Source organism: Hyphomicrobium sp. (assembly GCF_019744875.1).
GTDB lineage: Bacteria > Pseudomonadota > Alphaproteobacteria > Rhizobiales > Hyphomicrobiaceae > Hyphomicrobium_C.
Genome location: NZ_JAIETU010000002.1, coordinates 113198 through 168495, shown reverse-complemented (window position 1 = coordinate 168495; position 55298 = coordinate 113198). Strand labels below are relative to the sequence as shown.

At 66.0% G+C, this 55298-nt stretch carries 59 protein-coding genes and 2 tRNA genes (2 of these 61 running past the window's edge); 31 read left to right on the top strand and 30 right to left on the bottom strand.

Going from position 1 to position 55298, the window contains the following annotated elements; all coding sequences use genetic code 11:
* Positions 1 to 100, bottom strand: the 5' end (the start) of a protein-coding gene (locus tag K2Y42_RS00910; RefSeq protein WP_291147481.1) for a hypothetical protein. 506 nt of this gene lie to the left of the window's left edge; only the first 100 of its 606 coding nucleotides appear in the window; its start codon is at positions 98 to 100; the stop codon falls past the left edge of the window.
* A gap of 159 nt (positions 101 to 259) precedes the next feature.
* On the opposite strand from K2Y42_RS00910, the gene K2Y42_RS00905 reads away from it, so the two are divergent.
* Both K2Y42_RS00905 and mazG read left to right on the top strand, forming a co-directional pair.
* On the top strand, positions 260 to 787 hold the full coding sequence (locus K2Y42_RS00905) for a DUF2306 domain-containing protein (RefSeq protein WP_291147479.1): 528 nt from the start codon (positions 260 to 262) through the stop codon (positions 785 to 787).
* A 69-nt stretch (positions 788 to 856) separates the two neighbouring features.
* Positions 857 to 1774, top strand: coding sequence for a nucleoside triphosphate pyrophosphohydrolase (mazG, locus tag K2Y42_RS00900; RefSeq protein WP_291147478.1), 918 nt, complete (start codon positions 857 to 859; stop codon positions 1772 to 1774).
* A 14-nt stretch (positions 1775 to 1788) separates the two neighbouring features.
* Here mazG and K2Y42_RS00895 read toward each other — a convergent pair whose 3' ends face one another.
* The 9 genes from K2Y42_RS00895 to dusB form a co-directional block, all read right to left on the bottom strand.
* Positions 1789 to 3018, bottom strand: a complete 1230-nt coding sequence (locus K2Y42_RS00895; protein WP_291147477.1) for an FAD-dependent oxidoreductase — start codon at positions 3016 to 3018, stop codon at positions 1789 to 1791.
* Positions 3019 to 3051: 33 nt separating this feature from the next.
* Positions 3052 to 4377 carry a GTPase HflX gene (gene hflX / locus K2Y42_RS00890; protein WP_291147475.1) on the bottom strand — a complete coding sequence of 442 codons (1326 nt, stop codon included), beginning with the start codon at positions 4375 to 4377 and terminating at the stop codon, positions 3052 to 3054.
* Between the two features lie 113 nt (positions 4378 to 4490).
* The gene (gene hfq, locus K2Y42_RS00885; RefSeq protein WP_291147473.1) at positions 4491 to 4742 is read right to left on the bottom strand and encodes an RNA chaperone Hfq; all 252 of its coding nucleotides are present in this window, start codon (positions 4740 to 4742) and stop codon (positions 4491 to 4493) included.
* Positions 4743 to 4945: 203 nt separating this feature from the next.
* Positions 4946 to 5806, bottom strand: coding sequence for a D-amino-acid transaminase (locus K2Y42_RS00880; protein ID WP_291147471.1), 861 nt, complete (start codon positions 5804 to 5806; stop codon positions 4946 to 4948).
* Positions 5807 to 5862: 56 nt separating this feature from the next.
* Positions 5863 to 7260, bottom strand: coding sequence for a sigma-54 dependent transcriptional regulator (locus tag K2Y42_RS00875; protein WP_291147470.1), 1398 nt, complete (start codon positions 7258 to 7260; stop codon positions 5863 to 5865).
* A gap of 40 nt (positions 7261 to 7300) precedes the next feature.
* Positions 7301 to 9577: a PAS domain-containing sensor histidine kinase gene (locus K2Y42_RS00870; RefSeq protein ID WP_291147469.1), complete on the bottom strand. Its 2277-nt coding sequence runs from the start codon at positions 9575 to 9577 to the stop codon at positions 7301 to 7303.
* Positions 9578 to 9845: 268 nt separating this feature from the next.
* Complete coding sequence (gene ntrC / locus K2Y42_RS00865) at positions 9846 to 11294, bottom strand: nitrogen regulation protein NR(I) (protein WP_291147467.1); 1449 nt, start codon at positions 11292 to 11294, stop codon at positions 9846 to 9848.
* A 3-nt stretch (positions 11295 to 11297) separates the two neighbouring features.
* Positions 11298 to 12467: an ATP-binding protein gene (locus tag K2Y42_RS00860; RefSeq protein WP_291150120.1), complete on the bottom strand. Its 1170-nt coding sequence runs from the start codon at positions 12465 to 12467 to the stop codon at positions 11298 to 11300.
* Complete coding sequence (gene dusB / locus K2Y42_RS00855) at positions 12467 to 13495, bottom strand: tRNA dihydrouridine synthase DusB (RefSeq protein ID WP_291147465.1); 1029 nt, start codon at positions 13493 to 13495, stop codon at positions 12467 to 12469. Before dusB ends, K2Y42_RS00860 begins: the two co-directional genes overlap by 1 nt.
* Positions 13496 to 13676: 181 nt before the next feature.
* Between dusB and K2Y42_RS00850 the strand changes: the two genes are divergently transcribed.
* From K2Y42_RS00850 to K2Y42_RS00835, 4 genes are all read left to right on the top strand, one after another.
* A complete protein-coding gene (locus tag K2Y42_RS00850) occupies positions 13677 to 14858 on the top strand; it encodes a bifunctional 2-C-methyl-D-erythritol 4-phosphate cytidylyltransferase/2-C-methyl-D-erythritol 2,4-cyclodiphosphate synthase (RefSeq protein WP_291147463.1) in 1182 nt (393 codons plus the stop codon).
* A 120-nt stretch (positions 14859 to 14978) separates the two neighbouring features.
* A complete protein-coding gene (locus K2Y42_RS00845; RefSeq protein WP_291147461.1) occupies positions 14979 to 15476 on the top strand; it encodes a MarR family winged helix-turn-helix transcriptional regulator in 498 nt (165 codons plus the stop codon).
* Positions 15477 to 15606: 130 nt separating this feature from the next.
* Positions 15607 to 16107, top strand: coding sequence for a CinA family protein (locus tag K2Y42_RS00840; RefSeq protein ID WP_291147459.1), 501 nt, complete (start codon positions 15607 to 15609; stop codon positions 16105 to 16107).
* Between the two features lie 147 nt (positions 16108 to 16254).
* Positions 16255 to 17043, top strand: coding sequence for a pentapeptide repeat-containing protein (locus tag K2Y42_RS00835; protein WP_291147457.1), 789 nt, complete (start codon positions 16255 to 16257; stop codon positions 17041 to 17043).
* Positions 17044 to 17088: 45 nt separating this feature from the next.
* Here K2Y42_RS00835 and K2Y42_RS00830 read toward each other — a convergent pair whose 3' ends face one another.
* The 8 genes from K2Y42_RS00830 to K2Y42_RS00795 form a co-directional block, all read right to left on the bottom strand.
* Entirely contained in the window at positions 17089 to 17550 is a 462-nt protein-coding gene (locus K2Y42_RS00830; RefSeq protein WP_291147455.1) for a type II toxin-antitoxin system RatA family toxin, read from the bottom strand.
* A 21-nt stretch (positions 17551 to 17571) separates the two neighbouring features.
* Positions 17572 to 18558, bottom strand: a complete 987-nt coding sequence (gene lipA, locus K2Y42_RS00825) for a lipoyl synthase (RefSeq protein WP_291147453.1) — start codon at positions 18556 to 18558, stop codon at positions 17572 to 17574.
* A 96-nt stretch (positions 18559 to 18654) separates the two neighbouring features.
* A complete protein-coding gene (locus K2Y42_RS00820) occupies positions 18655 to 18942 on the bottom strand; it encodes a GlsB/YeaQ/YmgE family stress response membrane protein (RefSeq protein ID WP_291147451.1) in 288 nt (95 codons plus the stop codon).
* Positions 18943 to 19136: 194 nt separating this feature from the next.
* On the bottom strand, positions 19137 to 19433 hold the full coding sequence (locus K2Y42_RS00815; protein WP_291147449.1) for a hypothetical protein: 297 nt from the start codon (positions 19431 to 19433) through the stop codon (positions 19137 to 19139).
* A 232-nt stretch (positions 19434 to 19665) separates the two neighbouring features.
* Positions 19666 to 20160 (bottom strand): hypothetical protein, encoded by a 495-nt coding sequence (locus K2Y42_RS00810; protein WP_291147447.1) that lies wholly within the window; start codon positions 20158 to 20160, stop codon positions 19666 to 19668.
* A 274-nt stretch (positions 20161 to 20434) separates the two neighbouring features.
* A complete protein-coding gene (locus K2Y42_RS00805; RefSeq protein ID WP_291147445.1) occupies positions 20435 to 21883 on the bottom strand; it encodes a transketolase C-terminal domain-containing protein in 1449 nt (482 codons plus the stop codon).
* A gap of 8 nt (positions 21884 to 21891) precedes the next feature.
* Complete coding sequence (locus tag K2Y42_RS00800; protein ID WP_291147443.1) at positions 21892 to 22875, bottom strand: thiamine pyrophosphate-dependent enzyme; 984 nt, start codon at positions 22873 to 22875, stop codon at positions 21892 to 21894.
* Between the two features lie 273 nt (positions 22876 to 23148).
* Positions 23149 to 23427: a septum formation initiator family protein gene (locus K2Y42_RS00795; protein WP_291147440.1), complete on the bottom strand. Its 279-nt coding sequence runs from the start codon at positions 23425 to 23427 to the stop codon at positions 23149 to 23151.
* Positions 23428 to 23457: 30 nt separating this feature from the next.
* Here K2Y42_RS00795 and K2Y42_RS21235 point away from each other — a divergent pair, with 30 nt between their 5' ends.
* Positions 23458 to 23955, top strand: a complete 498-nt coding sequence (locus K2Y42_RS21235) for a GrpB family protein (RefSeq protein ID WP_366512324.1) — start codon at positions 23458 to 23460, stop codon at positions 23953 to 23955.
* On the opposite strand, the gene eno is transcribed toward K2Y42_RS21235, so the two are convergent.
* On the bottom strand, positions 23876 to 25165 hold the full coding sequence (gene eno / locus K2Y42_RS00790) for a phosphopyruvate hydratase (protein WP_291147438.1): 1290 nt from the start codon (positions 25163 to 25165) through the stop codon (positions 23876 to 23878). The genes K2Y42_RS21235 and eno overlap by 80 nt on opposite strands.
* A gap of 245 nt (positions 25166 to 25410) precedes the next feature.
* On the opposite strand from eno, the gene K2Y42_RS00785 reads away from it, so the two are divergent.
* The 3 genes from K2Y42_RS00785 to K2Y42_RS00775 all read left to right on the top strand — a co-directional run bounded on the left by K2Y42_RS00785 (position 25411) and on the right by K2Y42_RS00775 (position 27135).
* Positions 25411 to 25773, top strand: a complete 363-nt coding sequence (locus tag K2Y42_RS00785; RefSeq protein ID WP_291147436.1) for a GFA family protein — start codon at positions 25411 to 25413, stop codon at positions 25771 to 25773.
* Position 25774: 1 nt separating this feature from the next.
* Positions 25775 to 26500, top strand: a complete 726-nt coding sequence (gene queC / locus K2Y42_RS00780) for a 7-cyano-7-deazaguanine synthase QueC (protein ID WP_291147434.1) — start codon at positions 25775 to 25777, stop codon at positions 26498 to 26500.
* Positions 26501 to 26598: 98 nt separating this feature from the next.
* Positions 26599 to 27135, top strand: coding sequence for a DNA starvation/stationary phase protection protein (locus K2Y42_RS00775; RefSeq protein WP_291147432.1), 537 nt, complete (start codon positions 26599 to 26601; stop codon positions 27133 to 27135).
* Between the two features lie 67 nt (positions 27136 to 27202).
* Here K2Y42_RS00775 and K2Y42_RS00770 read toward each other — a convergent pair whose 3' ends face one another.
* Positions 27203 to 27424: a hypothetical protein gene (locus tag K2Y42_RS00770; protein WP_291147430.1), complete on the bottom strand. Its 222-nt coding sequence runs from the start codon at positions 27422 to 27424 to the stop codon at positions 27203 to 27205.
* A 132-nt stretch (positions 27425 to 27556) separates the two neighbouring features.
* Here K2Y42_RS00770 and queE point away from each other — a divergent pair, with 132 nt between their 5' ends.
* The 3 genes from queE to queF all read left to right on the top strand — a co-directional run bounded on the left by queE (position 27557) and on the right by queF (position 29221).
* Complete coding sequence (gene queE, locus K2Y42_RS00765; RefSeq protein WP_291150118.1) at positions 27557 to 28189, top strand: 7-carboxy-7-deazaguanine synthase; 633 nt, start codon at positions 27557 to 27559, stop codon at positions 28187 to 28189.
* 90 nt (positions 28190 to 28279) lie between these two features.
* Positions 28280 to 28678 carry a 6-carboxytetrahydropterin synthase gene (locus K2Y42_RS00760; RefSeq protein ID WP_291147428.1) on the top strand — a complete coding sequence of 133 codons (399 nt, stop codon included), beginning with the start codon at positions 28280 to 28282 and terminating at the stop codon, positions 28676 to 28678.
* Positions 28679 to 28759: 81 nt separating this feature from the next.
* On the top strand, positions 28760 to 29221 hold the full coding sequence (queF, locus tag K2Y42_RS00755) for a preQ(1) synthase (protein ID WP_291147426.1): 462 nt from the start codon (positions 28760 to 28762) through the stop codon (positions 29219 to 29221).
* 9 nt (positions 29222 to 29230) lie between these two features.
* Here the strand turns inward: queF and K2Y42_RS00750 are convergent, their stop codons facing one another.
* Positions 29231 to 30349 carry a ceramide glucosyltransferase gene (locus K2Y42_RS00750; RefSeq protein ID WP_291147425.1) on the bottom strand — a complete coding sequence of 373 codons (1119 nt, stop codon included), beginning with the start codon at positions 30347 to 30349 and terminating at the stop codon, positions 29231 to 29233.
* A gap of 414 nt (positions 30350 to 30763) precedes the next feature.
* On the opposite strand from K2Y42_RS00750, the gene K2Y42_RS00745 reads away from it, so the two are divergent.
* Positions 30764 to 31009 carry a hypothetical protein gene (locus tag K2Y42_RS00745; protein ID WP_291147423.1) on the top strand — a complete coding sequence of 82 codons (246 nt, stop codon included), beginning with the start codon at positions 30764 to 30766 and terminating at the stop codon, positions 31007 to 31009.
* Positions 31010 to 31140: 131 nt separating this feature from the next.
* Here K2Y42_RS00745 and K2Y42_RS00740 read toward each other — a convergent pair whose 3' ends face one another.
* Complete coding sequence (locus K2Y42_RS00740; RefSeq protein WP_291147421.1) at positions 31141 to 31392, bottom strand: hypothetical protein; 252 nt, start codon at positions 31390 to 31392, stop codon at positions 31141 to 31143.
* Between the two features lie 317 nt (positions 31393 to 31709).
* Here K2Y42_RS00740 and K2Y42_RS00735 point away from each other — a divergent pair, with 317 nt between their 5' ends.
* A complete protein-coding gene (locus tag K2Y42_RS00735) occupies positions 31710 to 31955 on the top strand; it encodes a hypothetical protein (RefSeq protein WP_291147419.1) in 246 nt (81 codons plus the stop codon).
* Here the strand turns inward: K2Y42_RS00735 and K2Y42_RS00730 are convergent.
* A complete protein-coding gene (locus tag K2Y42_RS00730) occupies positions 31933 to 32685 on the bottom strand; it encodes an alpha/beta hydrolase (protein ID WP_291147418.1) in 753 nt (250 codons plus the stop codon). The genes K2Y42_RS00735 and K2Y42_RS00730 overlap by 23 nt on opposite strands.
* A 348-nt stretch (positions 32686 to 33033) precedes the next feature.
* On the opposite strand from K2Y42_RS00730, the gene K2Y42_RS00725 reads away from it, so the two are divergent.
* Complete coding sequence (locus tag K2Y42_RS00725) at positions 33034 to 33309, top strand: DnaA N-terminal domain-containing protein (RefSeq protein ID WP_291147416.1); 276 nt, start codon at positions 33034 to 33036, stop codon at positions 33307 to 33309.
* A gap of 32 nt (positions 33310 to 33341) precedes the next feature.
* Here the strand turns inward: K2Y42_RS00725 and K2Y42_RS00720 are convergent.
* Positions 33342 to 33416 (bottom strand) — tRNA-Gln (locus tag K2Y42_RS00720).
* Between the two features lie 360 nt (positions 33417 to 33776).
* Between K2Y42_RS00720 and K2Y42_RS00715 the strand changes: the two genes are divergently transcribed.
* Positions 33777 to 33853 (top strand) — tRNA-Pro (locus K2Y42_RS00715).
* Positions 33854 to 34039: 186 nt separating this feature from the next.
* Here K2Y42_RS00715 and K2Y42_RS00710 read toward each other — a convergent pair.
* The gene (locus K2Y42_RS00710; protein ID WP_291147414.1) at positions 34040 to 34414 is read right to left on the bottom strand and encodes a phasin family protein; all 375 of its coding nucleotides are present in this window, start codon (positions 34412 to 34414) and stop codon (positions 34040 to 34042) included.
* A 115-nt stretch (positions 34415 to 34529) separates the two neighbouring features.
* Entirely contained in the window at positions 34530 to 35447 is a 918-nt protein-coding gene (locus K2Y42_RS00705; protein WP_291147412.1) for a pirin family protein, read from the bottom strand.
* A gap of 129 nt (positions 35448 to 35576) precedes the next feature.
* Here K2Y42_RS00705 and K2Y42_RS00700 point away from each other — a divergent pair, with 129 nt between their 5' ends.
* Together K2Y42_RS00700 and K2Y42_RS00695 are read left to right on the top strand one after the other, a co-directional pair.
* On the top strand, positions 35577 to 35768 hold the full coding sequence (locus tag K2Y42_RS00700; RefSeq protein ID WP_291147410.1) for a DUF4089 domain-containing protein: 192 nt from the start codon (positions 35577 to 35579) through the stop codon (positions 35766 to 35768).
* On the top strand, positions 35765 to 37150 hold the full coding sequence (locus tag K2Y42_RS00695) for an AtzE family amidohydrolase (RefSeq protein WP_291147408.1): 1386 nt from the start codon (positions 35765 to 35767) through the stop codon (positions 37148 to 37150). Before K2Y42_RS00700 ends, K2Y42_RS00695 begins: the two co-directional genes overlap by 4 nt.
* Before the next feature lie 30 nt (positions 37151 to 37180).
* Here the strand turns inward: K2Y42_RS00695 and K2Y42_RS00690 are convergent, their stop codons facing one another.
* On the bottom strand, positions 37181 to 37978 hold the full coding sequence (locus K2Y42_RS00690; protein WP_291147406.1) for a helix-turn-helix transcriptional regulator: 798 nt from the start codon (positions 37976 to 37978) through the stop codon (positions 37181 to 37183).
* Between the two features lie 61 nt (positions 37979 to 38039).
* Between K2Y42_RS00690 and K2Y42_RS00685 the strand changes: the two genes are divergently transcribed.
* Together K2Y42_RS00685 and K2Y42_RS00680 are read left to right on the top strand one after the other, a co-directional pair.
* Positions 38040 to 39035: an MBL fold metallo-hydrolase gene (locus K2Y42_RS00685; RefSeq protein WP_291147404.1), complete on the top strand. Its 996-nt coding sequence runs from the start codon at positions 38040 to 38042 to the stop codon at positions 39033 to 39035.
* Positions 39036 to 39186: 151 nt separating this feature from the next.
* Positions 39187 to 40080, top strand: coding sequence for an MBL fold metallo-hydrolase (locus K2Y42_RS00680; protein ID WP_291147402.1), 894 nt, complete (start codon positions 39187 to 39189; stop codon positions 40078 to 40080).
* On the opposite strand, the gene K2Y42_RS00675 is transcribed toward K2Y42_RS00680, so the two are convergent.
* Positions 40031 to 40888: a DUF1499 domain-containing protein gene (locus K2Y42_RS00675; RefSeq protein WP_291147401.1), complete on the bottom strand. Its 858-nt coding sequence runs from the start codon at positions 40886 to 40888 to the stop codon at positions 40031 to 40033. The genes K2Y42_RS00680 and K2Y42_RS00675 overlap by 50 nt on opposite strands.
* A 220-nt stretch (positions 40889 to 41108) precedes the next feature.
* Between K2Y42_RS00675 and K2Y42_RS00670 the strand changes: the two genes are divergently transcribed.
* From K2Y42_RS00670 to K2Y42_RS00640, 7 genes are all read left to right on the top strand, one after another.
* Positions 41109 to 42008, top strand: coding sequence for a hypothetical protein (locus tag K2Y42_RS00670; protein ID WP_291147399.1), 900 nt, complete (start codon positions 41109 to 41111; stop codon positions 42006 to 42008).
* A gap of 91 nt (positions 42009 to 42099) precedes the next feature.
* The gene (locus K2Y42_RS00665; protein WP_291147397.1) at positions 42100 to 43056 is read left to right on the top strand and encodes a CHAD domain-containing protein; all 957 of its coding nucleotides are present in this window, start codon (positions 42100 to 42102) and stop codon (positions 43054 to 43056) included.
* A gap of 130 nt (positions 43057 to 43186) precedes the next feature.
* The gene (gene hemH / locus K2Y42_RS00660) at positions 43187 to 44239 is read left to right on the top strand and encodes a ferrochelatase (protein WP_291147395.1); all 1053 of its coding nucleotides are present in this window, start codon (positions 43187 to 43189) and stop codon (positions 44237 to 44239) included.
* 146 nt (positions 44240 to 44385) lie between these two features.
* The gene (locus tag K2Y42_RS00655) at positions 44386 to 45354 is read left to right on the top strand and encodes an SPFH domain-containing protein (RefSeq protein ID WP_291147393.1); all 969 of its coding nucleotides are present in this window, start codon (positions 44386 to 44388) and stop codon (positions 45352 to 45354) included.
* 20 nt (positions 45355 to 45374) lie between these two features.
* A complete protein-coding gene (locus K2Y42_RS00650) occupies positions 45375 to 45833 on the top strand; it encodes an NfeD family protein (RefSeq protein ID WP_291147391.1) in 459 nt (152 codons plus the stop codon).
* 181 nt (positions 45834 to 46014) lie between these two features.
* Entirely contained in the window at positions 46015 to 47706 is a 1692-nt protein-coding gene (locus K2Y42_RS00645) for an outer membrane beta-barrel protein (RefSeq protein WP_291147389.1), read from the top strand.
* Positions 47707 to 47889: 183 nt separating this feature from the next.
* The gene (locus K2Y42_RS00640) at positions 47890 to 48174 is read left to right on the top strand and encodes a hypothetical protein (protein ID WP_291147388.1); all 285 of its coding nucleotides are present in this window, start codon (positions 47890 to 47892) and stop codon (positions 48172 to 48174) included.
* Positions 48175 to 48452: 278 nt separating this feature from the next.
* Here K2Y42_RS00640 and K2Y42_RS00635 read toward each other — a convergent pair whose 3' ends face one another.
* Positions 48453 to 51914 (bottom strand): acyl-[ACP]--phospholipid O-acyltransferase, encoded by a 3462-nt coding sequence (locus K2Y42_RS00635; protein WP_291147386.1) that lies wholly within the window; start codon positions 51912 to 51914, stop codon positions 48453 to 48455.
* A gap of 330 nt (positions 51915 to 52244) precedes the next feature.
* Here K2Y42_RS00635 and thiS point away from each other — a divergent pair, with 330 nt between their 5' ends.
* Genes thiS through K2Y42_RS00620 form a run of 3 tightly spaced genes read left to right on the top strand, consistent with a single transcriptional unit; the run spans position 52245 to position 53996 of the window.
* Entirely contained in the window at positions 52245 to 52481 is a 237-nt protein-coding gene (thiS, locus tag K2Y42_RS00630) for a sulfur carrier protein ThiS (protein WP_291147383.1), read from the top strand.
* A 6-nt stretch (positions 52482 to 52487) separates the two neighbouring features.
* Complete coding sequence (locus K2Y42_RS00625) at positions 52488 to 53342, top strand: thiazole synthase (protein WP_291147380.1); 855 nt, start codon at positions 52488 to 52490, stop codon at positions 53340 to 53342.
* A 15-nt stretch (positions 53343 to 53357) separates the two neighbouring features.
* Positions 53358 to 53996, top strand: coding sequence for a thiamine phosphate synthase (locus K2Y42_RS00620; protein ID WP_291147378.1), 639 nt, complete (start codon positions 53358 to 53360; stop codon positions 53994 to 53996).
* Between the two features lie 64 nt (positions 53997 to 54060).
* On the opposite strand, the gene K2Y42_RS00615 is transcribed toward K2Y42_RS00620, so the two are convergent.
* Positions 54061 to 55298, bottom strand: the 3' portion of a protein-coding gene (locus K2Y42_RS00615; RefSeq protein ID WP_291147375.1) for a PAS domain S-box protein. Its footprint extends 727 nt past the window's final position; the window shows 1238 of its 1965 coding nt (coding positions 728–1965); its start codon lies beyond the right edge, outside the window; the stop codon is at positions 54061 to 54063.

Below are 55298 nucleotides of genomic sequence, written 5' to 3'. Positions count from 1 at the left end.
CAATCGATCCCGCCGTCTGGAGCGCAAACCCCGCCGTAGCCAGAACACAAAGTGCGGTGAAGCTCGAAACAATCCGATGACACCGTGTTCCCAAGCGCATGATGCGAACTCCAGCTTTCACAAAATGATCACGGAACCGATCAAATCATCCGGCCCGGGCGAAACTGTGTCGCGCTTTCTCCTCGGTGCCGCGATTTGCCTCCTGATCTCCCTTGCTATCCCGACAGGGATCGTCGCTCTGACGCAAGGTGCAGGCCTCATGCCCCTGCCCTTCAACCTTCAGGTTGTCGTCGAGCGCCTGCCGGGCATCTTCCAGATCCACATGCTCGCATCCGGCGCGGCCCTGCTGCTGATCCCGACCGCAATTGCCACGCGTCGGCACAGAGCCTGGCATCGCCCGCTCGGGCGCATCGCCGCCGTGTTCGTCATCGCGGGCGCGCTGACGTCGTTCCCCGTCGCCTACGAGAGCACGTCCGGCCTCGTGGCGCGCCTCGGTTTCGCAGCCCAAGGCACGATCTGGCTCGGCCTCGTGCTGGCCGGCGTACGCGCCATCCGCCGCAAGGATCGCGCCCGCCACGCCGCGCTCATGCTCGCCATGGCCGCAGTCGCCTCCGGCGCCATCTGGGTACGGCTCACGACCGCCCTCGCCACATCCTATGACCTGCCGTTCGCCCCCATCTACGCGTGCGCGACCTGGCTCGGATGGCTGCTGCCACTGACAATCGTTCTGGCTGTCGCCTGGCCGCGACGTCCCCGCCCTGTGCGCCCCACCGCTCTCGCCACCTGACGCCCGTTTCGCTAGGGTCCGACCGCGCAACACCCATGCGCGTCAGCACACCAGCCCGGACCCCTCTCTATGACCCCCTCCAAGGACATCGCCCGCCTCGTCGACATCCTGGCTGCGCTGCGCGCGCCGGACACCGGCTGCCCGTGGGACATCGAGCAGACCTTCGCGACCATCGCGCCCTACACGATCGAGGAAGCCTACGAGGTGGCCGACGCCATCGAGCGCGGCGATCTGCCGGATCTCAAGGACGAGCTGGGCGATCTCCTGTTGCAGGTCGTCTATCACGCGCGCATGGCCGAGGAGCAGAACGCGTTCGCCTTCGGCGATGTGGTGCATGCCATCACGAGCAAGATGATCCGCCGCCACCCGCACGTGTTCGGCACGGGCGAAGAGCGCGCTGCCGGCGCCGCCCCCGGCTTCTGGGCGCGCATCAAGACCGAGGAAAAAGCCGCAAAGGACGCCGAACGCGCCGCCTCCTCCACTTCTCCTCCCCCCTCGTGGGGGAGGCCGGGAGGGGCTGACGCCGCAGCGTCAGCCGTAGGAAAAAACACCATTCTCGCCGACATCCCTGTCGCCCTCCCGGCTCTCACGCGCGCCGTGAAGTTGCAGGACAAAGCCGCCCGCGTCGGGTTCGACTGGCCCTCCCTCGCGCCCGTGTTCGACAAAATGCGCGAAGAGCTGACGGAGCTGGAGGAGGTTGCCGCTCCCGCCGATCCGCGCAGCACCGCCGCCGACCGGTCGCCTGCACGCATGGCCAAGATCGAAGAGGAGTTCGGCGATCTCCTGTTCGTGATGGCCAACGTCGCGCGCCACCTGCAGCTCGACCCGGAAGCAGCACTGCGCTCGGCGAACCAGAAATTCATGCGCCGCTTCGCCCACATCGAGCGCCGCCTCGCCGAGCAAGACCGCTCACCGGCCAGCTCCAATCTCGCCGAGATGGACGCACTCTGGGACGAGGCAAAGGCGATCGAGCGCGCATCCGGCTGACGCAAACGCCCTGACTATCCGCGCCCCGCGCGAATGTACTCCGCCACATGCTCACGCCGCACGCCGAGCCCGAGCACGCGCGCAGGGAAACGCTGCAGGATCGGAAACCACTGCATCATCCTGAGCACCAGCGGCGGCTTCGGCTGCACGCGACGCGAGAGCGTCGGCCCGATGATGTTGTTCTGCGCGGCAACCTGGATCGCCTGCGTAACGCGCGTCGGAAACATCCGGCGCTTCTGCACCTGGCGCAGATCCGCAAGCCCCACGCTTCCCGCCTTCAAGGGTTTGGCGAGACTATTCGCCGCCGCCACAGCGTCCTGCACGGCGAGGTTCACGCCCACGCCCCCGATCGGGCTCATCGCGTGTGCCGCATCCCCGATGCAGAGAAAACCATCCTGATACCAATGCAACAGCCGGTCGACGCGCACCGTCAGCAACTTGACGTCATCCCACGATGCAATCGCATCGAGCCGCTTGCGATCGAACGATGATGCCGCCGCCACCGCGTCACGAAAGCTTTCGAGCCCTCCGCTCTTGAGCTGTTCGAGCGATCCCTTCGCAATCACATACGCGCACTGCCAATAGTCGCCACGGAACAGCATCGCGAGAATGTATCCCGCCCCGAACCGGCCCATCGTCTCGCCAGTGTCGCCGGGCTCGACAGGCAAACGGAACCAGAGCGCATCCATCGGCGCGCCAAGATCCTCGATCGCAAGCCCCGAGCGTTCCCGCAGCACCGAGTTGCGCCCGTCCGCCGCAACGACCAGATCGGCCATGATCTCGCGTACGCCCTCGGGCGTCGTCGCGCGCACGCCCACCACCTTGTCACCACGCTCGATGAGATCGGTCGCCTCCGCGTTCATGAGCAGCGTGAAGTTCGGAAAGGCCTTCGCCTCGGATGCGATGAAGTTGAGGAAGTCCCATTGCGGCATCATCGCGATGTAGCGCTCGCGAACGGGGAGATGACGGAAGTCGGCAATCGCAACCGGCGTCTCGCCAACCATGCCGCCGAGACGCTCGACCTTCTGATGCGGCAGCTTGAGGAAGCGATCGATCAGCCCCAGCTCGACCATGATCTGCAGCGTCGAGGGATGGACCGTATCGCCGCGAAAATCGCGCAGGAAATCGGCATGCTTTTCGAGCACCGTCACGCGCACACCAGCACGCGCCAGCAGATAGCCGAGCATCAGCCCTGCCGGCCCCCCGCCCGCAACGCAACACTGAGGTTGAGATCCGTCTGCCATGCGAGCCTCCGGCCGGAAACTGAGGCGCGCATTTTACTCCGGAAGCGGAAGGCCCGCACGCCGGAGTTCCTGCTCGAGCCGCATTTTCTTTTCCGACGCGATGCGCACGCGCACGGCGATACTTCCCGCCTCGTCCGCGTTTTGATCGAGCACGTCCGCGTTCTGATGCAGCCACGCGAGCAGCCGTCCCTCATGCGCGGGAAGCGTGAAGCCCAGAATCTGGTCCGCCACGCCAAGACGTAAATCGATCCGGTCGAGCAGCGCCGCGACACCCTCGCCCGTCACTGCCGACATCAGGACCGGCTCCGGCTTGCGGAAGCGAGCCGCACCTTCCGCGTCGGCCCGCACCTCGGGCGCAAGCAGGTCGATCTTGTTCCAGACTTCGAGAATGTGCCCGTCCGCCGCAACCGTATCGACGCCGAGATCGCGCAGCACGCCTTCTACGTCTTTCGCCTGCGCTTCCGTCTCCGCATGCGCGATGTCGCGAACGTGCAGCACGAGATCCGCCTCGATCACCTCCTCGAGAGTCGCGCGGAACGCCGCCACGAGTTGTGTCGGCAGGTCGGAAATGAAGCCCACCGTATCGGAAAGGATGACGCGCCGGCCGGAGGGCAGCCGCACTTCCCGCATCGTCGGATCGAGCGTCGCGAACACCTGGTCCATCGCCAGCACGCCCGCACCGGCGACGCGATTGAACAGCGTAGATTTTCCCGCGTTCGTGTAGCCCACGATAGCCACGATCGGATACGGCACCTTGCGGCGGCCCTTGCGGTGCAGGTCGCGCGTCCGCACCACGCCTTCGAGCTCGCGCTTGATGGCGATGATCCGCTCGTCCAGCATGCGCCGGTCGAGTTCGATCTGCGCTTCACCGGGACCGCCGAGGAAGCCACGTCCGCCGCGCTGCCTTTCAAGATGGGTCCACGCGCGAACCAGCCGGCCCTTCTGGTAGCTGAGATGGGCAAGCTCCACCTGCAGGCGGCCTTCCCGCGTCTGCGCGCGCCGTCCGAAAATTTCGAGAATGAGCCCCGTGCGGTCGAGCACTTTGGCCTTCCAGGCGACCTCGAGGTTGCGCTGCTGTCCGGGCGAAATCGCGTGATCGACGATCACGAGCCCCACTTCAAGATCTTCGATGAGCGCCCTGATCTCTTCGACCTTGCCCGAGCCAAACAGCGTGGCCGGATTGGGCTGCGGTACGGGCACGAGCAGCGCAGAGCGCACATCGAGGTCGATGGCCTCGGCAAGGCCCTTCGCTTCGGCGAGCCGGTCTTCCGGAGAATGCATCGACGGCGTGCGGTCAGCCCGCCCCGGCAATCCTGTTCTTGTTCGCGAGACGACCGGGACAAGCACCAGCACGCGCATAGCCGGCACGTCGCGGACATGACCGCGAGGCTTTGCAGCTTTGACGCCCGTTGGCTCGGGGCTCGTGTTGGCCGGATCGAACTCCGGCTCGTCGTTGTGGCCGATGGGACGCGTTACCCTTGCTGGCCGTCTTGCTCTGCATCCATGAGATGAACGGGAGCACCCGGCATGATGGTCGAGATCGCATGCTTATAGACGAGCTGCGAGTGACCGTCGCGCCGCAAGAGCACACAGAAGTTGTCGAACCAAGTGACGATGCCCTGCAGCTTCACCCCGTTGACGAGGAAAATCGTCAGCGGGGTTTTGCTCTTGCGGACGTGATTGAGAAAAGTGTCCTGCAGATTTTGAGCGCGTTCAGCGGCCATTTCTATTGCCTCTTATTATTTAGCCACGTCTTGAAGCTGGTGTCTTGAACCTGGACTTTGGTCGCGGGAGCGATCGAAGCGCTCCTAACGCACCGCCAGCATGCCGAAAGGCTCGCGGTCATAAGCTGCTAACATATCCTGTGCGCGAGACAATAGGCATGCGCACTAAGGAGCACAACACGCAGAAGTGATGGAGCTCCCGGTCAGGGAGAAAGTTTGGCAGCTTGATGAAACTTTGAGCGCAAACGGAGGGTCAGTTCGCCGGGATGACCGTTGCCGATCGGTGCGCCATCGATGGCCACAACAGGCATAACGGTTCCGGAAGCTGAGGTAATGAAGGCTTCGCGCGCACCTCGCGCTTCCTCGACCCGAAACGATCGCTCCGAATACGGGATATTTTCCCGTATAAGCAAATCAAAAAGCGTTCTGCGCGTGACGCCGGGCAGGATTGCATTTCCGGTGGGCCTCGTAATGAGGACACCCTCCTTGTCGACGATCCAAGCGTTGCTCGAAGCGCCCTCCGTCACAAACCCCTCCGCATCCACGAGCCACGCTTCGGACGCACCCGCGCGTGACGCCGCGTCCTTCGCCAGCACGGCAGGAAGCAGCATCACCGTCTTGATGTCGCAGCGTCCCCACCGGATGTCCGGCATCGTCACGACGGAAATGCCCGCGTTGGCGCGCGCTTCCCGCTTGTCCCCGTCGAGGCGGCGCGCCAGGCACACCAGCGTCGGCGTAAGACCGCTTGGCGGAATGGAAAAGTCGCGGGGTGCCGCGCCCCGTGACACCTGCAGATAGAGAAGCCCGGTCGAGACCCGGTTGCGCCGCACGACCTGCCGCATGACCTGCCCGAGGGCCGCCCGCGACATCGGCATCGGGATCGCGAGTTCTCCGAGCGAGCGCTCCAGCCGATCCATGTGGCGCGGCTCATCCACAAGCCGCCCGTCCAAAATCTCGCACACCTCATAGATGGAATCCGCGAACTGAAATCCGCGATCCTCGACGTGCACGCCAGCCTGCCCATAGGGCAGATACTGCCCATTGACGTACACGACCCGCGTCATCCCCGACCCCACTACTCACTACGGGTTGACCGTTGCCGGCAGCCCGCAGCCCACCCTCACCCGACCTTCATCTCGTTGCCGCGCTGGTCGGACGAAACGCCGAGCGCACGCAGCTTGCGATGCAGCGCCGACCGCTCCATGCCGACGAACTCGGCCGTGCGCGAGATGTTGCCGCCGAACCGGTTGATCTGGGCCAGCAGGTACTCGCGCTCGAAGATCTCGCGCGCTTCGCGCAGCGGCAGGCTCATCAGGTGCTCCGCGCCGCCGTTGACCGGCAGCGGCACGTTGGAGCCGATTTCCTCCGGCAGCATGTCGGCCGTGATGATCGTCGACGGATCTCCGCCTGCGAGGATCATCAGGCGCTCGATGTTGTTGCGGAGTTCGCGCACGTTGCCCGGCCAGTCGTGCGCCTGCAGCACGGCGATGGCGTCCTCGCCAATCCGCCGCGGCGAGAGGCCCGACGCCTGCGAAAGCTGCCCCACGAAATACTGGATCAGGTCTGGGATGTCCTCGCGCCGCTCAGCGAGGCCCGGCACGCGCAGCGGCACGACGTTGAGGCGATGATAGAGATCCTCGCGGAAGCGCCCTTCGTTCATGTCGCGCTCGATGTCGCGGCTGGTCGACGACACGATCCGCACGTCCACCGAAACCTTCTGCGCTCCGCCGAGGCGCTGGAACTTCTGCTCTACGAGAACGCGCAGCACCTTGCCCTGCGTTTCGAGCGGCATGTCGGCGACTTCGTCGATGTAGAGCGTGCCGACGTGCGCTTCTTCGAGCGCGCCCACCTTGCGCGGGCCGCCCGAGCGGTCCTCGGTTCCGAACAGCTCCTCCTCGACGCGATCCGGCGCCATCGAGGCGGCATTGAGCACGATGAACGGCCCATCGGCGCGATGCGACTTCTGATGCAGCAGGCGCGCGGCAAGTTCCTTGCCCGCGCCCGACGATCCGCGGATCAGGATGCGGCTGTTGGTCGGCGCGAGCCGGTCGATGGCGCTCTTGAGCTGGTTGATCGCCGGCGACTTACCGATCATCTCGGCCGACACCGTCGAACGTTCTTTCAGCTCGCGCACTTCGCGCTTGAGCTGGGAGGCTTCGAGCGCGCGCAGCGTCACGAGCACGAGCCTATCCGCCTTGAACGGCTTTTCGATGTAGTCGTAAGCGCCCCGCTTGATCGCCGTCACGGCCGTCTCGACGTTGCCGTGGCCGGAGATGATCACCACCGGCAGATCCGGATACGTCCGCTTGATGACCGACAGCACCTCGAGACCGTCGAGGCGGCTGCCCTGCAGCCAGATGTCGAGAATGACGAGATGCGGCCGGCGCTCCTCGATGATGCGCAGCGCCTCGTCGCTGTCGCGCGCCACGCGCGTGCGGTGGCCTTCGTCCTCGAGGATCCCCGCGACGAGTTCCCGGATATCCGCCTCATCGTCGACAATCAGAATGTCCGCAGCCATTGCTCTACTCCTCGAAGTCTCGTCGTGGTTCGTCGAAATCTCATTCAGCCGCACGGCTGGGGCTGTCGCCCTCTGCCGGCGCGCCATCGGTCGTCAACATGGAACGTGGGAATGACAGCGTCACGCGCGCGCCCGTCACTCGTTCCGCCGTCACTTCGGCATCGTCGAGCAGCAATTGCCCGCCGTGCTGTTCGGTAATCTTCTGCACGATGGCCAGGCCAAGGCCCGTGCCCTTGTGGCCCTTCGTCGTCACGTAGGGTTCGAGCAGCCGCGAACGGTTCTGCTTCGGCAAGCCCGGGCCGTTGTCGGACACCGCGATTGCCACCGTTTCCCCGACGCTGAGTTGCACATCGACCCGCGGCGTGCGGCTCTTGTCGGCTTCCGCCGCGCCTTCCACGGCTTCCGTGGCGTTCTTGACGAGGTTGGTCACGGCCTGCGTCAGCAGGCGGCGGTCGAAGGAGCCGAGCACCGGCGTCTCCGGCAGTGACAGCCCGTACACGACCGCGCTGTGGCTCTCGCGGAAGAGGATCACGGAATCCGTCACCGCGTCCCTGAGGTCGCCGTGCTCCATCACGGGCTTCGGAACCCGCGCGAATGATGCGAACTCGTCCACCATCGTTTTGATGTCGCCCGCCTGCCGTTCGATCGTCGCCGTGAGCTTGTCGAACGTCTCGCGATCCTCGACGATCACGCGACCATACTTGCGCCGGATGCGCTCGGCGGACAGGATGATCGGCGTCAGCGGATTTTTGATCTCGTGCGCGATGCGCCGCGCGACATCCGCCCAGGCGGATGTGCGCTGTGCCGAAACCAGCTCCGTGATGTCGTCGAATGTCACCACCGAGCCGACGTCGCCGGGGCCGGCCTTTTCGCGCGTCACCCGGACTGCAAATGTGCGCTCCTCGTCGCCGATCATGACCGAGATCTCTTGCGCGCCGCGCTGCTTCATGCCCGGCTCGTCTCGCCGCTCGAGCGCATGTGCGAGCATCGGCATCGTGTCGATCAGCCGCTTGCCGACCACATCCGCTTCCGGGATCGCCAGCAGTTGCTCCGCCGCGCGCGACACGAGCGTGATCCGGTCCTGGCTGTCGAGGCCGATGACGCCGGCGGAAACGCCCGACAGCACGGCTTCCATAAAGCGGCGCCGGTCAACCAACTGCTCGTTGGCCGTCATCAGCGCGTCGCGCTGATGTTTCAACTCTCGCGTCATGGTGTTGAAGGTCGTCGAAAGACGGCGAAGATCGCCCTCGCCGCGCCGCTCGGGCAGCTCCACCGCGAGATTGCCGCGCGAAACCTGCTGCGCCGCTTCGATCAGGCGCCGGATCGGCGCCACGAACCGGCTCGCAAACCACAAACCCACCCAGATCGCGGCGAGCAGGGCCGTCATCGAGATCATCGTGTAGATGAGGCCGTGCGCAAGCTTCAGGCCGCCGCGCGCGCGCCGGAGCAGGTTGTACTCGTCGACGCTCTGCTCGGTCTGCTGCAGATGTCCCATTACCTTCGCGCTCAGAACGCGCGAGACGTAGAGAAACCGGTCCGGATACCGGTTGAGCTTGGCCAGCGCCGAAACCTGCGACGTGTCGTTGGGCGTGAACAGCGCCACCTGCCCTGTCTCCGCCTGCTTCACGTAGTAGAGCGGGACGGAGGTGAACGGCAGCTTCTTGTCTTCGAGCGCCGAGACGACACGCTTGGCCTGTCCGTCCAGCACATAGGCGACGGGCAAGTCGCGCAGTCCCGCCTGTGCGATGATCTGCTGTTTGAATTCGGGGGAATCGACCAGCGTGTGGTCGGCCGCCGCATCGATGTCGCGCACCATGTTGGCGATGTCCGTGCGCAACAGCTGCCCGTGCTCTTCCACGTAGGCCTGCGCAACTTCGACCGAGTTGTTGATGATCGCGCGCGTGCGCGTCGAGAACCAGCTGTCGAGCGAGCGCGAGAAGGTTGTCGTCGCGGCGACCGCGAGCAGCATCGCCGGCACCGCCGCCGTGATCGAGAACAGCAGCACGATCCGCACGTGGAGCCGCGCGCCCGGCAGCTTCTCTCGCCAGGCCTGCCACATCCCGAAGAACTGCCACGCAATCACCGCGATCATGGCAATGATCAGCACGACGTTGATGAGCAGCGCGCCCAGCACGACATCGTCGCGCGGCGCAATCGGCGTGAGCCCAGTGAGAATGAGGTAGGTCGCGAGAGCCGACACGACCGAAAGCACGACGACGACAAGGCCGATCCAGAAGGCGCGATCCGTCAAATCGAGCAGCGGCGCGGCCGCGCCGTTGGTCGGCGGAATCTTGGAAGCGGTACCGTCTCCGACCATCAAGCCTTGCGTACTCCGGTGTGTATGCGCCCCCACAGGTGTCACAATCCGACAACGCAGCAAACGTGGCGGACGGCGCAAGTTGCTATTTGTGCAACTGGGGCTGGCGTGCAGCGGGCACAACTGACACCGTAACTGTGACATTCCTGCGACGCAACGGCGTAACTCGCAGATTTAGTGCAACGCGTCGCACCCTCTGGGACGACTTATGTTGTAGGGGCTCGCAATGCTCCACCACCCGTCCTGGCTCGGCCCGCTCGGCGCTCAATCAGCTCATGGGTGTACGGAAAACCCGGATATCGAGCGCCTTGATGCGGCTGCGCAGCGTGTTCCGGTTGAGCCCGAGCAGCTCCGCCGCGCGGATCTGATTGCCCCGCGTCGCCGCCAGCGCCGCCGACAGCAGCGGATGCTCCACCTGCCGGATGACCCGGTCGTAGAGCCCCGGAGGCGGAAGCTCCTTGCCGAATCCCGCGAAATACTGCGCGAGGTGCCGCTCGATCAGCTCCGAGATGTCCTTCGGCTCGGACTCCGATTGGGCGCCCCGCTTCGGCAGCACCTCGATCAGCTCCTGCTCGATGATCTGCTGGGTGAGCGTATCCTGCGTATAGAGCGCGCCCACGCGCCGCACGAAGTTCTCAAGCTCGCGCACGTTTCCAGGCCACGGATGGCTCTTGAGCCGGTCGATCGCCGCCGTCTCGATCGATTTCTGGCCAAGCCCCTCGCGCGCCGCCTGGCGCAGGAAGTGGCGCACGAGGTCGCCGATGTCTTCCGTCCGCTCGCGCAGCGGCGGCAGCCGCAGCGGCACGACGTTGAGACGGTAATAGAGGTCTTCGCGAAACAGCCCCTGCAGGATCTGGCTGCGCAGGTCGCGATGCGTCGCGGCGATGATCCGCACGTTGGTCTTGATCGGCGTGCGCCCGCCGACCGTCGTGTATTCACCCTGCTGCAGCACCCGCAGAAGCCGCGTCTGCGCCTCGAGCGGCATGTCGCCGATTTCGTCGAGGAACAGCGTGCCGCCTTCCGCCTGCTCGAAACGCCCCGGCGTGCGCGTCTGCGCGCCCGTGAACGCGCCCTTTTCGTGGCCGAACAGCTCGCTCTCAATCAGCTCGCGCGGAATAGCCGCCATGTTGATGGCCACGAACGGGCCCTGCCGGCGCTTGCCGAAGTCGTGCAGCACGCGCGCCACCAGCTCCTTGCCGGTGCCGCTCTCGCCCTGGATCATGACGGTGAGATCGGTCTGCGTCAGGCGCGCGAGCGAGCGATAGATGTCCTGCATCGCCGTCGAGCGGCCGATCAGCGGCAGCTCCTCGCTCTCCATCTCGGAAGCAGAGACCGGACGCGGGCGCCGCCCGAGCCCCGCCATCGCGCGGCTGACCACCGCCACCACCTCGGAGAGATCGAACGGCTTGGGCAGATACTCGTAGGCGCCCTTTTCCGCGGCCGTCAGCGCCGTCATCAGCGTGTTCTGCGCGCTCATGACGATGATCGGCAGATCCGGCCGCACCTTCTTGATGCGGGGAATGAGGTCGAAGGCGTTTTCGTCCGGCATCACCACGTCCGTGATCACCACGTCGCCCTCGCCCTGGCTCACCCAGCGCCAGAGCGTCGCCGCGTTGCCGGTCGCGCGCGGGGCATATCCGGCCCGTGCCAGCGCCTGGTTGAGCACGGTCCGAATGGCCGTGTCGTCATCCGCGATCAGGATCGTACCGCGCGCCATGTGTCAGCCTTTCTTGTCTTTGACGGGAACGGGCTTGCTGAAGGGCCCGCTATTGCTCATCCGGTCTTGCATCGGCAGCAGCACGCGAAACACGGTGCGCTTGGCTTCGCTCTCGCATTCGATGATGCCGCCGTGATCACCGATGATCTTTGCGACGAGCGCCAAGCCGAGCCCCGTTCCATTGTGTTTGGTCGTCACGAACGGATCGAAGAGATGCGGCTTGAGCTGGTCGGACACGCCCGCGCCGTTATCTTCGATCTGGATCATGAGCGGCAGGTTGATGCGCTGCTCCGATCCCGGCACCGACAGGCGCACGCCCGGCCGGAACGACGTCTGCATGATGATCCGGGGCTGACGGTCCTCGACGTCGGACGTCGCTTCGGCCGCATTCTTGATCAGGTTCAGGAACGCCTGCACCAGCTTGTCGCGATTGCCGGGGATAGGCGGCAGCGAGGGATCGTAGTCCTCGATGATGCGCACCCCGCGCGCAAACCCCGTCTCCGCGAGACGGCGCACGTGATTCAGCACGTCGTGGATGTTGACCGCTTCCTTGGTCAGTGGCCGCTCGTCGCCGAACACCTCCATCCGGTTGACGAGATTACGGATCCGCTCCGTCTCCGAGCAGATCAACTGAGACAGCACGCGATCCTCGTCGGAGAGGTTCTGCTCGAGAAGCTGCGCCGCCCCCTTGATGCCCGAGAGCGGGTTCTTGATCTCGTGCGCCAGCACCGCCGCCATGCCCGACACCGACCGCGCCGCCGCGCGATGCGTAAGCTGGCGCTCGATCATCTGCGCCATCGAGCGCTGCTGCAGCATCACGACGATCTGCGACGGGCTATCCATCATCGGGCCCGCATACACGTCGACAAGCTTGGGCGTGGCGAACTTCGGGCTCGCCATCTCGATGCCGTACTCGTTGACGGTCGAGCCGTGCTCGCGCACCTGCGCCACCAGCGCCAGCAGCGGACATCCGAACGCCACCACATCGTCGAGACGCTGGCGCGTCAGCATCGTGCTGCTGGTCGAGAGAAACGCTTCCGCCGCCGCGTTGCCGTAGAGGATCTGATTGTTGTCGCTGATGACGAGGATCGGATGCGGCAGCGCGCCCAGCAGCACGTCATGCTCGACCGACGGGGTGCGCAATGGAAGGACCGCTTCGGCCGTTCGCTTGATCACGCTGCATCCTCCAAGACGTCCTCGCCGCGCGCGTCGCCGTAGAACGCAGCCAGCAGCGCCAGCACGCGCGCCGGATCGGTTTCCGTGCACAGGCGCTGCCGCCAGGCCTTGAGCGCGCCAGCCCGATGACCGCTCGATGCGAGATACCAGCCGATGTGCTTGCGCGCGTTGCGAAGGCCGAGAAAGTCGCCGTAGTAGGCGAGCATCGCCTCCACGTGCGCCGACGCGATGCGGCATTGCTCGTCGAGCGGCGGCGCGCTCGGATCCTCAGCGCCCCCCAGCGCTGCGTCCGTCGACAGCGCGCGCGCGATCTGCCCCGGCAGCCACGGCGCGCCATAGGCGCCCCGGCCGATCATCACGCCGTCCGCGCCGGACTGGGCCAGCGCTGCCCGCGCATCACCAATGCTCGTGATGTCACCGTTGACGATCACCGGAATGGCAACCGCGTCCTTCACGGCGCGCACGTGAGACCAATCGGCCGTACCCTTGAAGAACTGCTGACGCGTACGCCCGTGCACCGTAACCAGTTGCACGCCGGCCGCTTCCGCACGCCGCGCCAGCTCCGGCGCGTTGCGGGACTTGTCGTCCCAGCCAAGCCGCATCTTGAGCGTCACCGGCACCGTCACCGCGCGCACCACCGCCTCGATCAGCGACAGCGCATGATCGAGATCGCGCATGAGCGCCGAGCCGGACGCCTTGCCCGTCACTTCGCGAGCCGGACAGCCCATGTTGATGTCAACGATTTCGGCGCCCTTGGCTTCGGCGATCCGCGCGCCTTCGCCCATCCACTCCGCGTCCGAACCGACAAGCTGCACGACGAACGGCGTAAGTCCCTCGCCGTCCGCGCGGCGCACGACATCGGCGCGGTTGCGCACGAGTTCCGCGCTCGCGACCATTTCGGAAACGACGAGCCCCGCACCCTGCGCATGCGCGAGTTGGCGGAAGGGCAGATCGCTCACCCCCGTCATCGGTGCCAGGAACACATTGTTTGCGGCAATCTGCGATCCGATTGCGAGTTGAGACACCAGTCGCTCCTTGTTTGCATAAATATTAGGCACTAATATTTATGCCTCGCTTTTAGGCACAATATGCTGACCGTTCTCATGACGCAAGCGCGAAGAGTTCGGATACGATTGCCCGATTGCCGCGCCACGGGTATGGGCGAGGGAGCCAAATCTTTCCTAGCCATCGGGGCCGTACAGGGTCGTGACAGCAGCCGCACTTATCGTTGCCGCGGGCCGAGGCGCACGCGCCGCCCGTAACGGCCTTTCTCCCAAGCAATATGCCGTGCTGGCCGGCCGCTCGGTGCTGGCGCGCGCCATCGCGCCCTTCGAGGCCTCACCGGCCATTTCCACGATCACCGTCGTCATCCACCCGGACGACTTTGAGTTGTATGCAGCATCAAACTTGGGCAGCTTCACGAAGCTGACAGCCCCCGTCATGGGCGGGGCGACCCGGCAGGATTCGGTCCGGCTCGGCCTCGAATCCCTGAGCGCTGCATCTCCGGATCTCGTCCTCATTCACGATGCCGCCCGCCCATTCGTGACCGACGACATCATCACGCGCGTCCTCGCTGCCCTTGCCGACCACGACGGCGCCCTCGCAGCCGTGCCCCTGGCCGACACCCTCAAGCGCGAACAGCACGCCCCTCTCGTCGAAACCACGATCCCCCGCGCCGGTCTCTGGAAGGCCCAGACGCCGCAAGGGTTCCGCTATCCCGCCATCCAGGCCGCCCACCGCGCGGCCAGCGCAGCGGACGCCCCCACCTTCACCGACGATGCATCGATTGCCGAATGGGCGGGCCTCGGCGTTGCCCTGGTGCCCGGGTCCGAACGCAACTTCAAAATCACGACTTCGGAGGACATGGCCATGGCGGAAGCGCTTCTCGGCGCGAGCCCTCTCGGCTACGAGCCGCGCACCGGCACTGGCTTCGACGTGCACGCGTTCACCGCCGGCGATCATGTCTGGCTCGGCGGCATCCGCATTCCCCACGACCAGGGTCTCGACGCCCACTCCGACGGCGACGCTCCTCTCCACGCCCTCACCGACGCCATTCTGGGTGCCCTGGGAGACGGCGACATCGGCCAGCACTTTCCCCCGTCCGATCCCGCCTGGAAGGGCGCGCGCTCGCGCCTCTTCGTCGAGGACGCGGCCCGCCGCCTTGCCGCGCGTGGCGGCCGGATCACCAACGTCGACCTGACCATTCTGTGCGAAGCCCCGCGCATCGGCCCGCATCGCGACGCCATCCGCGCCGAAATCGCCGACATGCTGGGCATCGACATCACCCGCGTCGCCGTAAAAGCCACGACGACGGAGCGTCTCGGCTTTACGGGCCGGAAAGAGGGCATCGCCGCGCTCGCCACGGCCACACTGCTCCTGCCGTTTTGAAAGTTGCCGACTTTTCCTCAGCCTCTCGCGGAGGCTGCGTTGACCCCCCTCCCAGAATCGCGGCATCACCACCTCCTAGGCGGTTGTATCGCCACAAGCTATTCCCTGGGGGCCAAGTCTATGAACCTGATGACCCACACGCTGGAGCGTCCCGCGTCCGAGCCTGCGATCGGCACCAACATCACCGACATCGCAGAGACGACATCGGCGACCTGCCTTGCCACGCGCGTGCGCCAGCTCTCGCGCATCATCACGCGTCTCTATGACGACGCCATGCGCCCGCTCGGCATCACGGCCAGCCAGTATACGCTGCTCGCCCAGCTCGCCTCGCGTGATGGCATCACCGCCGTCGAGATCGGCCACGAGCTCGACATCGAGAAGTCGACGCTCTCGCGCAACCTCAAGCGCCTCCTCGCGCTCGGCATGATCGTCATGGATCCGCCCGCCGGCCGCCGCGGCCGTGGCCTTCACCTGACGCCGAAGGGCCAGGCTGTCCTCAAGGAAGCCTATCCGGTCTGGCAGGCCACCCAGTCGCGCTCGATCTCCGCCATGGGCGTCGACACCCGCGCCAAGCTGGACGACCTGCTCCGCGTCGCTGAAAAGCTCATCGCGGACTGATCATGCGCGCGAGGGCATTGCCCTCAGCGTTGCCGCCACTAAGTTCAACGGAGCTCACCGCCAGGTGACGCTCCGTTTTCTTTGCGCGCCCGTTTTCTTTGTGCGCCGGGCATCGACAGGAGGCCGCCCAATGTTTGCGACCGAACGCATGGCCCAAGCCGAGCAACTGCTCGCCGCGCTGCGCGCCCGCTCCCTGCGGCTCGCCACGGCGGAAAGCTGCACCGGCGGCCTCATCGCTGCGCTGATGACAGAGATCCCCGGCTCCTCCGACGTGTTCGAGCGCGGATTCGTCACCTACTCGAACGCAGCCAAGATCGGCGATCTCGGCGTCGACTACGATCTCCTGGCCCGCCACGGTGCCGTCAGCGCCGAAGTGGCCGCCGCCATGGCGCAGGGCGCGCTGCGGGCATCGGCGGCTGACGTCGCCGTAGCCGTGACCGGCGTGGCCGGCCCCGGCGGCGGCTCACCGCAAAAGCCCGTCGGTCTCGTTTACATCGGCCTCGCCGCCCGCGATCTCGAAGTCCCGACTGTGCGGACATTTCGCTTCGGCGACATCGGCCGCACCACCATTCGGGGCGCAACCGTCGCCGAGGCTCTGCGATTGCTCGAGGATCACATGGACTCGCGATAGCCGCGCACCTGAGCTCCATAGCCCTCGCGCGATCCAAACGCCCCGCCACCGCGTAAAACTCTTTGAAGCGCAGCACCGGCTGGCGTTTGCGCCGCCGCCTGCCTAATCTTAGGCCCGCCCGGTTGCGGCAAATCGAGAGGTGATCCCTTGGCCCGTCGTTTTAGTCTGTCAGTGATCGCAATGTGCGCGGCCGCCGGAGCCGCCGCCGGTGCCGACTTCACGGCCAAGCAGATCACCCAGGATCTCTACAAGGCCACCGACGACGCGCCCCTGAATTACGCGCGCCGCGACCTCACCGACCTCGACCTCGCCGGGCTCAAGTTCAAGAAGGCAAACCTCTCCGAAGCGAACCTGTTCGGAGCCGACCTGAGCGGCGCCGATCTCACAGGTGTCAACCTGCACGCCGCGCGCCTCGACCGCGTCAACATTATCGGCACCCGTTTCGATCAAGCCGACCTGAGCGAAGCCAGCATCCTGCGGCCCGCAAGCGCCACGACGTTCGAGGGCAACCGCAGCGAGGCCGCGAGCTTCGTCGGCGCCAACCTCACGAAGGCACGCCTGTTCGGCGTCTTCACCGGCGGCACCTTCGCCAAGGCCCGCATGGCTGGCGTCACCCTCGCTCCCTTCAGCGACACCGGGTTCATCGAAGTGCTGTGGCGATCGCGGCTCGATTCCGCCGACCTCACCGGCACCGATCTCACGGGCGCCGACCTCAGCCACGTGTCGTTCCGGTTTGCGAACCTTCAGGGCGCCAATCTGGCCGGCGCTCGCCTCGTCAACGCCGACCTCTCGCACGCGGATCTCAGCGGCGCCGATCTCACGGGCGCGGATCTGAGCCGAGCCGATCTCGACCGCGCCATCCTGACCGGCGCCAAGGGCCTCGACAGCGTCGGCGGCCTTTCGACCGCGCGCAATCGCGACAAGGCTATCGACTGAAGCCGTGAATCCCTTACGCGCGACATCGCGCTCAGGCCGTGACGCTCAGGCCGTGACGCTCGGGCCGTAAAGTCCGCGTGCACGCGCCTCGAACGCCTCCGTGTAGCTGCGCACGGCCTTGTCGAACGCCGCCCCGACAATCACCTGCAGCATCGTCGAGCGGAAGGCATAGTCGATGAAGAACTGCACGTCCGAGCCGCCCGCCGCCGCCACGAAGCGCCATTCGTTTTCGAGATGCGTGAACGGCCCGTCGCGATGGCGCACGCGGATCAAGAAGTCAGCGGGATCGAGCGCAACCTGCGTCGTGAACTGCTCGGTGATGGCGCGGTAGCCCACCACCATCGTCGCCGTGAGAATGGTCAATCCCTCGGGCGTGGCCGTCCGCGCCGTCACGGTCAGCGCTTCGCAGAGCGGCAGAAACTGCGGATACTTTTCAACGTCGGCGACGACATCGAACATCTGCTGCGGCGTGAACGGCACGCGCCGGACGGTACGGAAGGTCGGCACGGTCTCAGTCCTATGCAAGTCCTATGCAGTCGCAGCGAGAGAGGCGGCGCGCGCGGCCTTGAGGCGGCGGAAATCGTCACCCGCATGAAACGACGAGCGTGTCATCGGGCTCGCCGCCACCAGGTGGAAACCCTTGGCGAGCGCCACGCGCTTGAGATCGTCGAACTCGTCCGGCGGCATGAACCGCTTCACCTCGGCGTGCTTGGCGGACGGCGCGAGATACTGACCGATCGTCAGGAAATCGACGCCCGCCGACAGCATGTCGTCCATCACCTGGAGAACTTCGTCGCGGGTTTCGCCGAGCCCGACCATCAACCCCGACTTCGTGAACATCGCCGGATCGATGTCCTTCGCGCGCTGCAGCAGGCGCAGCGAATGGAAATACCGCGCGCCCGGCCGGATGCGCACATAAAGACCCGGCACGGTTTCGAGGTTGTGATTGAGAACATCCGGCCGCGCCGCGACGACCTTTTCGAGCGCGCCGTCCTTACGCAGGAAATCCGGGATCAGCACCTCGATGCTCGTTGCCGGAGAGAGATCGCGGATACGCGTGATGACGGCTGCGAAATGCGCAGCCCCCCCGTCATCGAGATCGTCCCGGTCGACGGAGGTAATGACGACATGTTCGAGACCCAGCGCCGCTACGGCATCCGCCACGCGCTGCGGTTCATCGACATCCAGCGGACGCGGCCGCCCGGTTGCCACGTTGCAGAAGGCGCAGGCGCGCGTGCAGATCTCGCCCATGATCATCATGGTGGCGTGGCGCTTTTCCCAACAGCTTCCGATGTTGGGACAGGCCGCCTCTTCGCACACCGTGGACAGGCCGTGCGCCCGCACGATCGCGCGCGTGGCGAGATAGCCTTCGGTGCCCGGCGCGCGCACGCGGATCCAGGCGGGCTTGGCCGGCATCGGATGGTCGGGCCGGTGCGCCTTTTCGGGATGGCGCGGACGCGGAGCTTGTCCGGCCTCCGCTCCGCCTCCGGCGCGCGTATCGAGGATAGTGACCATCAACCTACCTTGGCCGCGGACTCAACGTTGCCGGACCATAGCCCAGGCGCGAGCCCACACCAATCGTCCGGCTTCGAATGAGACCAAAGGCGGAGGTCAGCGCCCACCCAGGAAGCGCGCGACCAGCACGACGAGCATCGCGCCGATGGTCGAGACCACGATCTGGTTGCCGTACGGGATGTAGGCGTCGAAGTCGTAGGGGAACTGGAGCAGCCCGGCCGCCACGAGATAGCCGCCCACCACGGCGCCGATTAGGCCAACGATCAAATTGCGGATCAACCCGCCGCCGCCGAGCAGCAGCCCCGCCAGCCAGCCCGCGATCAGGCCGTTGACGATCATAATGATCCAGACCTTGTTATCGGTCGCGACTTGCCAGTAATCCATGTCGTGCTTCCCCCGTGTAGATCGCGCCATCCGCCGTCGTTCCGACAGTTGCGGAGGCCGTGGCCGTGCGGCCGAGACTAGCGCGGGTCAGGCCCACGCGCCATGCGGATCGCCCGCGCCGGATGATCCCCGCGCGTGCCCGCCAGAAATGAAAACAGCAATGAAAAGACGGCCGTAAGGCGGCCGCGCACGCCTCAGACGTGGCAGCGCGCGCCGAGATAATCGTTCAGGAGGCGGTTGTAGAGATCCGCGTCGGCCTTCTGCTGGCCCGAGAGCTTCTTGCCCGCCGCCTGCGCCTGCACCGACGACGGCACACCGCGCGCGTCGAGCTTGTTGAGCTGAGATTTGACCGAGTTGCAGGTCTCACCGTTCGCGAGCTGCTTGCTCGTCGGACCGCTTCCGCCGCCCGACGCACAGCCGCCGAGCGACACAGCCGCTCCCAAAGCGCAAAGCATGGAAAGACGCAGCGCGCCGCGCAACCCCGCCGTCATGAGTCTCTTGCCCTCTCGAAGCATTAACCGTAGCGACACGTTAGGTGGTTCATGGGGGCAGTTGAACCCCCGGGCCCTCTTCTCAGGCCATTCGCGCAGAAGTGTGGCCGCGAAGCCGCAGTTTGGCGCGAGACACGCCTCCGGTCAACGTCACGCAATGCAAAAATCCGAACGGGGCCGGCTCTCGGCCCCGCTCGGATCGGGAGATTACGGGCGTCAGAAGCCGGAAGCTTCAGCGCTGCTGCACGACCACAGGCGGGGCGACATGCGGCGTGGTCGCCGGCACGACCTGCGCGCTGTTTGTGGTCGGCGCGGCAGCAGCGACGACGGCACCGGTCGCGGCCGGAGCGGCAGCGGCCTGGGCGGGACGCGGGCCGAAGTTGGAGCAACGGGCCTGGAAATCGGCGTTGGCCTTGTCGAGCTCCGCGGCCTGCGCGAGCGAGGCGCGCTTCACCGCGACCGTCGCCGACTTGCCGACCGAGGCCTTCTCGATCCGCTCCGAAACGCCTTCCTTGCGGAGCATGTCGATGCGCTGGGCCAGCGAATAGCACTGCGGATCGATCTTGTTCGCGACCGGCGTCGGCGTTGCGGCGCCACCATCCGAAGAGGCCATACCGATGGACTGCGTGGTGAGCGAATTGCCGAAAAGGCCGCTGTTAGACGAACATCCGGTGAGCATCGAGACGCCGAGCGCGGCGCATGCGACCGTTGCTGTGAATTTCTGCATTGTGTCCCCCGTAACGCCTTCGAACGAGCGTTGCCTGTACGTAATTTGGTCTACGGTGGACTCCGAGCTTGTCACAAGAAGCCCGGCACAAAATGACCGTGTATGGAGCAAATTGACAGCCCCGAATCTGTGGAAACTCAGGCCCCGTGGCGGGTCGGACACATGCGCGCAACACGGGACGAAGCGTACCGCGCCCGAATCCGCGCAAACCACCGCGACTCACCCCTGAGCGGCAGCACTTGGTCGAAATTCCCAAAGAAAAACAGCGCTTGCGTTAGGCGGCGCCACGCACCGCATCACGCACGGCGCGAACGACTGCGGCAGCATCCGGCAGCGCCGCAGCCTGCAGCTCCTGAGCATAAGGCAACGGCACCCGCGCCCCGCAGAGCTGCACCGGCGGCCCCTTGAGCGCACCGAAGCACAGCGACACGACAGCCGCCGCCAGCTCCGCCCCGATGCCAGACCCCTCCTCGACGGTGACGAGACGCCCCGTCTTGGAGACCGAACGCGCCACCAGATCGAGATCGAGCGGACGCACGGTCATGAGGTCGATCACCTCGGCTTCGATCCCCTCGTCGCTCAGCCGGTGCGCCGCTTCGACCACCGCCTGCAGCGCAAAGCCTGCGCCCGCGACCGTCACATCGGAACCCTGGCGCGCGATCCGCGCCTTGCCTAGCGCGACCGCAGCGCCGTCATCGTGGGCCGGCAAGTAGAGTTCGCGGCTGCCATAAAGCAGCTCGTGCTCCAGCACGGCCACGGGGCCAGAGCTTCGGATGGCGGCCGAGAGCAGGCCGCGCGCCGCAGACGCCGTCGCCGGCTGCACGACCGTGAGCCCCGGGATCTGCGCCAGCATTGCCGCCACGCACCGCGCATCCTGGCCGGTTGCGCCCGGCGAGAACCCGTTCGGCCCGCGAAACACAACCGACACCGGCAGCGTCCCACCCGAGAGGTAGAACGCCTCTGCCGCTTCCGTGAGATAGGGCAACATCACGTCGAGCGCGCGCCCCCACGACGCAACCTCGACGATGGGTTTCAGCCCGCCCATCGCAGCGCCGACCGCAAGACCAAACAGCGCCTCGTCCATGGCGGGCACCGTGACGACGCGCGTGTCGCCGAACTCGTCTTCAAGCCCCTGCGCAACCTTCAGCGCGCCCCGGTTCTGCGCCACGTCGACGCCGACCAGCAGCACGCGGCTATCGGCGCGCATCTCGTCGGCGATCGCATCCCGCAACGCCTCGCGATAGGTCTGGTCGGCGCCCTTCCTCTGATCTCCGCCCGACCGTGGGCCCGAGCGTGGGATAGCGGCCAGCTCATCGGCCGCCGACCCAATCGCCGCGAAAGCCATCGTTGCATTCGGCGTCGTCGCAGTATGAGTCCGCGTCTGCAGCGCATCGTGCTTGCGCGATTGAGTAGCATCCAGCGCGAGCTGCGTGACCGAGCCCAGCCCCAACGCCTGCGCCGCATCGAACGCAGGCGACTGCACATCGGCCAGCATCACGGCGATGGGCGTGTTGACCTTCACATCGTCAGTACCAGCCGGCACGAGAATGCGCTCCACGCGGCCTTCGTCCTCGGCCTCGATTTCGAGCGTCGCCGTCGAGGTCGAGATCTCGACCAGCACGTCGCCCGCGGCAACGGTCTGGCCCTCCGCCACGTGCCAGCGCGAGATCTTGCCGTGCACCATCGAGGGCGTCACAGGCGGCATGAGGATTTCCCGGCGCATCTGCCTCCTCAAGCCTCCAGCGCCGTATGAAGATCATGAGGCTCCGGCGGCAGCTCAGACCGCGCCGCAAGCGCGGCGCTGCTGATCGTCTCGCGAACCTCTTTTTCGAGCGCCTTGAGCGCGCGCTCGGTAAGTGCGGACGTCGCGAGAAGGCGCGCCCGCGCCTTGGCGACGGGATCGGCCTCCGCGATCCGGCGCTCTGCGTTTCCGGGTTGCGCCGTCGCGCCATGGCCGCGATAGCGGAACGTCAGCATCTCGAGCAGCGTCGGGCCTTCGCCGGCGCGCGCGCGCGCAATCGCCCGCCGCCCCGCCGCGCGCACGCGACGCACATCAATGCCATCGACCTGCTCACCGGGGATCGCAAACGGCTTGCCGCTTTCGGCAATAGCGGACGGCAGCGCCCCGAGGACGATGCCCGCGCCGGGAGACGCGGTGTTGTTGTCGACGATGAACACGATCGGCAGCTTCAACTGGGCGGCCAGCCTGTAGGCCTCGAACACCCGTCCGCGCGAGGCAGCCCCGTCCCCGTAGAACGCCAGCGTCACCGCATCGTCGCCGCGATAGCGCGCAGCGAACGCGAGCCCGCCTCCGAGCGGCGCACAGACGCCTGCCGATCCGTGACCGCCATAAAATGCATGATCCGGCGCGGCCATGCGCACCGTGCCGCCCTTGCCGCCCGAGAGCCCGCCGCGGCGCCCCATCAGCTCGGCCATCACGCGGCGTGGATCAATCCCGCGCGCTAGGAGCGCGCCGTGCGTGCGGTATCCCGTGATCACCGGATCGGTATCGCGCGCCGCCATCATCATGCCGACGATGGACGCCTCCTGCCCGATCGACAGCGGGCAGACCCCATGGATCACCTGGAGCGCGTAAAGCTGTCCCGCCTTTTCCTCGAAGCGGCGAATGAGCAGCATGGCGCGATAGGACGCAATCTCCTCGTCGGGCGAGAACGTCACGTCCTCCGCCTGAGCCAGATGAGACCCGCCCGCCATTGCCGCTCCTCTGTTTGTGCCGCCGCCGAAAAGCGCCCAATGTTCGTTGCCCCGGCGCGCAAGGGCCCGGTGCGACCGTCAGTTTGCCATCGATACAAGAAAAGTACACGACGAACCCGCCGGAACAACGGGCATGGAACGGCACCGCCAGACGCCTACCGCGCCGCAACAAAAATGCCTAAGGAAAGCATGCTGGAGCGACGTGACGGCGAGGCCGAGCGGGCACAAACCCCAGCTCTGGGGCCAAAATGCGCCGAAGCGAAAATTGCGGCCTCAGCCGTTGGGCGCGGACTGGGCGACGATCCGGTCGTCGGGCCGGGCAAATCCCAGCACGTTGCGAGCCACTTCCTCGACGAAATCCGGATCAGGCGGATCGGGGCGCATCAGGGCCACGTCGCGCGAAAGCGTGGCGCGCACAGCCTCAAGGCTTTGGATTTCGAACTGCAGAGCGTTTTCACGCTCCAGCAATGCATCCCGCGCCTCGAGGCCGTGACGGCCATGCAGGGTGTGATAGGCGAAATAGGCCGTCAAACCTAAGCAGAGAAGCAACACCAGCGCCTGCCGGGGCCTAGCTCGCCGATCATGTATGGGTGGACGCAACACGGATGTTCGACGATACGCTTTATGAGAAACGGGAACGAGAGAACCCTACCCCCCGCACGATTAAAGCGAGGTAAAGCCTCGCCCCGCATGCGCTCGAAACCCGCTGAGAGCCCGATGAATTTCCCTCGCCCGATGGCCGTCGAGTTGCTGCCGCACGACCCGGCGCTGAGCCGCCATGGTCGAGCAGGCCGGCGCGGCCTTTTCGTCGGCTCTCGCACCTGTCGTCGTGACGTCCATCACATCGGCTCGACCGCGATCCCGAGCATGTCAGCCAAGCCGATTCTCGACTCATGCCTGTTCCCGCGACTGCAGCGACAGCAAGTCGGCGCAGATCAAACGCGAAGAGGCGGAAGCACTCGCGCGCTTCCGCCTCTGAAAGTGAAGGGGCCGTATCTTATTAGACCGCGCGCGAGCCGCGCAGGATGGAGCGGCCCGCATAGCGCGCCACATCGCCCAGCTCGCCTTCGATGCGGATGAGCTGGTTGTACTTCGCCAGACGATCCGAGCGGCAGAGCGAGCCGGTCTTGATCTGTCCGCAGTTGGTCGCGACGGCCAGATCCGCAATCGTCGAATCTTCGGTCTCGCCCGAACGGTGAGACATGACGGCGGTGTAGCCCGCGCGCTGCGCCATCGACACCGCGTCGAGCGTCTCCGTCAGCGTGCCGATCTGGTTGACCTTGATCAGGATCGAGTTGCCGGTGGCCGTCTTGATGCCCTGCGAAAGACGCGCCGTGTTGGTGACGAACAGATCGTCGCCGACAAGCTGCACGTTCCGGCCGATGGCGTCCGTGAGCGCCTTCCAGCCGGCCCAGTCGTCCTCGGCCATGCCGTCTTCGATGGAGATGATCGGGAAGCGCGTGACGAGGTCTTCGAGATAACGCGCCATGCCCGCGCTATCGAGGCTCTTGCCCTCGCCGTGCAGCTCGTACTTGCCGTTCTTGTAGAATTCGGTCGACGCGCAATCGAGCGCCAGCATCACGTCGTCGCCCGGCTTGTAGCCTGCAGCCTCGATCGACTTCATGATGAAGCCGAGCGCGTCGTCGGCGCTCTTGAGGTTGGGGGCAAAGCCGCCCTCGTCGCCGATGCCCGTGTTGTGGCCGGCATCCTTGAGGTTCTTCTTCAGTGTATGGAAGATCTCGGCGCCGATGCGGATCGCGTCTGCACACGTCTCCGCCGCGACCGGCATGATCATGAATTCCTGGATGTCGATCGGATTGTCGGCGTGCATGCCGCCGTTGATGATGTTCATCATCGGCACCGGCAGCACATGCGCCGAGGTCCCGCCGACGTAGCGGTAGAGCGACAGGCCCGAGGCGTCCGCCGCAGCCTTCGCCGCCGCCATCGAGACGCCGAGAATGGCGTTCGCGCCGAGACGGCTCTTGTTCGGCGTGCCGTCGAGCGCGATCATCGCCTGGTCAAGGCCGCGCTGGTCTTCAGCGTCGAGGCCGATGAGCGAATCCGAGATCTCGCCGTTAACCGCATCGACCGCCTTGAGCACGCCCTTGCCGAGGTAGCGCGACTTGTCTCCGTCCCGCAGCTCGTTGGCCTCGTGCGCGCCGGTCGAAGCACCCGACGGAACCGCAGCCCGGCCCATCGAGCCGTCCTCGAGCATCACATCAACCTCGACAGTCGGATTGCCGCGGCTATCGAGAATTTCGCGGCCGAGGATGTCGACGATGGCAGTCATGAGCGTATCCTTGGAAATCGAGGAGCAGGAAGCCGAGCTGGACGGAAGCCGGACTGGACAAATGCGCCGTGCGCGACGATGTTCGGCGCGCCCGCGAACGCGGTATGCGCCAGCAAGCCGCAGGCGTTGTACCTGGGTTCGTTGGGCGCGGAAAGACCCCACTGGGTAGTCGGCCCTACCCATCGGCCGCGACAAACGCGACAGGCAGGCGCTGCGGCGAATTGTAACGAGAGCGAAGGCACAGAATGACGGACCTGACGACCTATGAAGGCTCATGCCACTGTGGCGCCGTGCGCTACGAGGCGCGCAGCAAGCCCATTTCGCAGGCGATCAGTTGCAACTGCTCCATGTGCCGCCGCAAGGGCACGCTGCTGGCCTTCATTTCGGGGTCGGATTTCACGCTCAAGTCCGGCGCCGACACCCTGACCGACTACCAGTTCAACAAGCACATCATCCACCACCTCTTCTGCAGCGTCTGCGGCGTCACCGGCTTCGCACGCGGCACGACACCGGACGGAACATCGACCGTCGCCCTCAACGTGCGCTGCATCGACGCCGTCGATCTCGACGCCATCAAGATCATCCCCGTCGACGGCAAGAGCGCCTGACGTGAAGACCGGCGGCGCGCTCGTTCTTTTTTCGGGCGGCCAGGACAGCACAGTCTGCCTGGCGTGGGCGCTTGCGCGATACGACCGCGTCGAAACACTCGGTATCGACTACGGCCAGCGCCACGCCGTCGAGCTCACCCAGCGCCGCGTGGTGCTCGATGAAATCCGCAGCGGTTTTCCCGAATGGAGCACGCGCCTCGGCGACGATCACGAGATCGATCTCAAGGCGCTTGGGCGCATCAGCGAAACCGCGCTCACCCGCGACGCCGAGATCGAAATGACGGCGGCGGGCCTGCCGTCGACCTTCGTGCCCGGACGCAACCTCCTGTTCCTGGTCTACGCGGCAGCCCTCGCCTATCGCCGCTCCATCGGCACGCTCGTCGCCGGAATGTGCGAGACGGACTACTCGGGCTATCCCGACTGCCGCGACGCGACCATCCGCGCGCAGCAGCAGGCCATCGCGCTGGGCCTCGACAAGCCGTTCGCGATCGAGACGCCGCTGATGTTCATCGACAAGGCCGAGACGTGGGCGCTGGCCGGCACGCTGGGCGGGCAGCCCTTCGTCGACCTGATCCGCGAGCACACCCACACCTGCTATCTCGGTGATCGCACGCACCGCCACGCCTGGGGATGGGGGTGCGGCACATGCCCCGCGTGCGAGCTGCGCGCCCGCGGGTGGGACGCCTGGCAGGAGGCCGATCCGCCCCGCAACCCTCCGAAATCCTGACCGCTAACGTGCATTTTACATTGTCCGCCGGGGGTTCTTCTCTTTGCGGCGTGGGGCTCCTACCTATTGCTTGGCAACCCCGCCCCCCCCCGAACCCGATGGAGCCCCCCATGGCAGACATGAAGAAGGCCGCCGAGCTGCGCAAGTCGCCGCTCCGGACGCCGAGCGATCTCGGCGACAACGCCGTTCGCGATCTCTCCGGCGCCTTGAACGAGCTGCTCGCCGACACGTTCGCGCTCTACCTCAAGACCAAGAACTTCCACTGGCATGTCAGCGGCCCGCATTTCCGCGACTATCACCTGATGCTTGACGAGCAGGCGGGGCAGATCCTCGCCATGACGGACCCCATCGCCGAGCGCGTCCGCAAACTTGGCGGCACGACGCTGCGGTCCGTCGGACACATCAGCCGTTTGCAGCGCGTGAAGGACAACGACGCCGACTACGTCGATCCGGAAGGCATGCTCGCCGAGCTGCGCGACGACAACAAGGATCTCGCCCAGCGCATGCGTAGCGTCCACGACCTCTCGGACGAGCACAACGACTTCGCGACCTCGAGCCTCCTCGACGTCTGGATCGACGAGACCGAGCGCCGTCTGTGGTTCCTGTTTGAATCGACCCGCCGGCGCACGTCGTAAAATCAGCGCGCCAAGCGCAAGCGAAAAAGCGCCGAGCGCAACTTCGCGCTCAGCACGGGTTCGCCTCTCACGCCGCGTCGAGGGCGATTGCAGGACGCCGATCCGGTCCTGCCGCCCTCTTCGCCGTTTCGAGCGCCGTAACGCGCGCATCGAAATCGAGCCGCAGAAGTTCGTTGAGCACCGCGTCCGCCACCTCGTACTCGCCGCACCGCTTGCAGCGCACGACCAGCCCGTCGAAATCGCCGGAGGTCAGGTTTTCGGCCTCTGCGCCACAAACTGAACACTGCATGCGCCGTCCTCGTAATTGTCCTCGATAAAGATACCCATGAGCGGCGCTCCGGTTCCGCCGCGTCCCGCGCTGGCGCCCGAATGCGACGGCCGGCCGCTTGACATCGACCCGCCAGCCCGTACGCATCGCAGCATGTATGCCGTCAAAGAAATCTTTTACACCCTGCAGGGCGAGGGCGCGAACGCGGGCCGCGCGGCGGTCTTCTGCCGTTTCGCCGGCTGCAATCTGTGGTCCGGGCGCGAAGCCGACCGCACGACGGCCGACTGCCGCTTCTGCGACACCGACTTCGTGGGAACGGACGGCGCGGGCGGCGGCAAGTTCCGTGACGCAACCGCGCTCGCAACCGCCATTCAGGCCGCATGGACCGGCAGCGGCGACGGCAACCGGTTCGTCGTGCTGACGGGCGGAGAGCCCGCACTGCAGGTCGATGCCGCGCTGATCGACGCGTTGCATAGCCACGAATTTACCATCGCCATCGAAACCAACGGCACGCTTCCCCTGCCCGACGGCATCGATTGGGTCTGCGTCAGCCCCAAGGCGGGCACACAGATTGCGGTCAAGGCGGGCGATGAGCTGAAAGTCGTCTACCCCCAGGCGGGGCTCGATCCAGCGAACTTCCTCGCGCTCGACTTTCCGCGCCGCTACGTAAGCCCCATGGATGGGCCCCTGCTGGCCGAAAACACGGATGCCGCGGTCGCCTACGTCAAGGCCCACCCCGCCTGGCGGCTCTCCGTCCAGACGCACAAGCGCATCGGGATTCCATAGGCGCGGCCGCGGCGCCGGCAGGGGTGCGGCCGGCGCCCTGCTGCCCCTTGCCCCACGCCCTGGGGATGGCGCCGCCGCCCAAAATCCCCTATGTCACGCCCCATGCGCATCTATAAGGAATTCCTGTTCGAGGCCGCGCACTACCTGCCGTCGGCCCCCATCGGCCACCCGAACTCCCGGGTGCATGGCCATTCGTTCCGCGCGCGCATCGTCATCGATGGCGAGCCGAACGCGGAAACCGGCCTCGTTTTCCATTTCGACGATTTGGCCGCGGCTATCGCGGATGCCCAGGATGCGCTCGACCATCGACTGCTGAACGAGGTCGAAGGCCTCGATATCCCGACGCTCGAGCGGATCTCGATGTGGATCTGGTCGCGCCTGCAGAACCGCGTGCCCGGCTTGGCCGAGGTTCATGTCTCGCGCGACAGTTGCCACGAGGGCGTCATCTACACGGGGCTTGCTCACCGAGCTCCGCTCGCAGCAGAGTAACAAGCCCCGCTCGCCGCCGAATAGAGCGCTCCGCTCGCAGCCGAGTACCGAGCGCCGCTCACCGAACAACAGGAGCCACCAGTGGCCAGCAAGATCACCGGCGTCACGCTTCTTGGTGGCGCGACCGCCATTCCCGAGAGCCCAGACAAGGCCGTCCTGGAGCGCGTCGCCAACCCGCACCCGGACACCGCCTACGTCGCGCGCTTCGCCGCCCCGGAGTTCACGTCGCTCTGCCCCGTCACGGGCCAGCCCGACTTCGCCCACCTCGTCATCGACTACGTCCCTGCCGACTGGCTGGTCGAGAGCAAGTCGCTGAAGCTCTACCTCGCCTCGTTCCGCAACCACGGCGCGTTCCACGAGGACTGTACGGTCGCCATCGGCAAGCGCCTCACGACGCTGCTGGAGCCCGCGTATCTGCGCATCGGCGGCTACTGGTATCCGCGCGGCGGTATTCCGATCGACGTGTTCTGGCAGTCGGGCGCGGTGCCCCAGAACGTCTGGCTGCCCGACCAGGGCGTGCCGCCCTATCGCGGCCGCGGCTGATTTCGCAGCTCAAGCGCGCGTTTCAGCGACCGTCATGTCGTTGCCACGCCACGTGAAGCCGTCGCCGGTCCAGCCCTTGAGCCAGATCACCGGCAAAGCCACGTCGCGCGCCACCCAGGCGAGCGGCGAGAGCACCGACACGTGCCAGCCCCCAGCCTTGGCCAACAGGAACTCCGCGCCGTACCAGACCGCGCCCATCAGCGCGCAGGCTTCGACCTCGCCGAGGCCCATCGCCGGCGCTGCCACGACGGACGCCGCGAGCACCGGCACGCTGCCCGCGAGCACCTCCGGCAGATAGTAAAGCTGGAACGTCGCGCGCCTCAGCCGAGCCCAGCGCACCTGCCGGTCGATGACCTGGCGGCGATTGCGCACGCCCAAAGGCTGCTCGAACGGCCGGTCCACGATGCGCACACGAAGACCATGCCCGCGCACGACCTTGGTCGCCGCCGCATCCTCCGCAATCTCGATGCCGAGCGCGCGAATGCCGCCTGCCGCGTCGAGCACGGACTTCGGCCACAGCATCGACTTGCCTTGCGCAAAGCCGAACCCGCAGGTGTCCGCGGCAAGCTGAAAGCGTGCCTGATAGGTGTTGAGGAACGCGCACTCGAGCTCCGCCCAGAAGCCGGACGGACGGCTGCCGATCGGCGGCGAGCACACGAGGCCGGTATCGTCGCGCAGCCCTGCGAACAATTGGTCGATGTAATCGGCCGGCATGAGCACGTTGCTGTCGGCGATCACGATCCATGGCGCCTGCGCAGCGTCCCAGCCCTTGATGATGTTGTTGAGCTTCGGGTTCGCCGTCCCGCCCTCGTCGCCGATCAGCAGGCGGGCGCGGATGTGCGGATGCTCCGCGATCAGGCGGCGAACGAGCGGCACAGCGTCGTCGTTTGCACGCGCCGCGCAGAACAGAAGCTCGGCATCACGATGGGCGAGTTCGAACGTCGAGCGCAGCGTCATCTCGTCCAGCGGATCGAGGCCGCAGACGGGCCGGATGATGCTCACGGCGGGCAGCGTCTTGGAGACCGATGGAGCGCGGCGCACCAACCGCACGCGCCAGATCGCAAGGGCCGCGGACACGAGATGAACCGCCAGCACAGCCGCGCAGAACGTCAGCGCAATCCATTCCATGCCGGTCGCAATCTCCCGCCCGAAAATTTCAATGCGTCGTCCTGCTTGGCGGAGTCCCATGACACGCCGATGACGGCAATGGCGGGACCAAGAAAGCAGCGTGACTCTCTGTAACAGCGGACAAAAAAAGGGGGCGCGTTCGCGCGCCCCCGTACAAGTGGGAGAAGGTGTCTTGCCTCACGCCGCCGCGTCGCAGAACGAGCGAAGTGCCATCGACGAAAGTATCAAACAGCAAGCTGGCGACGCCCGTCAACGCGATCCACATCGGGCCCGAACGCGCATATCGCCGCGCCGGATTGTCACAAAAGTGAGATGTTCGAGAGGGTTCGCATTGTTGCCCCCTCACCGCCAAAAAACTGAGACGCGGATCGGCTAGATCACCCGCGAGTCGAAACAGCAGGATCATGAAACCGCATGACGATCAGCATCGACCAGCTTGGCATCGGCGACATCGTCGAGATCAAGTACAGGGTCTGGCGCAAGATGGACAACGGCGGCGAAGACATCGTCGAGCGTTGGGTCTCGGCGCACATCTGCCGGCGTGACTCGGGCTTGCGCCCCATGGCCCGCCTTGCGGACGGCCAACTGACGGAAATCCGACCCTTCATGGACTGGCGCCTGGTGTCGCGCGCCCGCATGCGCCACGCATTGGCCGCTTAGCCACCCACGCTGCCCGGGCATCAGCATCGCCCGGGCGCAACTCCGCTCAGCTCTGGCACACGCCAGCGCTGGGCCACTCCACCACCCTGAAAAGTCGCCGATCGGCTCGCGGCAATTCTCAGCTCGCCTTATCAGCTCGCCGTGCGCGCGGGCGCCAACGGAGCCGTTTCCACAAGCACGGGACGTCGCGACGCGGCCGGCTGCTTCTTCGCGGCGGGAGCCGGCTTCGCTGCGGGCTTGCTGGGCTTCTTCTTTGCCGCCCCCTTCGGTTTGGACGGGGAACCGGCCAATTGCTTCTCGAGCGATTTGACGTCGCCGCGAAGCTTGGCGATCTCCGACAGGATCAAACCAAGCGTTTCTTTCTTGCCGAGCTTCTTGCTCATCTGCGTGACCTCGCACGAACGCTGTTACGTCGAAATTATTGCACGAACTCCCGGCTCGAAATGCGGAAATCGCCCGCCACCGGCCGAAAGCAAGCCTTTGAGTTTAAGGGTCCGCTCGTCGGCGCGCTTTGGCGTCCGGAAAATTTAAGCTGTGTCTTCCCAGCCACATCGTGACTTCCCCTTGGAACTTTCAGCGACGGGACTGCGTAACTCTCACCGTTGAGCCCGAACAGGACACGGCGCGCCGTGATTTCGCCTCCCAGGAGAAATCGCACGTCTACCGAGGACGACGGCCGCGGCAATTGGGAGTGTGAGCGTTGAATCTGAGGTTGCGCGACGAACTGATCATGGCGTTTGCGGACGGTGAGCTGGAAGCGCCGCTCGCTGAGACGGTGCGCGAAGCCATCAACGCGGACACTCAGGCCCGCTCCAAGCACGAAATGTATCTCGGCACGCGCTGCATGCTCGCACGCGCGTTCAACGGCGTCCTCGACGATCCCATCCCGGCCCGCCTGACAGGTCCTCTGCAGCAGCTTTGCGCTAAGCGCCGATCGCGCGCCTGAACGCGATGATTTCCGCAGCCGCGGCGCTCGGCTGCTCGAGCTGCCACCAGTGCCCGCAATCGAGCACACGCGATGCGGCTCCCGTAGCTTCCGCCAGCCGATCCCCAAACTCCGGACCCGCATAGGGATCGCGCGCGCCCCAGAGCACGAGACCGGGCGCGAAGATCTTACGCGTGACCTCCTCACGCGTGAGCCCCCACGTTTCGAAGACATCGCGCCCCGACCGGTAGAGCGCGAGAATAGCGCTCTTCATGCGCGCATCGATCCGGCTCACGGTCTCGGCGGCCATGGCCGCATCGAGCCCCGCGCGCGCCAGCATGTCGATGGCGAGCTGACCCGAGAACCGCTCCATCGCCTTTTCTCCCGCGCCGGGCGTCTGCCAGAGCCGCGCCGTCGGATGCCACGTATAGCCCGGCGTCGAGGGGGCCCCGCCCGCGACCCAGCTCCGGACGAGGCCCGGGCGAAGCGCAATCGCACGCATGGCCAGGATCGAGCCCCAGTCGTGCGCAATCACGTCGCGCGGCGCTGGGATCGCCTCGAGCGCAGCGATGAGCCAGGCGACATAGTCTTCCTTCGAGTACGTGAACCCAGACGGCGCATCGCAACCGAATCCCGGCAGCGCGAGCGCCACCGTCCGTTCGCCGGGCAGCTGCGCAAGAATTTCACGGTCGAGGCGCGACCACACCTCCGCCGTGTCGGGAACGCCATGCACGAACACCGTTGTCATCATTCGCCTCGCGGAAAAGACCCTCGCGGGCACCCCATCGCACACATCCGCGCGAGCCTGAAGAGCGCATCGCGATAGTGCTAGATGGCCGGCCCGCGACCAAAATCGGGATGAGGTGGCGACGTTTGACGCCCATCGCGTGGTCGCAATCTAACCCGACGCCTCGCTTCTCTCAAAAACGACATGAGCTAGGCCGAGACTGCGCGCCCTAGGCGCGATTTTAAGGCGGTCAGCATGGCGGGCGTTTCGAGACGGGGTCTGTTTGGGCTCTTCGGGGGCTTGGTCGGAGCAGCGATGGGCAGCAAAGGGGCTATCGCAGCGTCCTGTGCTCAAGCGCCGGTGCCGCCTCTCGTGAACGCCCTCGAACCGACGCTCACCGAGCAGGTGCGCAAGGGCCTTATCGACGAGATCGGTCCGGACATTTACGAATGCTGGTTTTCAGCTTTCGAGGTCGAGGGTATCGACGCGGGCGGACTTACGGCCTCCGTGCCCGTGAGGTATCTCAAGAATTGGATCGAGTATAAATATATGCCTTCCCTGCTTCGGGCAGCGAAGCGATCCAACGCTTCCGTCGAATGGGTGGAAATCATCGTGCGGAAGCCGGTGGCCGACCGTTTACGGACGTAAGAGCCGCTCGCGCTCCAGGCAATCGAAAATATTGGCTGGGACGGGAGGGTTCGAACCTCCGAATGGCGGAATCAAAATCCGCTGCCTTACCACTTGGCTACGTCCCAAAAATTCACCCCGAAACGAGGTCTCGATCCTCGGACAGCGTTCCGGAACAGGCAAAAAGGCCGGTGCGCGGGAAGCTGGGCGCCGCACCATAGTGAGAGCCGCTGGGCTCGGCAACCTCCCGCGAGCGACTTCCTGGCGTTAAATTCTCTCGTCCGTCTCGCTTGCTCTCGTGTGGGTGTGCCGCTATAAAGCCGCCTCGCGATCCGGCCACCTCTTGGCGGGCGGGCGCAAACCCTTGCAACGTTTTGTGCGGGCCTTGTCTTTGACCCTTGCGTCAGGGACGTGATGAGCACTCAATTGCGATAGGGATTTCCTAGCCGGATGCCGCGTTGGCGTCCGGTGGTAGACACACGGTCGGGCGGAGCGTAGCGCAGCCTGGTAGCGCACTTGCTTCGGGAGCAAGGGGTCGGGAGTTCGAATCTCCCCGCTCCGACCAGTGTCTCTATAGGACCCAAAAATAGGACCCAAGTGGTCTCTACATAGCCACAAGTTGCGGGCGCCTGAGCCCGCTGGTCGCCATTCAGACGCCCAACGCAAGGGAAATGTCGCCGGATCGGATCCCTGTTCTCGGTGCCCATGGCGAGAGGGGGCGGCCCCGCGAGGGGAGCCGCCGCCGAAGCGCTTACTTCTTCTGCAGACCCTGCATGGCTTCGCCCACGAGGCGGCCGAGTTCCTGCGCCTGAAGCGCATAAGCTTGCATCTGCGCCTGAGCAAAGCGGCTCTGGTGCGCGAGCACTTCCTGGATGTCCTTGGCGCTGGCCAGATCGCTGGCCAGACCGAATGCGGCCTCGGCGTTCTGCTTGGCGAACTTCGTCGCCCGATCCTGGACCGCGCGGAAGCCCGTCGATACGTCGTTTGCGGGCAGCGACTTGGTCCAGAAGCTCATCGCCTGCGTCATCGCATCCATGAATTGCCCATAGGCGAGCCGGGCCTGATCGACATTCTTTTCGGCCAGGTCGCGCATCTGCTGGGGAATTTCGAACGGGTTCTGGGACATCAGTTTCTCCGGCTTTCGTTATCTTCCGAGGGGGTAAAGCATTCGTACCGCTTAATGGACCTCGCGCCTACCGCCATCTTCCGTTTCGCCGACGGCAGGTCGACACGGGGTTAACTCATTCGGGAAGTGGAATAAACTCGTTGCGATCGGTCGGAACCGGCTCGAACCGGCCCGCCTTCCAGTCGGCCTTGGCGGCGCGGATGCGGTCTTTCGAGGACGAGACGAAGTTCCACCAGATGTGGCGCGGGCCGTCCATCGGCTCGCCCCCGAGCAGCATCAGCCGCGACATCGCCGTTGCCAGCACAGAGATGCGATCTCCAGGCCGGAACACGATGAGGCGTCCGGGCCCGAACGTCTGCCCCGCCACGTCAATTTCACCGGACACGATGAAAATCGCACGCTCGTCGTAGTCGGGATCGAGCGGCAGGATGGCGCCCGGCGCCAGCGTCGCTTCCGCATAGAAGCAATCGTGCGGAAAGACCGCCGGAGAACTTTCGCCGTACATGGATCCCATGATCAGCCGCACCGTCTTTCCCTCGCCCGCGATGCGCGGAAGCGCGCCCGCATCGTAGTGCGCGAACTCGGGCGCACCTTCTTCATGAGACTTGGGCAGCGCCGCCCAAGCCTGGATGCCGAACAGGCGTGACGCATGGCTGCGATCCTCCCCGCCCGACCGCTCCGAATGCACGATGCCCCGGCCTGCCGACATCAGGTTCAGCTCACCCGGCTTGATCAAGAGCTCCGTGCCGAGGCTGTCCCGGTGCATCAGACCGCCGTCGAACAGATAGGTCACGGTCGAGAGCCCGATGTGCGGATGCGGCCGCACGTCGATGCCCTGCCCCACCAGGAACTCCGCCGGCCCCATCTGGTCGAAAAAGATGAACGGCCCGACCATCTGCTTGCCGGCCGCAGGCAGCGCGCGGCGCACCTCGAAGCCGCCGAGATCGTGCGCGCGCGGCACGATAACGTGCTCGATGGCGTCGCAGGACTGCGCATCGCCGGGCTTCGGGTCGTCACAAGGTTGCCAGCTCATGCGGCTTTCTCCAGTGTTGCAGGACGCCCGTCCGCAACAGATAAGAACGGTCTACGCCGGTTCGCAAGCAGCCGTGTGACGACGACCCTATAGCGACGACCACTAACACACGCCCAGGAACACCCCGCCATGCCCACGGATGACGCCTTCCGCGAAATCGATGCCGCCGCCGCGACCCTCGGGCTCAAGATCGCGCCGGAATGGAAGCCAAACGTCCTGATGTTCTTCGAGGTTGCGCGCGGCATGGCGAAAATGATCGACGCGACCGAAACGATCACGACCGAAGCCGCACCCGTCTTCACGCCGGGCGCAGGCCAATGACGGCAGCTCGCAGGCCCGGCATAGCACCGGAAAGCGCAACCGCCATCGCGCACGCCGTGGCCAGAGGCGACGTCTCCGCCGTGGAAATCGTCGAAGCGGCGCTCGCACGCATCGATGCGAGAGATGGCGAGATCGGCGCCTTCACGGACATCACGCGCGAACGCGCCCTCGCCGAAGCGAACGCCGTCGATAAGGCTCGCGCCGCAGGCGCACCCCTTGGTCCGCTCGCGGGCGTCCCTTACGCCGTGAAAAACCTCTACGGCATCGCCGGGCACGCGACACGCGCGGGCTCGAAAATCAGCGCCGGAGATGCCCCGCAGCAGACCGATGCCGTCCTCGTCGCGCGCATGAAGGCGGCCGGCGCCGTGCTGATCGGCGCCCTCAACATGGGCGAGTACGCCTACGATTTCACGGGCGAGAACGCGCACTACGGCCCCTCCCGCAATCCACTCGATCCCACGCGCATGACCGGCGGATCGTCGGGCGGATCGGCAGCGGCCGTCGCGGCGGGTTACGTGCCCGTCTCGCTGGGCTCCGACACCAACGGCTCGATCCGTGTGCCCGCGGCCTTCTGCGGTCTCTTCGGGTTGAAGCCGACATATGGCCGCCTGCCGCGCACCGGCACCTTCCCGTTCTGCGACAGCCTCGATCACCTCGGCCCCTTCGCGACCAACACCGCCGATCTCGCACGCACCTATGATGCGCTGCAAGGCCACGATGCGTCCGATCCGGTGTGCGCCGTACGCCCCGTTGAAGCGGTATCCGGCGAGATTGCAAAGGGCCTCGACGGCCTGCGCATCGCGTCTGCAACGGGCTACTTCCGCACCGATGCCGAGCCCGGCGCCCTCGCCGCCCTCGAACGTGCCGCGAAAGCTGCCGGCGCCGAAGACGCGATCGAAATTCCGGGCGCCGCCGAAGCGCGCGCCGCCGCGTTTCTGATCACCAACGCCGAGGGAAGCGCGCTCCATCTTGCGAACCTTCGCCGCCGTCCGGCCGACTTCGATCCCGACACGCGCGATCGCTTCCTCGCGGGCGCCATGTTGCCGGCGAGCTGGTATGTCGCCGCCCAACGCTACCGCCGCGCGTTTCAGGCAAACATGGCCGCGATCTTCGCGCGCTACGACGTGATCCTGGCGCCGTCCGCTCCCTGCAGCGCGCCATTGCTGGGCCAGAAGACGATCCACCTCGGCGGCCGCGATGTGCCGCTGCGCGCCAACATGGGTCTCTATACGCAGCCGATCTCGTTCGTCGGATTGCCGGTCGCCGCCGTGCCCGTGCGCACGGGCGGCGCGATGCCCTACGGCATCCAGGTGATTGCGCAGCCCTGGTGTGAGGATCATTGCCTGCGCGTCGCCGCCGCCCTCGAGGCCGCCGGCCTGTAGGCCGTCGATCCGAGCGCTCCGCAACCGCCGTCAGACCACCGCGCGGCGCACCTTGCGCAAGCTCGGCGAGGCGGAGGCGCCGAACGCCTGGCGGAACGCGCGCGAGAAATGCGCCTGATCCGCAAACCCGGCCGCGTGGGCCGCGTCCGTGAAGGTGCTGCCGGCAATGATTTCCGCGATCGCATGGCGCAAGCGCAGCCACACCCGATAACGCCGGAACGGCACACCGACCTCCGCGGCGAAGAGATGTTGAAAGCGCGATGACGAGAGGTCCACGCGCGCCGCCGCCTGCTGAGCCGTTATCTCCGGTCCCGTCTCGACAGTCAGGTCCGAAAGCGCGCGCGCGATCCTTGGATCGATGTCGCGGCGTGCACGATGCGCGGAGTAGGCGAACAGATCTTCGAGTGACTGTCCCGCCCACGCCGCGCCGTCGCGCGCTTCGTAGAGTTCGCGCAGCGAAGCAGTGAGCGCGCTTTTCCCGAGGAGCGCACCCGACGTCTCGCAGGCGTTCGTGACGAACGGCGCGAGCCCATCGACACGCCCTGCTTGCGGTTCGAGGTAGAGCACTGCGAGCGGCTGGCCTTCGACATCGAATTCGTAGTTCACGCCCGCGGGAACCGCCGCCGCCTCGCAGCGCTGCCAGGGACCGTCTGCAATCCGCAGGCGGACGGCCCCATACACACCAGCCAACAGCACCGGCACGCTGTGCGCATGCGGCGCGTTGTGGCCGAGCGGCCCGATAAACAGCGCGCGGTCCGCTTCCAGATGCCAAATGGGCAGAAGCGCTCCCGGCAGGTCCGGCGGTGCATTCGCAGCACGTTCGTTCAAGCGCCCGCTCCCCTCGTGCCCTAACGTCCTCCGCCGATAGCAACTGGGAGACGCGATCTCAATGACCAAATCCAACATGCCGAACCGGCGCGCGGTGCTTTCGACCCTGGCGGCGGCCTCTGCAGCACCATTGGTCCTCGCCCCATTTGCCAACAGCGCGCTCGGCGCGGCCGCCAAGCTCGGAGCAGCCCAGCCCCGTCACTGGCGGTACAAGCTCGGCCAGTTCGAGCTGACGATCGTGGCCGACTCGGAGGTTTTCATCGACGGCCCCTACCCGATCATCGGCGCCAACGCCAACGAAGCCGACGTGCGGAAACTGATGCGCGATAATCTCCTGCCCGAAACCCGCTACCAGCCGGGCTTTTCGCCAACAGTCGTCAACACTGGGCGCGAAGTCGTGCTGTTCGACACCGGCAACGGCGAAAACGGCTTCGTCCCGCGCCCCGCCGGCGGATGGCTGGCGGACGGCCTCGCGCCGGCCGGCATCAAGCCCGAAGAGGTGGACATCGTCGTCATCAGCCACGGCCACCCCGACCACGTCGGCGGCATCATGAACGGCGGCAAGCCGCTCTTTCCCAACGCGCGCTATGTCATTGGCCAGGTCGAATACGACTTCTGGGCGCCGGAAGGAAAACACACGGGCGAGCTGGAAAAGTTCGCCTCCGTCTTCCGCGCCAACACCAAGAGCCTCGCCGAGCGCTTTACGTTCCTCAAGCCCGGCGACGAAGTTGTGCCCGGCATCACGGCCGTGGAAGCCTACGGCCACACCCCGGGCCATTTGAATTTCCGCATCGCGAGCGAGGGGAAGGAAATCTATTTCTGGGGCGATTGCGCCCATCATCAGGTCGCGTCCCTCGCCAAGCCGGATTGGCATTGCGTGTTCGATGGCGACAAGGAACAGGGGGCCGCGACCCGCAAGCGCGTCTACGACATGCTCGCGACGGAACGCATTCCCGTTATCGGCTACCACATGCCGTTTCCTTCGGTCGGCTATGTCGAGCGCACGACGCCAGGCGCCTACCGCTGGCTCGCCCACACCTACCAGCTCAACTTGTAGGTCGCCGGTTTTAAGTCTTGGGCGAAGCGCCGGGGCGATGAGCGACCCGGCGTCGCCTTTGCGGCGGGCCGATCGATCGACTAACGTTGCCGGCCAGAAACCGACCGGGCAACACACGCGCATGCCGCACGAGCTGTCATTCAAGACATCGATGACCTTCGCTTACGGCGTGCCGTCGCCCGTGAGCCCCGGCATCGTGCGCATCGTTGCCGAAAATCCGAGCCCGTTAACCTTCAAGGGCACGAACACCTATCTCGTCGGAATGACCGAACTTGCCGTCATCGATCCCGGCCCACGCGACGGCGCGCACCTCGAAGCGATTTTGAAAGCGGCGGCTGGCCGGCCGATCCGCCAGATCATCGTCACTCACGCCCACCGCGACCACGTCGACGGCGCCGATGCGCTCAAGGCCGCCACGGGCGCGCCGGTGATGGCTTACGGCCGAGCCGACATCCCCCCCGTTGGCCCCGACACGAAACCGCAAGGCTCCGAGTTCATCGATTACGTCTTTGAGCCGGACGTGATCCTGGGCGACGGCGACATCGTCGAGGGGCCCGAGTGGCGCCTCGAAGCGCTGCACACGCCGGGCCACGCACCCGATCATCTGTGCTTCGCCCTGCTGGGGCGCGGCGTGCTGTTTTCCGGCGACCACGTCATGGCGTGGAACACGTCGCTCGTCGCGCCGCCCGAAGGCTCGATGGCGGCTTACATCGCATCCCTCGAACGCCTGCTCGGGCGCAGCGAGAGCATCTACCTGCCGGGGCACGGCGGGCGCGTGGACGAGCCCCAGCGCACGGTCAAAGCCTACTTGCTGCACCGCCGGTGGCGCGAGGATTCGATCCTCGATGCGATCCGCGACGGCGTCGGCACGATCTCGGACATCGTGCCCGTCGTCTATCCCACCATCGATGGCAGGCTGACGAGCGCAGCGGCGCTTTCGGTGCAGGCCCACGTCGAGCACCTGATCGAGCGCGGCCTTGTCACGTGCGACGGGCTTACTTGCGACGGGCTCCCGGCTTGGGACCGCCCTCTTTCTCCGGCTTAGCCTTCCCGCCTTGCTGGCGCGCATCTTTGGCGGCCGGCATCGTGGCATCGACGCGGGCGCGGATCTCGACCATGAGCGCGCGGATGCGCTCCGCATTACGTCCCATGTCGCCACGGCCAAACCGCGACGCCGACCGGATGTCGACGCGGCTCTGCTCCTCGCCGCCCGAAACGCGCACCGCGACATCGTCGAGGAAGCCCATGATCAGCGTCTTGTCGACGGCTTCGACCACACCCGGCGTGCCCGCCTCGGCATCGGGAGGATCCTCGCGCGTAAGGTCCATCTTGAGCCGCTTCACGGCGTCAACCACCAGCGCGTAGGTTTCCTCGCCCGAGCGCGGGATCGTCATCGGCTGAATATCGGGATAGGCCACCGCCTGCTGCTCGCTCCACTTGGCGCGGTTGTAGCGGACGGAGTTGTCTCCGGGACCGCGCAGGCGCACGGCGGCCGTCAATGCCGGTGGATTGGCCGCGTCCGTGGTGATGTCGGGCAGCATCGGGAAAGACCGGAGCCACACCTGATAGAACAACGGCAGCGTGAGCAGCCCGACGCTGAGGCAGAGCGCGAACAGCACGCGCGAGGTCCCGGGCCGCCCCGTGCTCCAGATCGTCAGCGCCGCAATCAGCGCACAGGCAACCGAGCCGATGGCGATCAGCAGCGCGACGAGCACGAGATTGAACGCCACCGGCGTATCCACGCCGAACAGCCGGTGCAGAAATGCCGTGGCGACGATGAGCCCAAACGCAAACAGCGCCGCCCGCGTCGCCCATCGGCTCGACGCCGGCTCTCTTTCCGGAACAGCAAGCATAAAACTTCGATTTCCTTGCCTGGATGACGGACTCGCTCAAGGATAACGCCGGATTTGGACGAATTGTAGCGCCGCGTCACTCAAGCCCACATGAAGCGGGCCGGCGATGCCCGCTGCCATTCGTTTCCGCCTCGCCCCCTCTGTCTCTGGGAGAAGCCGTGTGACCGCACGCCACCCCACCGCTCGCAGTGCCCGGCCCCAGAGATCGCCGCAGAGATTATTGCGACAGACCGCATCCACGTTCGCGCGGATCGCAGGCTGCTCGGCCGCAATCGCCGCCTCGCTCTCCGCGCCGGGCGCACTGGCCGGCGGATCCGGCACCGCACCCGCGCCCGCCGGATTGACCATCGCGATTCTCGACCTCGCCGAGGTCCCGGCCCTCGCCCCGCCCAAACCCGTGAGCGCCGATCAGTCGGCCTGGCGCACGTCGTTCGGATCCGAACGCAAGAGCGAGCCCAAGGTCAAAGCGGCCGCGCCCGACAGTCCTCTCGCCGCCATCGCCGAGGCCGATGCGGTGCTGATCCAGGGCGTGCATGCGGCCGCCCCGTTGCGGCGGCTGTTTCCGCCACGCACCTGGCGCCTGATCGTCTCGCGCGGCCTCGCCTCCGCGTCAAACAGCGCGCGCGGCACGAACGCCGGCGATCCCACGATCACCGCAATTGCCATCAAGGCGCGCCCGGACTTGCGCGTCACGGCCCGGAGCGCCGGACTGCTCCTCGAAGCGCGCGACGCGCCGGAAAGCGATCCGGCAGGCACTCCTCCTCCGACCACCGCGACAGCCGTCAGGCTCATGGATGCCGGCCGCGCCATCTGGCTTGCCTCCGTCGCGCTGCCCGCAGGCTGCAGCGACGCCGGCCGCTGTACCGCGCGCGAACAGTTGAACGCCTGGCGGGAAACCAAGCGCGGCGACGGCGAGCTCACGGTCATCGGCGGACGCACGCACGTCGAACAGGCCGGCCCCGCCCCCGCCGGAGACACGCCGCCAGCCTGCGCCGCGCATGGCATCGACGCGGACGCGCCGTGGCAATCGGTTCCTGTTCCGGCTGGCGAAACCCCTCCGAGCGCGGCATCGGGTTGCATCACCATGATCCGGCTCAGCAGTCAGCCCGCAGCGCAATGAGGCGCCTCGCGCCCGACCCCGCCGCGATTTACAATGTTCGCGCGCTGCCGCTATAACTCCGGGCTGATCAGCCACGGGCGCGCGCTTCGAAATGGCCTTTCGTTTCAAACTCGACGAACCGATTGAGAAAGGCTTCCGGCGCATCGGAGCCGAGCAGATCGAGCGCGCCCGCCGCCAGGTGATGGCGGCCTCGGATCCCGTCTCGGAAATCCACGAAGCGCGCAAGTGCCTGAAGCGCACGCGCGCCCTTCTCCGGCTGGCGCGTGAGGGCCTGGGCGAGCAGATTTTCCAAACCGAGAACGCGCGTTTCCGCACCATCTCCGCCCAGCTCGCCCCCGCGCGCGACGATCACGTGATGCGCGAGACGATCCTGAAGCTCGCCGCCGACGCGCCCGCGCACGTTCAGCCCGCCATTCAGCGCCTGAAGGTCGCGATCCTGGCCGACCTCGCCGACCAGCCCGCCCCGGACCGGAGCGGCGCTCTCACCCAGCTCGACCGCGCGCTGAACCGCTTCCGCCGCCTGAAGATCGAACCGGATGACTTTCACACGCTGGAGCGCGGTCTCGAGCGCAGCTATCGCCGGGGCGTGCGGCTTTTCGCGGTGGCCTATCACGACCAGGGCGACGAGAGCTTCCACGACTGGCGCAAGGGCGCGCAAAGCTACTGGCGGCACATGGCGCTGCTCTCGCGCGCCTGGCCCGAACACTTCGATGCCGGTGTCGGCGTCGCACGCGAGCTGTCACAAATTCTCGGCAACGACCATGATCTGGCGATCCTGAAGCTGCGCGTCGGCTCCCTCGCACCCGATGCGCTTGCCGCGAACGACCGCACCGCGATCGAACGCTTCATCTGCGAGCGCCAGGAGCTGCTGCGGCGCGCCGCGCGCCCGAGAGGAGACATGATCTTCTCGGAGCGGCCGAAGGCCTTCGCGCGCCGCATTGGCGCCATCTGGTCGGCGGCCGCCGCTAGGTCTCACGCCGACGAGGCCCTCGACGCCGCGCACCGCGGAACCGAAAAAGTGACCCTCGAGGCCCTCGCCGGGGAATGATCGAGAGACTGATCCGGACGCCCGCCCGCCTCGTTCAAGGCCTTGGACGCTCAAGGCGCTTGTAAGCCCAAGCGGAAGCGCGCAACTAAAGACGGAACGGCCCGCGCGGCCGCACGGAGATGACCGAAGGATGTCCACCCCAAAAGACCGCCAGGCGGACCGCACCCATTGGCCGAAGGACCATCCCGATATTGCCTATGGCAAAGTCGGCGTCCTGCTGCTCAATCTCGGCACGCCCGACGGCACGGACTATTGGTCCATGCGCCGCTACCTCAAGGAATTCCTCTCGGACGAGCGCGTCATCGAGGAACCGAAGTGGAAGTGGTGGCCGATCCTCAATCTCATCATCCTGACGGTACGTCCCGGACGCAAAGGCCGCGACTACGCCACCATCTGGAACAACGAGTGCAACGAAGGTCCGTTGAAGACCATCACGCGCGGACAGGCTGAAAAGCTCGCCGCCCGCCTCTCCGCGTTCCCGAACGTGGTCGTCGACTGGGCCATGCGCTACGCCAATCCGTCGACCGAGAGCCGGCTCGAAGCCCTCGTCGCCGCCGGCTGCGAACGCATTCTCCTGCTGCCGCTCTATCCGCAGTACGCCGCCGCCACCACCGCGACCGCCGCCGATCACGCGTTCCGCGCGCTCCTCAAAATGCGCCGCCAGCCCGCCGTCCGCGTCGCCCCCGCCTATCACGACGATCCCGCCTACATCGCAGCCCTCGCCGCCTCGATGCGCGAGAGCCTCGCCAAGCTCGACTTCGAGCCCGAGCGCATCATCGCCACCTTCCACGGCATGCCCGAAAAGTACTTCGCCAAGGGCGACCCCTACCACTGCCACTGCCAGAAGACGTCACGCCTGTTGCGTGATGCGCTCGGTTGGCCCCAGGACCGCTGGCTGACGACGTTCCAGTCCCGCTTCGGCAACGATCCGTGGCTGCAGCCCTACACCGACAAGACCGTCGAGCGCCTGGCCGCCGAAGGGGTGAAGTCCCTCGCCCTCGTCGCGCCGGGCTTTTCCGCCGACTGCCTCGAAACGCTCGAGGAGCTGGACGGCGAGAACCGCCACATTTTCGAAGGCGGCGGCGGCGAGAAGTTCGCCTACCTCCCGGCCCTCAACGACAGCGAGCATGGCCTCGACGTCATCGAGGCCGTGGTGCGCCGCGAACTCTCGGGTTGGCTATAGAATTCTACCCCGTCAATTCCGTAAGAAACTGAGTAAGCATCCCGTTATGTGGTCGCTGACTGCGCCATGATTCCTGCGTAGTGTGCGGGCAATAATGCAGTACTCGGACCGACAGGGTCCAACGACGTTTCGGGAAAGGTCTTAAGATGGGCGGTTTTGAAGTCTTCGGTCTGGTGCTGATCGTACTGGCCGCAGCCGTACTCTGGTCGACGGTCAAGGTCGTCCCCCAGGGCTACAACTACACGGTCGAAAGCTTCGGCCGGTACACCCGCACGCTCACCCCGGGCCTCCACTTCCTGGTTCCCGTCGTCGAACGCATCGGCCACCACGTGAACGTCAAGGAGCAGGTGATCGACATCCCGAGCCAGGACGTCATCACCCTCGACAACGCCATGGTCCGCGTTGACGGCGTCGCCTTCTTCCAGGTGCTGAACGCCGCCAAGTCGGCCTACGAAGTCGACAACCTCGAGCACGCCACCATCAACCTGACGATGACGAACATCCGTACCGTCATGGGCTCGATGGCGCTCGACGAGTTGCTCTCCAATCGCGACAAGATCAATTCGCAGCTCCTGCACGTCGTCGACGCGGCGACGGAATCGTGGGGCGTCAAGGTCACGCGCATCGAGATCAAGGACATCGCACCGCCCCGCGACCTGATCGACAGCATGGCCCGCCAGATGAAGGCAGAGCGCGAGAAGCGCGCCCAGATCCTCGAAAGCGAAGGCTTGCGCGCCGCCGCGATCCTGAAGGCCGAAGGCGCCAAGCAGGCCGTCGTGCTCGAAGCCGAAGGCCGCCGCGAAGCCGCCTTCAAGGACGCCGAAGCTCGCGAGCGCGCGGCCGAAGCCGAAGCCAAGGCGACCGAGCTCGTCTCGACCGCCATCGCCAACGGCAGCGTGCAGGCCATCAACTACTTCGTCGCCAACAACTACGTGAAGGCGCTCGAAGCCCTCGCCTCCGCGCCCAACCAGAAGGTGATCCTGATGCCGCTCGAAGCGTCATCCGTCATCGGCTCGCTCGCAGGCCTCGCCCAGATCACGGGCGAAGCGTTCGGCACGCCAGGGGCTCCCGCCGCTCCCGCACGCGCCACCAGCGTTCCCACGTCCAAGTCATAAGGCACACGGGAAACCTCGACATGTCCGCACTCACCGACTTTTTCGCCGGCCTCGGCCCCTGGAACTGGTTCATCATCGGCCTGTTCCTGATGGCCCTCGAAACGATCATCCCGGGTGTGCATTTTCTCTGGTTCGGTCTTTCGGCCGTGATCGTTGGCGCGATCGCGATGGGCCTCGGCGATGCGCTGAGCCTGCCGTGGCAGCTCACCTTGTTTGCGGTAATTTCGGTCGCGACCGTGTTCGGCGTGCGCCGTTTCGCCAACGCGCAAACCGTCGAAAGCGCCGAAAAGGATCTCAACCAGCGCAGCGCTCAGTACTTCGGCCGGATCGTCGTGGTGGAAGAGGACATTTCCGACGGACGCGGCCGCGTGCGCGTCGGCGATACGCTCTGGCCGGCCTCCGGCTCGGATGCGCCCAAGGGCTCGCGCGTCCGCATCACCGGCGCTAACGGCACCGTCTTCGTCGTCGAACCCGCCTAACGCTCACGCCTGCCGACTGCCTCAACTGCCGACCTCCCTCGGCTGCCGGTTGCCCGCTGCCCCGCGCCCACTTAACAGCTCCTTAACCGCCCCTCCCTAGTGTCAGCACCAGCGACGACCCGCGTTCCGGGCCGCGCCAGGGTGTGCGTTCGCGTGTGGAAATTCCTCATGAGGGCGCCACGTGACCGTGGTCTGGCGGCTTGGTCTGATCCTGTTCGGTTTCGCGGTCGCAACGCTGACTGCGGCCGTTTTGCATGTGCCGCGCGCCGCCGCCCAGTACGCGGAGCCGTCCGCGCGCAGCGCCGATCCTTCAAGCACAGCAACCCGGACACGCCCGTCTCAATCCGCCGACGAGCAGGCCGGCGCGTATGAGATGCCGGCCAGGCGTCCGCGCCGCTCCGACCAGAACCTCTACTCAGATCCCGATGCCGGTGATCAATCCGAAGATGGGTTCGCCGACGCCTCAGCCGATGCTCCCGACCAGGAAAGCAACGATCCGACAAACAGCGCGTCGGGCGACCCGGCCGACGGCGAACCCGCCGCGCCTCAGGACGGTCTGATGGGCGAAGATGGCGTCATCGATCTTGCAGAGCCCCAGGCACCCAACGACGGCGATGACCCGAACCGCGACACGCGCCCGGTCGAAGACGTGGACGTGTTCGCCAATCCGCCTGCCGGCCACGACCCGCTGCTGTTTCAGATCGAGGACATCGATCCCATCGAGACCGACCGCCGCCCGGCGCGCCTCGCGCGGTTCGAGCCGTATGATCCTGTCGGCATCAAGATCGGCAGCTTCGTGTTCTTCCCCGAGATCGAGATTGGCGGCCTCGCCACGAACAACGTGCTGAGCTCGCCAACGCCGAGTTCCGATATCGCAGCCGAGATCCGCTCGACCTCGCGCTTCGTGTCGAACTGGACGCGCCACGCGGTCGAACTGCGCGGCACGACGGTGTCGAGCTTTTACGATGAATTCGCAACCGAGGACGATCGCGCCTGGGGCGTCGAAGCGCGCGGCCGCCTGGACATCACGCGCCGCACGAACCTGCAGGGCCTCGCCTCTCACGACTTGAGCCAGGAATCGCGCTCCGGCATCGACGCGAACACCGCAGGCGAGCGCGCGGACGTCACCGTCGATCGCGCCAACCTTGCGCTGAACCACCGCTTCAACCGCCTGTCCGTGCAATTGCGCGGCGCGATCACCGACACCGCTTATTCCGACGCCAACGGCATCAGCAATGCGGATCGCGATACGCTCGAGACCACTCAGACCGGCCGCGCCACCTGGGAATTCAAGCCGACCTTGTCCGTCTACGCCGAGCAGGAGTGGAACCAGCGCGACAAGGAGGCCACGCCGCCCGACGGGATTTCACGCTCATCCAAAGGCACGCGCACGCGCATCGGTCTCGATTTCGGCGCCACCGGCGCCATCCTGCGCGGCACGATCAGCGCCGGCTACGGCCAGCAGAACCCCGACGACAGCCGCCTGAAAGAGGTCGATGCCTTCCTGTTCGACGCCAACCTCGCGTGGCGGCCGAGCGAGATCACGTCGTTCCTGCTCACAGCTCAGAGCGACATCTACGAAACGACGACGGAACTCTCCGGCGGCGTCATCACCCATACCGTTGGGCTGGAGGCGCGCCACGCCTTCCGCCGCTATCTCATCGCGACCGCTGGCCTCGCCGTCACGAACTACGACTACGACGCGACCACCATACGCGAGAACGAGCTGATCACGTATCTCGGCGCGGAGTACTACGCGAGCCCGGAGCTGGTGCTGTTCACGCGCTACCAGCATCTCAACTTTGACTCAAACGAAGTCAATCGTGACTACGACAGCGACGAGATTCGCGTGGGCGCGCGCCTGCGCCGATAGCGTTCGCTTGCGAAAAGTAGCGACGCATCGACTTGAATGAGTGCCTTGCGCCGCGCTTTCTTATGCTCACGCGGAGCGTTGCGTCCGGTCCCGAGCCGTCTAGATTGAGAACTTGATTGATTCGCTTGAGGATTCGAGCGCATGCCGCCACCCGATCGCACGTTTGAACGCAGGGAGCCTGCCATGTCCGACCGTACTCAGTTCGCCGTTGGAAACCGCAAGGTCGCCATGATGCCACGCGTCATGAAGCGGTCGCTGCATGTCGCCATGGCCGCCGTGCTGACGGCAGCCGTCGTGCTCTTCGTGATGATGATCAATGGTTTCCTCGTCGGCCGCGGCGGTTCGCTCGGCGGTATCGATGTGTGGCTCGCCTTCATCAAGCGCAGCGACATCATCGGCACGATCATCCTGACCGCGCTCGTGACGACCGCGTTCCTCTATTGGCAGCGCGACAAGGAACGCCGCTAGATCTTTCCGACGTTGGCTTGATCACGGAAAGCCTTTAACCCAAGGCGTGCTCCTGTTCGGACGTCGTTGTTTCTTGCGCGGCTTCGCCATGCCTCGCCAGCACGGCTCCGCCATGACCGGACCCCACTTTTCCAGAAGCACGCGTTTGTTGCGAGCACTCTGGGCGTCCCACCCGCTTCCACCGTGGAACGGTGCTAGGTGATCGAGCGGCCGCCCACGCAAAACCCGTCATCCCGGCGAAGGCCGGGATCCAGACACGTCACAGACCGGTCTCTGACTCACACCACGGGCGGCCCAAGCGCCGGACCTGGCAGCGCCGGCTCGGACACCAGCGCCTCCGCCTTGCGCGGCTGCGAGGCCATGCGCTCCTTGGCGAGCGCCAGCGCCGCCACATAGTCCGGCTTGCCACTACCCAGCAGAGGCACGCTCGGAACCGTTAGAATGTCGGCCGGCACCATCAGCTCGTTGGCGCCCTTCTGGCGCGCGAAACGCGCAAACGCATCGCGCGAAGCAGACGCGTCGCTCGTCATCAGCACCAGCCGCTCGCCCTTGCGGGCATCCGGCAGCGCCACCACCACGCTCGTCACGGCCGGCCACAGCTCCGTCGCCAGCGCCTCGACCGCCGACAGCGACACCATCTCGCCCGCGATCTTCGCGAACCGCTTGGCGCGCCCCTTGATCGACAGGAAGCCCTGCGCATCGATGGCGACGATATCCCCCGTGTCATGCCAGCCGTCCTGCGGCGGCTCCAGCACGCCGGGATTTTCAGCGCGCATGTAGCCTAGCATGACGTTCGGCCCGCGCACGAACAGCCGCCCCGCACCCTCGATGCCGGGCACCGGATCGAGGCGCGCCTCCATCAGGGGCGAAAGCCGGCCCACCGTGCCGGACTTGTTGGCCAGTGGCGTATTGATGGCGAGCACGGGCGCCGTCTCGGTGACGCCGTAGCCTTCGAGAATACGCACGCCGAACTTTTCCATGTAGATCTGCCGCGTCCGCTCCTTCACGGCTTCCGCGCCCGCCAGAATCAGCCGCACGCGCGCGAAATCGTAAGGGTGCGCCGTGCGCGCGTAGCCGTTGAGGAACGTATCCGTGCCAAACAGGATCGTGGCGTTCGAGCCGTACACCAGCTCCGGCACGATGCGGTAATGCAGCGGCGTCGGGTAGAGATAGACCGGCACGCCCGCGACGAGCGGCATCACGAGCCCCGCCGTCAGTCCGAACGAATGGAACACCGGCAGCACGTTGAACACCTTGTCCTGGCCGTTGACCGAGACGCGCGTCAGGCTCTGCAACGCGTTGGCGAGCATGTTGCGATGAGACAGCACGACGCCCTTCGGAAGCCCTTCCGAGCCCGACGTGAACAGGATCGCCGCCGGATCGTTCGCCCCGCGCTCGACCAGCGCCCGGCTGCCCGCCAGCAGCCCGCGCACCTTGTCGGAAAACTTGATCGAAGCCCTGACGTCCTCGAGATAGACGATGCGCCGGCCTTCGCCGATCTTTGCGACCACCGCTTCGAGGTGCGCCTTCTCGACGAACGCGCGCGACGTGAGCACCACCTCAACCTTCGCGGCGCGGCAGGCCGCGTCGACGTTCTGCGGACCGGCCGTGAAGTTCAGCATCGCCGGCACGCGGCCGATCGTCTGCAACGCGAAGAAGCACACCACCACGCCGACCGAGTTGGGCAGCATGACGCCGACCGCAGCGCCCTCCGGCGCAAGCGGCGCGAGCTTCGCGCCCAGCACCTGCGCACTCGTGATCAGCTTGCCGTAGGAGAGCTTCGCGCCCAGCGGATCCTCGACTGCGGGCTTGCCGGTGTCGCGGGTTTCCTTCGCTTCCGCCAGCGCCGAGAACAGCGTCTGATCGAGATTGGCGGTGCGCACGGCCGTTTCGACCATGAGATCCTGCAGCGCCATGCCGGCCGCCTGACGGCGCGCCTTGCCCCTGAGCCCTTCGGGCACATCGAGCTTCACCGGCGCCAGGATCGTAACCGTCGTCTTGGGGAACAGCGTCTTGCGCGCCTGGAACCGGTTGAGATAGCCGAAATGGCTCCGCTCCGGCCCGTCGATGCGCACCGGTACGATCACCGCATCCGCCTTGTCGGCGATCATGGCGGTGCCGTCGTAGACTTTCATGAGGCCGCCCGTCACCGTGAGACGGCCCTCGGGGAAGATCACCAGCGTCTCGCCACCCTTCACGGCCTGGATCAGATGGCGTGTGCCGAGCGGCTTGGTCGGATCGATGGACTGCGCGTTGACGAGCTTCAGGAACGGCTTGATCCAGCTCTTCTGCGCCATGGCGGTATCGATGGCGAACGCGGCGTGCGACGGCAGGATCGAATACATGATCGGCGCATCGAGCAGGCTCACGTGATTGGGCGCGATGATCGTGCGCGTACCGGCCGGCGGCAGGTTGTCGTAGCCGCGCACTTCGAGCCCCATGAACTGCCGGAACAGGAACACGCCGACATCCTGGATGCCCTCCTTGCCCCAGGCGCGCAGGATCAGCACCATCACGACGAGGTTGGCGGCACCCAGCAGCGCCAGCAGCAGAGGAAGCCCCGCACCCGCTGCCTGCAGCATCGCGATGCCGAGGCTCGCAACCGTCATGAACAGCGCGGAAAGAACGTTGCACGCGCCGATCGTGCGCGCCCGCTCGTCGGCCGGCGCCCAGAGCTGCACGGCCGCGAAGGCCGGCACGATGTAGAAACCGCCCGCAACCGCGAGACCCATGAGGTCGATCAGGATGCGCCAGCCCGTAACAGTGCCAAGCAGCCCGCCGACCGTCAGCACGTCAGCCGATTTAACGAGGCCGGACGCCGTCCACGCGAGATCGAGTGAGAAGCAGCCCATCAGCAGCGCGCCGATCGGCACCAGCGCGAGATTGGGCCGTGTCCGGCTGGCACGCGCCGCTCCTGCCGAGCCGATGGCAATGCCGATCGTGAATACGACGAGCGCCAGAATGGCGACGCTTTCCCCACCGCCGATGATGTCCTTGATCAGAACCGGCAGCAGCGACAGCACCACGGTGCCGACCAGCCAGAACCAGGATGTGATGAGGCCGCCCACCCAGAGACGCCGGTCGCCGCGCAGGTGAACCAGCAGCGACTTCGTGGACGTCCAGGGATTGTAGTCGATGGCGAGACCGGGCGCGGCCGCACCCATCTTCGGGATCAGCGACGCCGAGAACCAGCACAGCACGGCAAGTCCGACGACGAGCCCGGCCAGCACCCACACGCCGTTTGTGTCGGAAGCCGCCATGCCGCCGCCGATGGTGCCGACGAGGATGGCCGCAAACGTCGCGCTCTCGACGAACGCGTTGCCGGCGGGCAGCTCTTTCGGCTCGAGCAGCGCCGGCAGGATGCCGTACTTGATCGGACCGAACAGTGCCGCGATCACGCCGTAGAGCCCGAGTGCCACGAACAGCAGCGGCACGGACTGCAGCACGAACCCGAGCGCCGCGATGATCGCGACCGGAATTTCCGCGCGCTTGAGTTTTTCTGCGACGATGGCCTTATCGTACCGGTCGGCCATCTCGCCGCCGATGCCGGACAGAATGAAGAACGGCGCCACCAGCACCGCGCCCGCCAGCGCCACCAGCGCGCCCCCCGACTCCGACCCGATCTTGAACAGGATCAGGATGACGAGCGCGTTCTTGACGAAGTTGTCGTTGAGCGCCGAAAGAAACTGGCACCAGAACAACGGCGCGAAACGGCGGCTTGTGATCAGCGCTTTGAACATGGTGTGGTGACCCTGGGAAGACGGGCAATGGCCCTTCGGGAACGGATAATGCCGAACCAGTGGGCCCGATCATGGTCAAACAGCGGCTCTTTGTGGCGAAGTCAATGGGAGTTGGCGGTAAAGTTAAGCATCCAGAAGGAGTTGATCGCCCGTTTCAACAGGTTGCATCGGCCCGTCTGCTCTAGATGGCCTACGATCCTTGTCGAATTGACACCCTTCGCCCGGGAGCGGATGCTGCCGGCTAACCCCGCCGGGCGTCACGATGACGTCTGGCAACGCCGCTTTCGAGCGCTTACCTCATCGTTGAGGCGCGAACCCACGGCCGAGGACATGGACACGACCACGACCACAACGGCGACGAACCGAGAGCGCGAGATCATCGTCAACGGCCAGCCCCTCGCCACGGCCGCCGCAACCCTTGCCGAGCTTGTCGACAAGCAGGGGTTCGCCGGCGTGAAGGTGGCAACTGCCCTCAACGGCGACTTCGTGGCCGAGCGCCTGCGCGCCGCGACATCGCTCGGAGCCGGCGACCGCATCGAGATCCTCACCGTTCGCCAAGGCGGCTAGGCCATCATGAACCAGACCGAACCCGTGCGTGGTGTCGCCGCCTCGCCCGACCGCAAACCCCTCGCCTTCTACGGCGTGAACGTCGCCTCGCGTCTCCTGCTCGGCAGCGCGCTCTATCCCTCGCCCAAGGTCATGAGCGACGCGATCCACGCCTCGCGCGCCGCCATCGTCACCGTCTCGCTCCGGCGCGAGCAGGCGCGTGGGCGCACCGGCACGCGCTTTCTCGATCTCATCCGCGCGCTTCCCGTCCACCTGCTGCCGAACACCGCCGGATGCCGCACCGCGCGCGAAGCCATCACCACCGCCGAGATGGCGCGCGAGCTTCTCGAAACCGATTGGATCAAACTGGAAGTGATCGCCAACGACGACACGCTCCAGCCGGATCTCTTCGGCCTCGTCGAAGCCGCAACCGAGCTTGCCAAGCGCGGCTTCAAAGTCTTTCCGTACACCACCGAGGATCTTTCGGCCGCCGAGCGGCTCGTGTCCGCGGGCTGCCGCGTGCTGATGCCCTGGGGCTCGCCCATCGGCACGGCGCGCGGGTTGTCGAACCCGCATGCGCTGAAAACGCTCCGCGCCTACTTCCCGGATCTACCCCTCGTCATCGACGCCGGCATCGGCGCGCCGTCTCACGCCGCGGCCGCCATGGAAATGGGCTACGACGCGGTGCTGCTCAACACCGCCGTCGCCCGCGCGCACGATCCGGTCCGCATGGCCGCCGCCTTCGCCTCCGCCATCGAAGCTGGCCGCGAGGCCTTCGAAGCCGGATTGATGGCGCCGAGTGACCGCGCCCAGCCCTCGACACCGGTAGCCGGCACGCCGTTCTTCGATTTCGGCCCCGGCGACGCGAGCCGATCGACGTGAGCCGATGAGGCCAGCATGACATCGCATAGCCCCGCCGCACCCCACCCTGCACCGGATGTCTTCTATCCGATCGTGCCGACCGCAGCCTGGGTCGCGCGCCTGGTTCCGCTCGGCGTGCGCACGATCCAGCTCCGCGCCAAGGACATCACGCCCGAAGACGCGCGCGCCGAAATCGCCGCTGCCATCGCGATCGCCAAGCCCGCGGGCTGCCGCCTCATCGTCAACGATTACTGGCAGGCCGCCATCGACCTCGGCGCGACAGACCTCCACCTCGGCCAGGAAGATCTCGCCGACGCCGATCTCGCCGCAATCCGGCGCGCCGGGATTGCCCTCGGCCTCTCGACCCACAGCGAAGACGAGCTCGAAACCGCGCTCGCAGCCGACCCGGCCTACGTCGCGCTAGGCCCCATCTACGAAACGAAGCTCAAGGCCATGAAGTGGGCGCCGCAGGGACTGGAGCGCATCGGCGCGTGGAAAAGGCGCATCGGTGCGCTACCGCTCGTCGCCATCGGCGGCATCACGCCCGAGCGCGCAACCGCCGTGAAGGCCGCTGGCGCCGACAGCATCGCCGTCATCACCGATTTCATGACCGCCCCGCATCCTGAGGCGCGCGTGCGTCTCTGGCTCGACTGGGCGGCAACCGTCCGCGGCTGAGTAACTCGAGACGTCGGCCTCACAAGTGCCAGCTCTTGACCGAGAGCGGGCATATCCGCCGCACTCACGCCCGCATTGCGCTCCGGAAGCGTACGCCAACTTCGTTCGAGCCGCGGCGAATGACCTGGCAATTGCGCATGTCGCTTTCGCCGTCGATCTGCAGCTGGAAGAAGTCCGGCACGGACTGCGGATCGGCAACGAGCAACTTGCCGCCACCCCGCGACAGATTCCTCAACGATCCAGCAATGCTGGCCCCGTTGGAAAGAAGCAGTTTAACGGGCGTGTTGACGCGCCGTCTCTCGTCGAAACAGCGCTCCTCCATGCCGATGATCCAGTCATCGAGCGTGCGCGCGATACTCGCGACGTCATCGGCCGTCGTTCTCATGTTGTCGGAAATTTCGACGGTCACAGAGCTCTGCGCCTCGATCTCGGACGTTGCGGTCTCAACCAGCCCGTGAGCCTGCTGGATGGCCCCCGTGACGCTCGCGAGCGTCGTCACAACCTCGTCCGCGATGGTTTGCATCGCGGCGATCTCCGATGAAATTCTTGTCGTCGCGTTTGCCGTCTGAGCCGCGAGGCTTTTCACCTCCTGCGCCACAACCGCAAAGCCACGACCCGACTCGCCGGCTCGCGCCGCTTCGATGGTCGCGTTGAGCGCGAGCATGTTCGTTTCCTTGGCGACCTGCGCGATCAACTGCACGACGCTGTCCATCGACTTTGCCGCATCGCGCATCTTGTTCGTCGAGTGGTCGATCGTGGTCGCTTGAGAATTGATCTCAGTCACAGCGCGCTTGGCGCCATTCATGTTGGTCACGAGGTTGCGAACCGTATCGCTCATGTCCTCCGCGGCGTCCGCAACGGCTTCGACATTGCTCAAGGTACTTTCAGCAGCAGACACCGCACGCGTCCTCGCATCCATGCTCGAGGTGATGTCGTCGGCGTATTTCACCACCTTCCAGGGCTTGCCGGCCGCGTCCAGAATGGGGTTGTAGGTGGCCTGGAGCCAGATCGGCCGCCCGCCTTTCGCAAAGCGCTGATAGATTCCTTGAACCGGAATGCCCTGTCCCAGGCGCTCCCAGAACACGCGATACTCATCCTTGTTCGCGAAGTTCGGCTCGACGAACATCCGATGATGCTGGCCCTTCACCTCGCCGAGCGGGTACCCGGTTGCCTTTAGGAAATTCTCGTTGGCGTCGAGGATCGTCCCGTCCAGCGCGAACGAAATGACGGCCTGCGTCCGGTTGATGGCGGCAATCTGGCACTCGTAGTCGGCGTTTCTGAGCTTCTCTGCCGTGACGTTGA

Excerpts from the sequence above, each read along its gene's own strand:
- K2Y42_RS00665 (WP_291147397.1), top strand. The coding sequence starts at position 42,100 with ATGGCCTTTCGTTTCAAACTCGACGAACCGATTGAGAAAGGCTTCCGG.
- hemH (WP_291147395.1), top strand. The coding sequence starts at position 43,187 with ATGTCCACCCCAAAAGACCGCCAGGCGGACCGCACCCATTGGCCGAAG.
- K2Y42_RS00700 (WP_291147410.1), top strand. The coding sequence starts at position 35,577 with ATGCCCACGGATGACGCCTTCCGCGAAATCGATGCCGCCGCCGCGACC.
- K2Y42_RS00620 (WP_291147378.1), top strand. The coding sequence starts at position 53,358 with ATGACATCGCATAGCCCCGCCGCACCCCACCCTGCACCGGATGTCTTC.
- thiS (WP_291147383.1), top strand. The coding sequence starts at position 52,245 with ATGGACACGACCACGACCACAACGGCGACGAACCGAGAGCGCGAGATC.
- K2Y42_RS00895 (WP_291147477.1), bottom strand. The coding sequence starts at position 3,018 with ATGGCAGACGGATCTCAACCTCAGTGTTGCGTTGCGGGCGGGGGGCCG.
- K2Y42_RS00775 (WP_291147432.1), top strand. The coding sequence starts at position 26,599 with ATGGAGCCCCCCATGGCAGACATGAAGAAGGCCGCCGAGCTGCGCAAG.
- hfq (WP_291147473.1), bottom strand. The coding sequence starts at position 4,742 with ATGGCCGCTGAACGCGCTCAAAATCTGCAGGACACTTTTCTCAATCAC.
- mazG (WP_291147478.1), top strand. The coding sequence starts at position 857 with ATGACCCCCTCCAAGGACATCGCCCGCCTCGTCGACATCCTGGCTGCG.
- K2Y42_RS00745 (WP_291147423.1), top strand. The coding sequence starts at position 30,764 with ATGACGATCAGCATCGACCAGCTTGGCATCGGCGACATCGTCGAGATC.
- K2Y42_RS00710 (WP_291147414.1), bottom strand. The coding sequence starts at position 34,414 with ATGTCCCAGAACCCGTTCGAAATTCCCCAGCAGATGCGCGACCTGGCC.
- hflX (WP_291147475.1), bottom strand. The coding sequence starts at position 4,377 with ATGCGCGTGCTGGTGCTTGTCCCGGTCGTCTCGCGAACAAGAACAGGA.
- K2Y42_RS00675 (WP_291147401.1), bottom strand. The coding sequence starts at position 40,888 with ATGCTTGCTGTTCCGGAAAGAGAGCCGGCGTCGAGCCGATGGGCGACG.
- K2Y42_RS00840 (WP_291147459.1), top strand. The coding sequence starts at position 15,607 with ATGTTTGCGACCGAACGCATGGCCCAAGCCGAGCAACTGCTCGCCGCG.
- ntrC (WP_291147467.1), bottom strand. The coding sequence starts at position 11,294 with ATGGCGCGCGGTACGATCCTGATCGCGGATGACGACACGGCCATTCGG.
- K2Y42_RS00810 (WP_291147447.1), bottom strand. The coding sequence starts at position 20,160 with ATGCAGAAATTCACAGCAACGGTCGCATGCGCCGCGCTCGGCGTCTCG.
- K2Y42_RS00870 (WP_291147469.1), bottom strand. The coding sequence starts at position 9,577 with ATGGTCGGAGACGGTACCGCTTCCAAGATTCCGCCGACCAACGGCGCG.
- K2Y42_RS00845 (WP_291147461.1), top strand. The coding sequence starts at position 14,979 with ATGAACCTGATGACCCACACGCTGGAGCGTCCCGCGTCCGAGCCTGCG.
- K2Y42_RS00640 (WP_291147388.1), top strand. The coding sequence starts at position 47,890 with ATGTCCGACCGTACTCAGTTCGCCGTTGGAAACCGCAAGGTCGCCATG.
- K2Y42_RS00695 (WP_291147408.1), top strand. The coding sequence starts at position 35,765 with ATGACGGCAGCTCGCAGGCCCGGCATAGCACCGGAAAGCGCAACCGCC.
- K2Y42_RS00905 (WP_291147479.1), top strand. The coding sequence starts at position 260 with ATGCCCCTGCCCTTCAACCTTCAGGTTGTCGTCGAGCGCCTGCCGGGC.
- K2Y42_RS00740 (WP_291147421.1), bottom strand. The coding sequence starts at position 31,392 with ATGAGCAAGAAGCTCGGCAAGAAAGAAACGCTTGGTTTGATCCTGTCG.
- K2Y42_RS00805 (WP_291147445.1), bottom strand. The coding sequence starts at position 21,883 with ATGCGCCGGGAAATCCTCATGCCGCCTGTGACGCCCTCGATGGTGCAC.
- K2Y42_RS00655 (WP_291147393.1), top strand. The coding sequence starts at position 44,386 with ATGGGCGGTTTTGAAGTCTTCGGTCTGGTGCTGATCGTACTGGCCGCA.
- K2Y42_RS00760 (WP_291147428.1), top strand. The coding sequence starts at position 28,280 with ATGTCACGCCCCATGCGCATCTATAAGGAATTCCTGTTCGAGGCCGCG.
- K2Y42_RS00705 (WP_291147412.1), bottom strand. The coding sequence starts at position 35,447 with ATGAGCTGGCAACCTTGTGACGACCCGAAGCCCGGCGATGCGCAGTCC.
- K2Y42_RS00650 (WP_291147391.1), top strand. The coding sequence starts at position 45,375 with ATGTCCGCACTCACCGACTTTTTCGCCGGCCTCGGCCCCTGGAACTGG.
- K2Y42_RS00685 (WP_291147404.1), top strand. The coding sequence starts at position 38,040 with ATGACCAAATCCAACATGCCGAACCGGCGCGCGGTGCTTTCGACCCTG.
- K2Y42_RS00730 (WP_291147418.1), bottom strand. The coding sequence starts at position 32,685 with ATGATGACAACGGTGTTCGTGCATGGCGTTCCCGACACGGCGGAGGTG.
- K2Y42_RS00785 (WP_291147436.1), top strand. The coding sequence starts at position 25,411 with ATGACGGACCTGACGACCTATGAAGGCTCATGCCACTGTGGCGCCGTG.
- K2Y42_RS00875 (WP_291147470.1), bottom strand. The coding sequence starts at position 7,260 with ATGGCTGCGGACATTCTGATTGTCGACGATGAGGCGGATATCCGGGAA.
- K2Y42_RS00750 (WP_291147425.1), bottom strand. The coding sequence starts at position 30,349 with ATGGAATGGATTGCGCTGACGTTCTGCGCGGCTGTGCTGGCGGTTCAT.
- K2Y42_RS00635 (WP_291147386.1), bottom strand. The coding sequence starts at position 51,914 with ATGTTCAAAGCGCTGATCACAAGCCGCCGTTTCGCGCCGTTGTTCTGG.
- K2Y42_RS00820 (WP_291147451.1), bottom strand. The coding sequence starts at position 18,942 with ATGGATTACTGGCAAGTCGCGACCGATAACAAGGTCTGGATCATTATG.
- K2Y42_RS00680 (WP_291147402.1), top strand. The coding sequence starts at position 39,187 with ATGACCTTCGCTTACGGCGTGCCGTCGCCCGTGAGCCCCGGCATCGTG.
- K2Y42_RS00800 (WP_291147443.1), bottom strand. The coding sequence starts at position 22,875 with ATGGCGGGCGGGTCTCATCTGGCTCAGGCGGAGGACGTGACGTTCTCG.
- K2Y42_RS00880 (WP_291147471.1), bottom strand. The coding sequence starts at position 5,806 with ATGACGCGGGTCGTGTACGTCAATGGGCAGTATCTGCCCTATGGGCAG.
- queE (WP_291150118.1), top strand. The coding sequence starts at position 27,557 with ATGTATGCCGTCAAAGAAATCTTTTACACCCTGCAGGGCGAGGGCGCG.
- K2Y42_RS00625 (WP_291147380.1), top strand. The coding sequence starts at position 52,488 with ATGAACCAGACCGAACCCGTGCGTGGTGTCGCCGCCTCGCCCGACCGC.
- K2Y42_RS00815 (WP_291147449.1), bottom strand. The coding sequence starts at position 19,433 with ATGACGGCGGGGTTGCGCGGCGCGCTGCGTCTTTCCATGCTTTGCGCT.
- K2Y42_RS21235 (WP_366512324.1), top strand. The coding sequence starts at position 23,458 with ATGTATGGGTGGACGCAACACGGATGTTCGACGATACGCTTTATGAGA.
- K2Y42_RS00770 (WP_291147430.1), bottom strand. The coding sequence starts at position 27,424 with ATGCAGTGTTCAGTTTGTGGCGCAGAGGCCGAAAACCTGACCTCCGGC.
- lipA (WP_291147453.1), bottom strand. The coding sequence starts at position 18,558 with ATGGTCACTATCCTCGATACGCGCGCCGGAGGCGGAGCGGAGGCCGGA.
- eno (WP_291147438.1), bottom strand. The coding sequence starts at position 25,165 with ATGACTGCCATCGTCGACATCCTCGGCCGCGAAATTCTCGATAGCCGC.